General features: G+C 70.7%; 63 protein-coding genes and 1 tRNA gene (2 of these 64 running past the window's edge). 48 read left to right on the forward strand and 16 right to left on the reverse strand.

The genetic code is table 11. The features are described from left to right. Positions 1–419: the beginning of a tRNA (adenosine(37)-N6)-threonylcarbamoyltransferase complex transferase subunit TsaD gene (tsaD, locus tag GNT64_RS11970; RefSeq protein ID WP_156679726.1), read on the reverse strand. The gene continues 616 nt to the left of window position 1, outside the view; 419 of the gene's 1,035 nt are visible here — the first part of the coding sequence; its start codon is at positions 417–419; its stop codon lies off the left edge, out of view. Between the two features lie 43 nt (positions 420–462). On the opposite strand from tsaD, the gene hemC reads away from it, so the two are divergent. From hemC to GNT64_RS12030, 12 genes are all read left to right on the forward strand, one after another. After that, positions 463–1,398 carry a hydroxymethylbilane synthase gene (hemC, locus tag GNT64_RS11975; RefSeq protein ID WP_156679727.1) on the forward strand — a complete coding sequence of 312 codons (936 nt, stop codon included), beginning with the start codon at positions 463–465 and terminating at the stop codon, positions 1,396–1,398. Beyond that, entirely contained in the window at positions 1,395–2,099 is a 705-nt protein-coding gene (locus GNT64_RS11980; protein WP_156679728.1) for a uroporphyrinogen-III synthase, read from the forward strand. The genes hemC and GNT64_RS11980 overlap by 4 nt, the downstream gene beginning before the upstream one ends. Next, entirely contained in the window at positions 2,099–2,989 is an 891-nt protein-coding gene (locus GNT64_RS11985; protein ID WP_231638975.1) for a hypothetical protein, read from the forward strand. Before GNT64_RS11980 ends, GNT64_RS11985 begins: the two co-directional genes overlap by 1 nt. Further along, the gene (locus tag GNT64_RS11990; RefSeq protein WP_156679729.1) at positions 2,986–3,351 is read left to right on the forward strand and encodes a hypothetical protein; all 366 of its coding nucleotides are present in this window, start codon (positions 2,986–2,988) and stop codon (positions 3,349–3,351) included. Before GNT64_RS11985 ends, GNT64_RS11990 begins: the two co-directional genes overlap by 4 nt. 225 nt (positions 3,352–3,576) lie before the next feature. Further along, positions 3,577–4,026 (forward strand): RrF2 family transcriptional regulator, encoded by a 450-nt coding sequence (locus tag GNT64_RS11995; protein ID WP_156681593.1) that lies wholly within the window; start codon positions 3,577–3,579, stop codon positions 4,024–4,026. After that, positions 4,023–5,495 carry a Fe-S cluster assembly protein SufB gene (gene sufB / locus GNT64_RS12000; RefSeq protein WP_156679730.1) on the forward strand — a complete coding sequence of 491 codons (1,473 nt, stop codon included), beginning with the start codon at positions 4,023–4,025 and terminating at the stop codon, positions 5,493–5,495. Before GNT64_RS11995 ends, sufB begins: the two co-directional genes overlap by 4 nt. Beyond that, complete coding sequence (locus GNT64_RS12005) at positions 5,492–5,878, forward strand: hypothetical protein (protein ID WP_156679731.1); 387 nt, start codon at positions 5,492–5,494, stop codon at positions 5,876–5,878. Before sufB ends, GNT64_RS12005 begins: the two co-directional genes overlap by 4 nt. Beyond that, the gene (sufC, locus tag GNT64_RS12010) at positions 5,862–6,608 is read left to right on the forward strand and encodes a Fe-S cluster assembly ATPase SufC (RefSeq protein WP_156679732.1); all 747 of its coding nucleotides are present in this window, start codon (positions 5,862–5,864) and stop codon (positions 6,606–6,608) included. The genes GNT64_RS12005 and sufC overlap by 17 nt, the downstream gene beginning before the upstream one ends. Before the next feature lie 160 nt (positions 6,609–6,768). Then, positions 6,769–7,851: a SufB/SufD family protein gene (locus GNT64_RS12015; RefSeq protein WP_156679733.1), complete on the forward strand. Its 1,083-nt coding sequence runs from the start codon at positions 6,769–6,771 to the stop codon at positions 7,849–7,851. A gap of 103 nt (positions 7,852–7,954) precedes the next feature. After that, positions 7,955–9,166, forward strand: coding sequence for a cysteine desulfurase (locus tag GNT64_RS12020; RefSeq protein WP_156679734.1), 1,212 nt, complete (start codon positions 7,955–7,957; stop codon positions 9,164–9,166). After that, positions 9,163–9,642 (forward strand): SUF system Fe-S cluster assembly protein, encoded by a 480-nt coding sequence (locus tag GNT64_RS12025; protein WP_156679735.1) that lies wholly within the window; start codon positions 9,163–9,165, stop codon positions 9,640–9,642. The genes GNT64_RS12020 and GNT64_RS12025 overlap by 4 nt, the downstream gene beginning before the upstream one ends. Continuing rightward, positions 9,642–9,995 (forward strand): HesB/IscA family protein, encoded by a 354-nt coding sequence (locus GNT64_RS12030; protein ID WP_156679736.1) that lies wholly within the window; start codon positions 9,642–9,644, stop codon positions 9,993–9,995. Before GNT64_RS12025 ends, GNT64_RS12030 begins: the two co-directional genes overlap by 1 nt. A 157-nt stretch (positions 9,996–10,152) precedes the next feature. Here the strand turns inward: GNT64_RS12030 and GNT64_RS12035 are convergent, their stop codons facing one another. Next, positions 10,153–10,584, reverse strand: coding sequence for a type II toxin-antitoxin system VapC family toxin (locus GNT64_RS12035; RefSeq protein WP_156679737.1), 432 nt, complete (start codon positions 10,582–10,584; stop codon positions 10,153–10,155). Further along, the gene (locus GNT64_RS12040; protein ID WP_156679738.1) at positions 10,584–10,841 is read right to left on the reverse strand and encodes a type II toxin-antitoxin system Phd/YefM family antitoxin; all 258 of its coding nucleotides are present in this window, start codon (positions 10,839–10,841) and stop codon (positions 10,584–10,586) included. Before GNT64_RS12040 ends, GNT64_RS12035 begins: the two co-directional genes overlap by 1 nt. A 136-nt stretch (positions 10,842–10,977) precedes the next feature. Between GNT64_RS12040 and GNT64_RS12045 the strand changes: the two genes are divergently transcribed. Continuing rightward, positions 10,978–11,145, forward strand: a complete 168-nt coding sequence (locus GNT64_RS12045) for a hypothetical protein (RefSeq protein WP_156679739.1) — start codon at positions 10,978–10,980, stop codon at positions 11,143–11,145. Here the strand turns inward: GNT64_RS12045 and GNT64_RS12050 are convergent. Continuing rightward, positions 11,133–11,552 carry an RNA-binding protein gene (locus GNT64_RS12050; RefSeq protein ID WP_156679740.1) on the reverse strand — a complete coding sequence of 140 codons (420 nt, stop codon included), beginning with the start codon at positions 11,550–11,552 and terminating at the stop codon, positions 11,133–11,135. The two genes, GNT64_RS12045 and GNT64_RS12050, sit on opposite strands and share 13 nt — an antisense overlap. A gap of 18 nt (positions 11,553–11,570) precedes the next feature. Here GNT64_RS12050 and GNT64_RS12055 point away from each other — a divergent pair, with 18 nt between their 5' ends. Beyond that, entirely contained in the window at positions 11,571–11,900 is a 330-nt protein-coding gene (locus tag GNT64_RS12055; RefSeq protein ID WP_156679741.1) for a hypothetical protein, read from the forward strand. Positions 11,901–11,982: 82 nt separating this feature from the next. Here GNT64_RS12055 and GNT64_RS12060 read toward each other — a convergent pair whose 3' ends face one another. Together GNT64_RS12060 and GNT64_RS12065 are read right to left on the reverse strand one after the other, a co-directional pair. Then, positions 11,983–12,756, reverse strand: a complete 774-nt coding sequence (locus GNT64_RS12060; RefSeq protein ID WP_156679742.1) for a tyrosine-type recombinase/integrase — start codon at positions 12,754–12,756, stop codon at positions 11,983–11,985. Positions 12,757–12,909: 153 nt separating this feature from the next. Further along, positions 12,910–12,999: transfer RNA gene (locus GNT64_RS12065), tRNA-Ser, on the reverse strand. 120 nt (positions 13,000–13,119) lie between these two features. On the opposite strand from GNT64_RS12065, the gene hspQ reads away from it, so the two are divergent. The 4 genes from hspQ to GNT64_RS12085 all read left to right on the forward strand — a co-directional run bounded on the left by hspQ (position 13,120) and on the right by GNT64_RS12085 (position 15,051). Beyond that, positions 13,120–13,515, forward strand: coding sequence for a heat shock protein HspQ (hspQ, locus tag GNT64_RS12070; RefSeq protein WP_156679743.1), 396 nt, complete (start codon positions 13,120–13,122; stop codon positions 13,513–13,515). 175 nt (positions 13,516–13,690) lie between these two features. Further along, the gene (rplU, locus tag GNT64_RS12075; protein WP_156681594.1) at positions 13,691–14,041 is read left to right on the forward strand and encodes a 50S ribosomal protein L21; all 351 of its coding nucleotides are present in this window, start codon (positions 13,691–13,693) and stop codon (positions 14,039–14,041) included. Positions 14,042–14,055: 14 nt separating this feature from the next. Continuing rightward, the gene (rpmA, locus tag GNT64_RS12080; RefSeq protein WP_156679744.1) at positions 14,056–14,334 is read left to right on the forward strand and encodes a 50S ribosomal protein L27; all 279 of its coding nucleotides are present in this window, start codon (positions 14,056–14,058) and stop codon (positions 14,332–14,334) included. 168 nt (positions 14,335–14,502) lie between these two features. Next, positions 14,503–15,051: a GNAT family N-acetyltransferase gene (locus tag GNT64_RS12085; protein WP_156679745.1), complete on the forward strand. Its 549-nt coding sequence runs from the start codon at positions 14,503–14,505 to the stop codon at positions 15,049–15,051. Between the two features lie 49 nt (positions 15,052–15,100). Here GNT64_RS12085 and GNT64_RS12090 read toward each other — a convergent pair whose 3' ends face one another. Further along, a complete protein-coding gene (locus GNT64_RS12090) occupies positions 15,101–15,949 on the reverse strand; it encodes a metal-dependent hydrolase (RefSeq protein ID WP_156679746.1) in 849 nt (282 codons plus the stop codon). A gap of 69 nt (positions 15,950–16,018) precedes the next feature. Here GNT64_RS12090 and GNT64_RS12095 point away from each other — a divergent pair, with 69 nt between their 5' ends. The 6 genes from GNT64_RS12095 to GNT64_RS12120 all read left to right on the forward strand — a co-directional run bounded on the left by GNT64_RS12095 (position 16,019) and on the right by GNT64_RS12120 (position 21,224). Beyond that, entirely contained in the window at positions 16,019–16,573 is a 555-nt protein-coding gene (locus GNT64_RS12095) for a TetR/AcrR family transcriptional regulator (protein ID WP_231638976.1), read from the forward strand. A 79-nt stretch (positions 16,574–16,652) separates the two neighbouring features. Beyond that, a complete protein-coding gene (gene obgE / locus GNT64_RS12100) occupies positions 16,653–17,711 on the forward strand; it encodes a GTPase ObgE (RefSeq protein WP_156679748.1) in 1,059 nt (352 codons plus the stop codon). Between the two features lie 59 nt (positions 17,712–17,770). Then, complete coding sequence (locus GNT64_RS12105) at positions 17,771–18,223, forward strand: hypothetical protein (protein WP_156679749.1); 453 nt, start codon at positions 17,771–17,773, stop codon at positions 18,221–18,223. Continuing rightward, complete coding sequence (locus GNT64_RS12110; protein WP_156679750.1) at positions 18,223–19,035, forward strand: ferredoxin--NADP reductase; 813 nt, start codon at positions 18,223–18,225, stop codon at positions 19,033–19,035. Before GNT64_RS12105 ends, GNT64_RS12110 begins: the two co-directional genes overlap by 1 nt. Positions 19,036–19,166: 131 nt before the next feature. Next, positions 19,167–20,291, forward strand: a complete 1,125-nt coding sequence (proB, locus tag GNT64_RS12115) for a glutamate 5-kinase (protein ID WP_156679751.1) — start codon at positions 19,167–19,169, stop codon at positions 20,289–20,291. A gap of 27 nt (positions 20,292–20,318) precedes the next feature. After that, the gene (locus GNT64_RS12120; RefSeq protein ID WP_156679752.1) at positions 20,319–21,224 is read left to right on the forward strand and encodes an NAD-dependent epimerase/dehydratase family protein; all 906 of its coding nucleotides are present in this window, start codon (positions 20,319–20,321) and stop codon (positions 21,222–21,224) included. A gap of 113 nt (positions 21,225–21,337) precedes the next feature. Here the strand turns inward: GNT64_RS12120 and GNT64_RS12125 are convergent, their stop codons facing one another. Next, entirely contained in the window at positions 21,338–21,913 is a 576-nt protein-coding gene (locus GNT64_RS12125) for a Pycsar system effector family protein (RefSeq protein ID WP_231638977.1), read from the reverse strand. Between the two features lie 118 nt (positions 21,914–22,031). On the opposite strand from GNT64_RS12125, the gene GNT64_RS12130 reads away from it, so the two are divergent. The 3 genes from GNT64_RS12130 to GNT64_RS12140 all read left to right on the forward strand — a co-directional run bounded on the left by GNT64_RS12130 (position 22,032) and on the right by GNT64_RS12140 (position 25,785). Continuing rightward, positions 22,032–22,274, forward strand: coding sequence for an acyl carrier protein (locus GNT64_RS12130; protein WP_156679753.1), 243 nt, complete (start codon positions 22,032–22,034; stop codon positions 22,272–22,274). A 172-nt stretch (positions 22,275–22,446) separates the two neighbouring features. After that, entirely contained in the window at positions 22,447–23,709 is a 1,263-nt protein-coding gene (gene spt, locus GNT64_RS12135; protein ID WP_156679754.1) for a serine palmitoyltransferase, read from the forward strand. Positions 23,710–23,787: 78 nt separating this feature from the next. Next, entirely contained in the window at positions 23,788–25,785 is a 1,998-nt protein-coding gene (locus GNT64_RS12140; RefSeq protein WP_156679755.1) for an ATP-binding protein, read from the forward strand. 127 nt (positions 25,786–25,912) lie between these two features. Here the strand turns inward: GNT64_RS12140 and GNT64_RS12145 are convergent, their stop codons facing one another. The 3 genes from GNT64_RS12145 to GNT64_RS12155 are packed head-to-tail and all read right to left on the reverse strand — an operon-like array spanning position 25,913 to position 28,385. Then, entirely contained in the window at positions 25,913–26,836 is a 924-nt protein-coding gene (locus GNT64_RS12145) for a hypothetical protein (RefSeq protein WP_156679756.1), read from the reverse strand. 19 nt (positions 26,837–26,855) lie between these two features. Continuing rightward, on the reverse strand, positions 26,856–27,830 hold the full coding sequence (locus GNT64_RS12150; RefSeq protein ID WP_156679757.1) for a diacylglycerol/lipid kinase family protein: 975 nt from the start codon (positions 27,828–27,830) through the stop codon (positions 26,856–26,858). A gap of 3 nt (positions 27,831–27,833) precedes the next feature. Next, on the reverse strand, positions 27,834–28,385 hold the full coding sequence (locus GNT64_RS12155; protein ID WP_156679758.1) for a DUF2141 domain-containing protein: 552 nt from the start codon (positions 28,383–28,385) through the stop codon (positions 27,834–27,836). A gap of 104 nt (positions 28,386–28,489) precedes the next feature. Here GNT64_RS12155 and lptF point away from each other — a divergent pair, with 104 nt between their 5' ends. The 4 genes from lptF to GNT64_RS12175 all read left to right on the forward strand — a co-directional run bounded on the left by lptF (position 28,490) and on the right by GNT64_RS12175 (position 32,894). Then, positions 28,490–29,713, forward strand: coding sequence for an LPS export ABC transporter permease LptF (lptF, locus tag GNT64_RS12160; RefSeq protein ID WP_156679759.1), 1,224 nt, complete (start codon positions 28,490–28,492; stop codon positions 29,711–29,713). Then, entirely contained in the window at positions 29,710–30,810 is a 1,101-nt protein-coding gene (gene lptG, locus GNT64_RS12165) for an LPS export ABC transporter permease LptG (RefSeq protein WP_156679760.1), read from the forward strand. Before lptF ends, lptG begins: the two co-directional genes overlap by 4 nt. Positions 30,811–30,903: 93 nt before the next feature. Then, positions 30,904–31,680 (forward strand): sterol desaturase family protein, encoded by a 777-nt coding sequence (locus GNT64_RS12170; RefSeq protein WP_156679761.1) that lies wholly within the window; start codon positions 30,904–30,906, stop codon positions 31,678–31,680. Positions 31,681–31,742: 62 nt separating this feature from the next. After that, a complete protein-coding gene (locus GNT64_RS12175) occupies positions 31,743–32,894 on the forward strand; it encodes an N-acetyltransferase (protein ID WP_156679762.1) in 1,152 nt (383 codons plus the stop codon). 21 nt (positions 32,895–32,915) lie between these two features. Here the strand turns inward: GNT64_RS12175 and pbpC are convergent, their stop codons facing one another. Further along, the gene (gene pbpC / locus GNT64_RS12180) at positions 32,916–35,036 is read right to left on the reverse strand and encodes a penicillin-binding protein 1C (RefSeq protein ID WP_156679763.1); all 2,121 of its coding nucleotides are present in this window, start codon (positions 35,034–35,036) and stop codon (positions 32,916–32,918) included. A 139-nt stretch (positions 35,037–35,175) separates the two neighbouring features. Here pbpC and GNT64_RS12185 point away from each other — a divergent pair, with 139 nt between their 5' ends. Together GNT64_RS12185 and galE are read left to right on the forward strand one after the other, a co-directional pair. Continuing rightward, positions 35,176–35,583, forward strand: coding sequence for a hypothetical protein (locus tag GNT64_RS12185; protein WP_156679764.1), 408 nt, complete (start codon positions 35,176–35,178; stop codon positions 35,581–35,583). Between the two features lie 88 nt (positions 35,584–35,671). Next, entirely contained in the window at positions 35,672–36,682 is a 1,011-nt protein-coding gene (gene galE / locus GNT64_RS12190) for a UDP-glucose 4-epimerase GalE (RefSeq protein ID WP_231638979.1), read from the forward strand. A gap of 7 nt (positions 36,683–36,689) precedes the next feature. Here the strand turns inward: galE and GNT64_RS12195 are convergent, their stop codons facing one another. Next, positions 36,690–37,358 (reverse strand): spermidine synthase family protein, encoded by a 669-nt coding sequence (locus tag GNT64_RS12195; RefSeq protein WP_156679766.1) that lies wholly within the window; start codon positions 37,356–37,358, stop codon positions 36,690–36,692. A 73-nt stretch (positions 37,359–37,431) separates the two neighbouring features. Here GNT64_RS12195 and GNT64_RS12200 point away from each other — a divergent pair, with 73 nt between their 5' ends. The 8 genes from GNT64_RS12200 to speD are packed head-to-tail and all read left to right on the forward strand — an operon-like array spanning position 37,432 to position 44,319. Next, positions 37,432–38,409, forward strand: a complete 978-nt coding sequence (locus GNT64_RS12200) for an SPFH domain-containing protein (RefSeq protein ID WP_156681596.1) — start codon at positions 37,432–37,434, stop codon at positions 38,407–38,409. Positions 38,410–38,425: 16 nt separating this feature from the next. Continuing rightward, a complete protein-coding gene (locus GNT64_RS12205; RefSeq protein WP_156679767.1) occupies positions 38,426–39,094 on the forward strand; it encodes a DUF4178 domain-containing protein in 669 nt (222 codons plus the stop codon). Beyond that, on the forward strand, positions 39,091–40,383 hold the full coding sequence (locus tag GNT64_RS12210; RefSeq protein WP_156679768.1) for a DUF4178 domain-containing protein: 1,293 nt from the start codon (positions 39,091–39,093) through the stop codon (positions 40,381–40,383). The genes GNT64_RS12205 and GNT64_RS12210 overlap by 4 nt, the downstream gene beginning before the upstream one ends. Next, positions 40,380–40,532, forward strand: a complete 153-nt coding sequence (locus GNT64_RS21550) for a hypothetical protein (RefSeq protein ID WP_197276971.1) — start codon at positions 40,380–40,382, stop codon at positions 40,530–40,532. The genes GNT64_RS12210 and GNT64_RS21550 overlap by 4 nt, the downstream gene beginning before the upstream one ends. A gap of 13 nt (positions 40,533–40,545) precedes the next feature. Beyond that, on the forward strand, positions 40,546–40,758 hold the full coding sequence (locus GNT64_RS12215; RefSeq protein ID WP_156679769.1) for a DUF350 domain-containing protein: 213 nt from the start codon (positions 40,546–40,548) through the stop codon (positions 40,756–40,758). Next, entirely contained in the window at positions 40,751–42,295 is a 1,545-nt protein-coding gene (locus tag GNT64_RS12220; RefSeq protein ID WP_156679770.1) for a polyamine aminopropyltransferase, read from the forward strand. The genes GNT64_RS12215 and GNT64_RS12220 overlap by 8 nt, the downstream gene beginning before the upstream one ends. Positions 42,296–42,331: 36 nt before the next feature. Further along, entirely contained in the window at positions 42,332–43,960 is a 1,629-nt protein-coding gene (locus GNT64_RS12225; protein WP_156679771.1) for an FAD-dependent oxidoreductase, read from the forward strand. Continuing rightward, positions 43,957–44,319 (forward strand): adenosylmethionine decarboxylase, encoded by a 363-nt coding sequence (gene speD, locus GNT64_RS12230; protein WP_156679772.1) that lies wholly within the window; start codon positions 43,957–43,959, stop codon positions 44,317–44,319. The genes GNT64_RS12225 and speD overlap by 4 nt, the downstream gene beginning before the upstream one ends. A gap of 18 nt (positions 44,320–44,337) precedes the next feature. Here speD and GNT64_RS12235 read toward each other — a convergent pair whose 3' ends face one another. Beyond that, a complete protein-coding gene (locus GNT64_RS12235) occupies positions 44,338–44,877 on the reverse strand; it encodes a type 1 glutamine amidotransferase domain-containing protein (protein WP_156679773.1) in 540 nt (179 codons plus the stop codon). 117 nt (positions 44,878–44,994) lie between these two features. On the opposite strand from GNT64_RS12235, the gene GNT64_RS12240 reads away from it, so the two are divergent. The 6 genes from GNT64_RS12240 to fghA all read left to right on the forward strand — a co-directional run bounded on the left by GNT64_RS12240 (position 44,995) and on the right by fghA (position 51,067). Then, complete coding sequence (locus GNT64_RS12240; protein ID WP_156679774.1) at positions 44,995–45,999, forward strand: DNA topoisomerase IB; 1,005 nt, start codon at positions 44,995–44,997, stop codon at positions 45,997–45,999. A gap of 4 nt (positions 46,000–46,003) precedes the next feature. After that, positions 46,004–47,212, forward strand: coding sequence for a mechanosensitive ion channel family protein (locus GNT64_RS12245; RefSeq protein ID WP_156679775.1), 1,209 nt, complete (start codon positions 46,004–46,006; stop codon positions 47,210–47,212). A gap of 68 nt (positions 47,213–47,280) precedes the next feature. After that, positions 47,281–47,739, forward strand: a complete 459-nt coding sequence (locus GNT64_RS12250) for a MaoC family dehydratase (RefSeq protein WP_156679776.1) — start codon at positions 47,281–47,283, stop codon at positions 47,737–47,739. 36 nt (positions 47,740–47,775) lie between these two features. Beyond that, positions 47,776–48,951 carry an acetyl-CoA C-acyltransferase gene (locus GNT64_RS12255; protein WP_156679777.1) on the forward strand — a complete coding sequence of 392 codons (1,176 nt, stop codon included), beginning with the start codon at positions 47,776–47,778 and terminating at the stop codon, positions 48,949–48,951. A 163-nt stretch (positions 48,952–49,114) separates the two neighbouring features. Further along, positions 49,115–50,227: an S-(hydroxymethyl)glutathione dehydrogenase/class III alcohol dehydrogenase gene (locus GNT64_RS12260; RefSeq protein ID WP_156679778.1), complete on the forward strand. Its 1,113-nt coding sequence runs from the start codon at positions 49,115–49,117 to the stop codon at positions 50,225–50,227. A gap of 3 nt (positions 50,228–50,230) precedes the next feature. After that, entirely contained in the window at positions 50,231–51,067 is an 837-nt protein-coding gene (gene fghA / locus GNT64_RS12265) for an S-formylglutathione hydrolase (RefSeq protein WP_156679779.1), read from the forward strand. Between the two features lie 32 nt (positions 51,068–51,099). On the opposite strand, the gene GNT64_RS12270 is transcribed toward fghA, so the two are convergent. Next, the gene (locus GNT64_RS12270; RefSeq protein WP_156679780.1) at positions 51,100–51,981 is read right to left on the reverse strand and encodes a LysR family transcriptional regulator; all 882 of its coding nucleotides are present in this window, start codon (positions 51,979–51,981) and stop codon (positions 51,100–51,102) included. A gap of 93 nt (positions 51,982–52,074) precedes the next feature. Then, positions 52,075–52,491, reverse strand: coding sequence for an MmcQ/YjbR family DNA-binding protein (locus GNT64_RS12275; protein WP_231638981.1), 417 nt, complete (start codon positions 52,489–52,491; stop codon positions 52,075–52,077). A 15-nt stretch (positions 52,492–52,506) separates the two neighbouring features. Between GNT64_RS12275 and GNT64_RS12280 the strand changes: the two genes are divergently transcribed. Then, positions 52,507–53,163, forward strand: partial view of a bifunctional metallophosphatase/5'-nucleotidase gene (locus GNT64_RS12280; protein WP_156679781.1) — the start only. Its footprint extends 1,122 nt past the window's final position; only the first 657 of its 1,779 coding nucleotides appear in the window; its start codon is at positions 52,507–52,509; its stop codon lies beyond the right edge, outside the window.

Raw genomic sequence — 53,163 nt, forward strand, 5'->3', positions numbered from 1 at the left:
TGCCCGCCGGACACCAGCAGCAGCAGATAGGGAAAGGCGAGGCCGGCATCGGCCAGCCGCGGGCTCAGCGCATGGCCTTCCAGATGGTTGACCGCCACCAGCGGCTTGCCCGCCGCCAGCGCCAGCGCCTTGCCCGTCACCAGCCCCACCATCACCCCGCCGATCAGCCCCGGCCCGGCTGTCGCCGCGATTGCATCGACCTGCGCCAAGGTGACGCCCGCATCCGCCAGCGCCTGGCCGACCAGCGGCGTCAGCATCTCGACATGGGCGCGCGCCGCGATCTCCGGCACCACGCCGCCGAACGGCCGGTGCGCCGCCTCCTGCCCGGCGAGGCGGTGGGCGAGCACGACGCGGTCGCCCGTCACCAGCGCGGCGGCCGTCTCGTCGCAGGAGGATTCGAGGCCGAGGATCAGGGTCATGCCGGCTTCCCTGCCACCGCTTCGGGCGTTAGGGCAACCGGCCATGCACCTGCCCCTCCGCCTCGGCACGCGCGGATCCCCGCTCGCCCTCACCCAGGCCCGCATGGTCGCCGCCGCGCTGCGTGCGGCGCATGGCTGGCGCGACGACGATATCGTGATCGTGCCGATCCGCACCTCCGGCGATCGCATCCAGGATCGCGCGCTGGCCGAAGTCGGCGGCAAGGCGCTGTGGACCAAGGAGCTCGATCGCGCGCTGCTGGCGCGGGAGATCGACTTCGCCGTCCACTCGATGAAGGATGTCGAGACGATCCGCCCGGCCGAGATCGCCATCGCCGCAATGCTGCCGCGCGCCGACGTGCGGGACCGGCTGATCGGCGCCGACAGCCTCGCCGCGCTGCGGCCCGATCCGGTGATCGGCACCTCCTCGCCGCGCCGGTCCGCCCAGCTGCGGCGCGAGCGGCCGGACGTGACGATCACGCTGTTCCGCGGCAATGTCGACACCCGCCTCTCCCGCCTGAACCTGGGCGAGGCGGACGCGACCCTGCTGGCCGCCGCCGGCCTCGACCGCCTCGGCCGGCCGGAGATCGGCGTCGCCATCCCGATCGAGCAGATGCTGCCCGCCCCCGCCCAGGGCGCCGTGGGGATCGAGGCGCTGGCGGCCAACGCCGCCGTCCGCGAGGGCCTGGCGGCGATCGACGACGGCGCGACCAGCCGCTGCGTGGCGGCCGAGCGGGCGCTGCTGGCCGCACTCGGCGCGGACTGCCGCTCGCCCGTCGCGGCGCTGGCGGTGGCGGCGGCGGGCGGGCTGCGGCTGCGCGCCGAGATCCTGGCCGAGGACGGCGCCGAGTGCGTCGCCGGCGAGGCGCTGCTGCCGGGCGCGGCGATCGACGGCGGCGCGGATGCGCGGCACGCGGCCGCGCTGGCGCGCGACCTGCTCGGCCGCGCCAGCCCGGCGCTGCGGGCGCTGTTCACCGGGTGAGCGGCACGCTGCTGATCCTGCGGCCGGAACCCGGCGCCGCCGCCACGGCGCGGCGGGCCGCGTCGCTCGGCTTCGCGACGGTGGCGACCCCGCTGTTCGTCGTCCGCCCGATCGCGTGGGCGGCGCCCGATCCGGCCGCGTTCGACGCGCTGCTGCTGACGAGCGCCAGCGCGGTGCGTGCCGGCGGGGACGGGCTGGCGCGCTACCTGGCGCTGCCGGTGCACGCGGTGGGGGAGGCGACGGCGGCGGCGGCGCGCGCGGCCGGCTTCGCCACCGTCCACGCAGGCGAAGGCGACGCGGCGGCGCTGGCGGCGGGCCTCGCGCGGTCCGGCGTGCGGCGCGCCCTCCACCTCGCCGGGCGCGAGCATCGCCCGCTGGTCGCCGACGGCGTGGCGGTTGAGACGCGGATCGTCTACGCCGCCGATCCGGCCGCGGCGCTGGCGCCCGCCGCCGCGGCCGCCGCCCGCGCCGGCGCCGTCGCCCTGCTCCACTCGCCGCGCGCGGCGGCGCTCTACCGCGCGCTCGCTCTGGCCGGCGGGCTCGCGACCGAGGGCCTGACGATCGCCGCGATCAGCCCGGCGGCGCTCTCGGCCGCCGGCACGAACTGGCGCGCGACGGCGGCCGCCACCGATCCGACCGACGAGGCGCTGCTGGCAGCGGCGGCGCGCTTGTGCGATCAGGGGCGCGGAACGGAGGGCTGATGGCGAGCGAATATCATCCGGTGGAGGAGGCGCCACGCTCGCGCATATGGCTGCGCTGGCTGATCCTGTTCGTGCTGGTGTTCGCGGCAGGCGCCGCATCGATGGGCTATGTGCTGACCCACTGGTCGGTCGCCGCACGCTACATCGCCGGCGGCGCGGCGCAGCCCGCGGCCCAGCCCGCAGCCGCCCGCCCGGTGACGATCGTGCAACCGGCGGCGCCGGTGCCCGCCTTCGATCCCGCGCGTGAGGCCGTGATCGAGCGGCGCGTGGCCGGCCTTGAGGCGCGGCTCGCCCAGATCAACGCCCGCGCCAACGCAGCGGTGGGCAATGCCGACCGGGCCGAGGGGCTGCTCGTCGCCTTTGCCGCGCGACGCGCGCTCGATCGCGGCGTGGCGCTCGGCTATATCGAGGCGCTGCTGCGCGAGCGTTTCGGCCAGAGCCAGCCGCAGGCGGTGGCGACGATCATCGCCGCCGGCCGCCAGCCGGTGACGCTGGAGGAGTTGCAGGCCGGCCTCGGCGATATCGGCCCCGCTCTGTCCGGCGGCGGGCCGAACGAGAGCTGGCTGGACGGGGTGCGCCGCGAGCTTGCCGGTCTGGTGATCGTCCGCCGCGCCAACGTGCCCTCGCCCGACCCCGCCGACCGGCTGGCCCGCGCCCGCCGCCAGCTGGAGGCGGGCCATGTCGCGACCGCACTGGCAGAGGTGGCGCGGATGCCGGGGCGGGAGGCCGCCGCCGGCTGGATCGCCACCGCCCGCCGCTACGCCGCCGCGCGCGATGCGCTGGACGTGATCGAGACTGCGGCACTGCTGGAGCCGCGCGGCGTTCAACCGCCACCCGCCGCCACCCCGCCATCCGGCGACGGGCCGCAGACCATCGGAGGCCAGCCGTGAGAATCGTCCTGTCCGTCACTCTCGTCCTCGCTGCCGCCGCGCCGGCGCGGGCGGCGCCGCCGCCCAACCCCTATCAGCAGCGGCTGATGGCGCTGGACGCGCCGCGCCGCGCCGCCGCCATCCGCGGCGCCATCGGCGGCAACGGCCAGCGCTGCGGCCGGATCGAGCCGCCGGTCTATCGCGGGACGTACAAGAACACGTTCATGTGGGCGGCGCGCTGCCAGCCCGGCGGCGAATATGCCATCTACATCGGGCCGGACGGATCCGCTCAGGTGCGCCCCTGCGCCGATCAGGCGAAGCTGGGCCTGCCCGCCTGCAACCTGCCGCCGCCGACCGTGACGAAGCCGCGCCGCGGCTCTTGAGGGTCGATCCGGCTTTCCGCTCCTGCCGAGGAGCCGCTGAGCGTGCCGAAGCGGCGTCCCGAAGCACGTCAACGTCCAGGGCCGTGCCCTTCGAGACGGCATCTCGCCGGGCTCATCGCCCCTCAGGGTAAGCGAACCATTTGAGCGCCCGCCACCCTTGACCTGAGGCTTCGCCGGAGCCACATGGCAATCGGATCGAAATCGTCCGATTGCTTCAAGGATGCCATGCGGCTCACCAGCCTTACCGATTATGCGGTCGTCATGCTCTCCGCCGCCGCGCGCCACGGCGCAGAGGCGCGGCTGAGCGCGACCTTGCTGTCCGACGAGACGGGCGTGCCGCTGCCCACGGCGCAGAAGCTGATGGGGCGGCTCGCCGCCTCCGGCCTGCTCCACTCGGCGCGCGGCACCGGCGGCGGCTTCGTCCTCGCCCGCCCGGCGGCGGCGATCAGCCTGGCCGACATCGTCGAGGCGGTCGAGGGGCCGATCGCGATGACGGCCTGCGTCGAGGACGGCCGGCACGATTGCGGGCTGGAGGAGGCCTGCCGCGTGAAGCCGCACTGGTCCGCCGTCAACCATGCGGTGAAGGGCGCGCTCGGCGGCATCTCGCTAGCCACGCTCGCGGCCCCGGCGCCTCCCGTGCCGGCGGCCGCCACGTTTACAGGAACACCGGCATGAGTGACGTGCGCAACCGCGAGGCGCTGGACGCCGCCGAGAAGCTCTCCACCTACGAATGGGGCTTCAATTCGGACATCGAGCAGGAGTTCGCGCCCAAGGGGCTGAACGAGGATATCGTCCGCTTCATCTCGGCCAAGAAGAACGAGCCGGAGTGGATGCTCGACTGGCGGCTGAAGGCCTTTCGCCTGTGGCTGACCCTGGACGCGCCGGACTGGGCGAAGCTGAACGTGCCGCCGATCGACTATCAGGACGCCTATTATTACGCCGCGCCCAAGGAGAAGCCGAAGCTCGACTCGCTCGACGAGGTCGATCCCGAGATCCTGCGCGTCTACGAGAAGCTGGGCATTCCGATCGAGGAGCAGAAGGTGCTCGCCGGCGTGGAGGGCGGTCGCAAGGTGGCGGTCGACGCCGTGTTCGACAGCGTCTCCGTCGCCACGACCTTCCGCGCCGAGCTGGAGAAAGCGGGCGTCATCTTCCGCTCGATCAGCGAGGCGGTGCGCGAATATCCCGATCTGGTGCGCAAGTGGCTCGGCCGCGTGGTGCCGGTGCAGGACAATTACTTCGCGGCGCTGAACGCGGCCGTGTTCTCCGACGGCACCTTCGTCTACATTCCGGAGGGCGTGCGCTGCCCGATGGAATTGAGCACCTACTTCCGCATCAACGCCGCCAATACGGGGCAGTTCGAACGGACGCTGATCGTGGCCGACAAGGGCAGCTATGTCAGCTACCTCGAAGGCTGCACCGCGCCGATGCGCGACGAGAACCAGCTGCACGCGGCGGTGGTGGAGCTCGTCGCGATGGACGATGCCGAGATCAAATATTCCACCGTGCAGAACTGGTATCCGGGCGACGCCGAGGGGCGCGGTGGCATCTACAATTTCGTCACCAAGCGCGCGCTGTGCCAAGGCCGCAACAGCAAGGTCAGCTGGACGCAGGTGGAGACGGGCTCGGCCATCACCTGGAAATATCCGAGCTGCGTGCTGGCGGGCGAGAACAGCGTCGGCGAATTCTACTCGGTGGCGGTGACGAACAATCGCCAGCAGGCCGATACCGGCACGAAGATGATCCATCTGGGCAAGGGATCGCGCTCGACGATCGTGTCCAAGGGCATCAGCGCCGGCCGCAGCGATAACACCTATCGCGGTCTCGTGCGCGTGGGGCCGACCGCCGAGAACGTGCGCAACCACACGCAGTGCGACTCGCTGCTGCTGGGTTCGGAGTGCGGCGCGCACACCGTGCCGTATATCGAAGTGCGCAACCCCTCCGCCCAGATCGAGCATGAGGCGACGACGAGCAAGATCAGCGACGACCAGCTGTTCTACGCGATGCAGCGCGGCCTGAACGCGGAGGACGCCGTGGCGCTGATCGTCAACGGCTTCGCCAAGGAGGTGCTGCAGCAGCTGCCGATGGAGTTCGCGGTAGAAGCACAGAAGCTGCTGGGGATATCGCTTGAGGGGAGCGTTGGGTGATCGCGCTTCTAGCCCTGTTTCAGTTGCACATGCCTTCGCCTGCCGACGATTTGACGCTGGTTGAGCGGGTGACGCTTGTGCAGGCAGTCACTCCTTACGCGCACTGCATTAACGGGCATCTGCCGGCCTCGTATTTCGATTGGCCAACCAAGGCTGCGATGAATGATGCCGAATTGCGCCAGAGAATGGATAAAATGGCAGAAACCTTCTCATCTTGTAAGAACGAACGGGCTTTAATCAGAACGCCCATCGCAAGTCGCAAATCGGTTATGTTCGTTGATCGGCTAGAGGACAGTTATACGTACCCGGTGATGCTCGGCACGGAGCCGCAGCTTCTGATTGATCCCCGTGAGGCGAAATCTTCCAATGCTCCACATCCATAACCTCCACGCCGAAGTCGACGGCAAGCCGATCCTCAAAGGCCTCTCGCTCGCCATCAATGCGGGGGAGATCCATGCGATCATGGGGCCGAACGGGGCGGGCAAGTCGACGCTCGGCTACACGCTTTCCGGCCGGCCCGGCTATGAAGTGACGGGCGGCAGCGCGACCTTCATCGGCGAGGATCTGCTGGCGAAGGAGCCGCATGAGCGCGCCGCCGCCGGCCTGTTCCTCGGCTTTCAATATCCGGTCGAGATACCGGGCGTGTCGAACGTCCAGTTCCTCCGCACCGCGCTCAACGCCCAGCGCCGCATGCGGGGCGAGGCGGAGCTTTCGGGCGGCGAGTTCCTCAAGGTCGCGCGCGCGCAGGCCGATGCGCTCGGGCTCAGCATGGACATGCTCAAGCGGCCGGTGAACGTCGGCTTCTCGGGCGGCGAGAAGAAGCGCAACGAGATGGTGCAGATGGGCATCATCGACCCGAAGCTCGCCATCCTCGACGAGACCGACAGCGGCCTCGACATCGATGCGCTGCGCACGGTAGGCGACGGCATCAACCGCATCATGCGGACGCCGGACAAGGCGGTGCTGCTCATCACCCACTATCAGCGGCTGCTCGACTATGTGAAGCCGGACTTCGTGCACGTGCTGGCCGATGGCCGCATCGTCCGCTCCGGCGGCGCGGACCTCGCGCTGGAGCTGGAGCGCGAGGGCTATGCCGGGACGATGGCGGCGTGAGCGCGACCGCCCAATTCCTCCCCGGCACGGGGATGGGGACCGGCGCGGCCGTTGGAGGGCGCGCGCGGCATACGCTGTGCTCCCTTTTGAGTGCCTCATCTGCCTCCCTCCCCCTCCACCAGCCTGCCGCCGCTTCCCTTCCCGGCGGCGAGGTGAAATCATGAGCCTCGCGCTCCCGTCCCCGCGCGAGGAGGCGTGGCGCTGGTCCGATCTCTCCGGCCTGGCGGCGCTCGCCGAAGGCAGCCCGGCCGGCGGCGCGATCGATCCGGCGCACCTGTGGCTGAACCTCGGCGGCCCGCGGCTGCTGTTCGTCGACGGGCGGCTCGATGCGGCGCGCAGCGCGCCGGGCGTCATCGCCATCGGCCCGGTCGATGCGGCCAGCGAGCATCCGCTCGGCCGCCTCGCCGCCGGTAACGGCTGGACCCTGGCGATCGGCCGCGATCACGCCGCCGCCGGCCCGGTCGAGATCGTCCATGTCGCGACCGGCGGCGCCAGCCACCTGCCGGCGCGCATCGCGCTGGCCGAGGATGCGCAGGCGAGCATCGTCGAGACGTTCGTCGGCGATGGCTGGGCCAACCGGCTGACCGCGATCGCGCTCGATCACGGCGCGCGGCTGATGCGCGGCGTGCGGCTGATGCAGGCGAGCGGCTTTACCTCGCTGCGCGACGAGGCGGTGCTCGGGCGCGGCGCGAGCCTGGTCACGACGATCCTCGGCGTCGGCGGCGCCGGCACGCGGATCGACGGCGCCGTCACCCTGGCGGCACCCGGCGGCTATGCCGAATATGGCGGCGCGCTGCTGGCGCGCGGCGGCCAGCGCCACGACGCGGCCGTCGTTGTCCGCCATGCCGCCACGGAGGGCACCAGCCGCCAGCTGTGGCGCGCCGTGGCCGACGACACCGCCACCGCCAGCCTGGCCGCCCGTGTCGAGGTGGCGCGCGACGCGCAGAAGACGGACGGCGAGCAGTCGCTGCGCGGCCTGCTCCTGCGGCGTACCGCGACGGTGAACCTGAAGCCCGAGCTGGAGATCTTCGCCGACGACGTGAAGTGCGCCCACGGCGCCACGGTGGGCGAGTTGGACGCGCGCGCGCTCTTCTATCTCGCCAGCCGGGGCCTGCCGCCGGCGCAGGCGCGCGCGCTGCTGACCCGCGCCTTCATCGCCGACGCACTCGGCCGGATCGGCGAGGAGGCGGTGCGCGAGGCGTTCGTCGCCGATGCCGATGCGTGGCTGGGAAGCACGGAATGAGCCGATATTCTCCCTCACCCCTTCGGCTCAGGGGAGGTCGCGATCGTTCGCGGTCTGAACCGTGCGCCCCGATGACGCCCGCATTCGAGAGGTACGGACGCTAATGTCGATCCTCACCGACACCCGCCCGCTCGATCGCGTTGCGGACTTTCCGGCGATCCCGACGGGTTGGGCCTATCTCGACACCGCCGCCACCGCGCAGAAGCCGCAGGCAGTGATCGACGCCATCGCCCGTGCCTACAGCGAGACCTATGCGACCGTGCATCGCGGCGTCTACGCCCGCTCGGCCGACATGACCGTGGCCTATGAGGCGGCGCGCGCCCGCGTGGCCGGCTTCATCGGCGCCGCGTCCGCCGACGAGATCGTGTTCGTGCGCGGCGCGACGGAAGGCATCAACCTCGTCGCGCAGAGCTGGGGGCTGTCGCTGCAGCCGGGCGATCGCATCCTGCTCTCGCAGCTCGAACATCACAGCAATATCGTGCCGTGGCAGCTGCTGCGCGATCGGCTGGGCCTGCAAATCGATGTCGCCCCGCTGGATGCGGCCGGGTGCATCGATCTGGACGCGGTGGCGGCCATGCTGACGCCGCAGCACCGGCTGGTGGCGCTGGCCCACGTCTCCAACGTGCTCGGCTCCGTGCTGGATTGCCGTCGCGCCGCCGATCTGGCGCATGGCGTGGGCGCGAAGCTGCTGCTTGACGGCTGTCAGGCGGTGCCTCGCCTAGCCGTGGACGTCGCCGCCCTGGGCTGCGACTTCTACGTCTTCTCCGGCCACAAGCTCTACGGGCCGACCGGCATCGGCGTGCTGTGGGCGCGGGCCGACATCCTCGATGCCATGCCGCCGTGGCAGGGCGGCGGCGCGATGATCGATCGCGTCACGTTCGATCGCACCAGCTTTGCCCCGCCGCCCGCCCGGTTCGAGGCGGGGACGCCGCACATCGTCGGCGCGCTCGGCCTGCACGCGTCGATCGACTATGTCGACGCGATCGGCCTTGACGCCATCCACGCGCACGAGACGGCGCTGGTGCGCACCGCGCGCGAGGCGCTGTCGGCGCTGAACAGCGTCACGCTGTTCGGGCCGGAGGATGCCGCCGGCATCGTCAGCTTCGCGGTGGAGGGGGTGCATCCGCACGACATCGGCACCATATTGGACGAGGAGCGGGTGGCGATCCGCGCAGGCCATCATTGCGCCCAGCCGCTGATGGAGCATCTGGGCGTGCCGGCCACCGCGCGCGCCAGCTTCGGCGTCTATAATGGCGCGGCGGACGTGGACGCGCTGGTGCGGGGATTGCAACGGGTGACGAGAATATTCGGATGAGCGACGAGAACAGCATCAGGATCGAGGAGGTCGACGCCGTCGCCCCCGCGCCCCGCGCGCGGGTGGAGGAGGAGCCGGCGGTCCGCCCCCAGGCCAGCGTGCCGCACAAGGCGGACTATCTCGAAGGCTTCCTCGCCGCCGGCGCGGCCGCGCAGCCGGCCGGCGAGCCCGGCGGGGAGGTCTATGACGCCGTGATCACCGCGCTGAAGGAGATCTACGATCCCGAGATCCCGGTGAACATCTACGATCTCGGCCTGATCTACGGCGTCGACATCACCGGCGATGGTCATGCGGTGGTGACGATGACCCTCACGACGCCGCACTGCCCGGTCGCCGAATCGATGCCGGGCGAGGTGGAGATGCGCGTCGGCGCCGTTCCCGGCGTCGGCGCGGCCGAGGTCAATCTCGTCTGGGATCCGCCTTGGGATCCGCAGAAGATGTCCGACGAAGCCAAACTCGAACTGGGGATGCTGTGATGGCCACCACCGCCCGCGCCCGCCCGGCCGCGCTCACGCTGACGCCCTCCGCCGAGCAGCGCATCGCCGACCTGATGGCGCAGGCGCCCGACGGCGCCGTGGGGGTGAAGCTCTCCACCCCGCGGCGGGGTTGCTCGGGCCTTGCCTACTCGGTCGACTACATCACCGCCGCCGACCCTTTCGACGAGAAGATCGCCACCCCCGGCGGCGACTTCTACGTCGACGGCGGCTCCATCCTGTACCTGATCGGCAGCCGCATGGACTGGGTGGAGGATGATTTCACCGCCGGCTTCGTCTTCCAGAACCCCAACGCCAAAGGCGCCTGCGGTTGCGGCGAGAGCTTCACCGTCTGAGGCGGGGCATCGTGCAAGGCGGGCCTGGCGCGTTGGACGGGATGTTGGCGGAGAGGGTGTCCGCAAGGGGAAAGTGTAAGCTACTTAGATTGTTCAGTATTTTCGCTTTTCGGCCGAAAGTCTCTCCCACATTTACCCCACACTTGTGCTTTTTGGGCTACATTTTCGTGCCCGTTTGCCACGGGTCGAGCAGCGTCAAATCGAGCCCTGAAAAGTCCGGGACGTTGCGGGTCACCACGGTCATTCCATGGACGAGCGCCGTCGCCGCGATGAGCGCGTCGCGGTCCGAGCGTGGGTCCGGAACGTGCATCCGCGCGCACCGTCGAGCTACTTCCACGTCGACCGGAAGGATGCGGCCTTCGAATGCTGGCAAGACGCTCTGATCCAGCCAAGCGCGCAGAACTTTGCCCTGAGCCGCATCGCGCCGTTCGATCAGCAGGATGCCCAGCTCTAGCTCCAGGACTGTAATTGCTGACAGGAACAGGCTGCCGACGGGGATCGGCTGCGCCCAGGCGACCACGTTCGGGTCCGCCCTGCCGTTTTTCGTCTTGCGCAGCTCGGATACGACGTTCGTATCGAGCAAGTACATCAGGACAAGTCGGCGGGCCGGAAGAGCTCACCGGATGCGCGCGGCGCCTCAAAGTCGATAGCGTCGTGCTCATTTGCCGAGAGCAGGTCGATGATGCTAGCACCCTTTCCGACGAGCTTCTGGTAATCCTCGATGCTCATGAGGACGTGAGCCGGCCTGCCCCGATCGGTGATGAAGACCGGACCACCTGCCGTCGCCTTCTTCGCCCGGCTGGCATCCTGATTGAACTCGCGACTGGACAGCGTGGTAGATCCCATAGGGCGGCCCTCCATTTGATGTAGAAACATATCTACATGCGACGGCGCTGAACTTCAACCGCCATGGCACGCCTGCATGTGCTATCGGGCGACGGGAGCACGCGGCAGGCTGACGAGGTGAGCTATGGCGACGAGGATGTACAAGAGCGAGCCGATGGCGGCCATCTATGAGATGATGGAAGGCCTGCGCCAAGGCGGCGCCATCAACGAGCAGACGATGCACGGCTTCGACGCTGCCTGCTTATCCCTCGCGCCCGAGCCGGAGCGGCGCGCGCAGCAAGGCGGGAGCGATCAGGCTGCGTAACGCCCGTCATTGAGGCGGCGGGCCATGCCAAGGCCGGCGAGCGCATCGAGCACCGGACGGACGGTGGCGGCGCGCTTGCCCTTGAAGCTGCGGGCGATGTCCCCTGCGCCAAGCGGCGCGGGCGCGGCGGCGAGGATCGACTGCACCGCGCCGACCTGCTCGGGCAAGGTCGCCGGCCAAGGGATGACGTTGCTGACCGGCGCCATTGCGGCCTCGCCCAGGTCGAGCGTACCCGCGATCGGCGCGCGATAGCCGGGGTCCTGGAACTCGGGACGCAGATAGCGCACCAGTCCGCGCGCCTCCTCCGCCGCCCGCGCCTTGTTGAGCGCGACGAGGCGGGTGAGGATCGTCTCCTCGTCCAGCGAGCCGGCGCGATGCTCGTCGCCCCAGCCATAGGCGTCCGCCACCCTTTCATCGATCGCGTCGTGACGCTGGCGGATAAGCGTAACGAGCCCGCGATCGTGGATGTCGCGCTCCTGCGCCGTGAGCAATCGGCCTTCGCGAAGCGCTTCTATTACTGCGAGCCGAAGGTGCGCTGGCATGGTACCAACTGCGAAGGGGTCGAGGCCGACCTGATAGCCAAGTTCATTGAGGCATTCGGGACCCGCCCGCTCCGAAACCGCAACACTCCGACCGACGCGTACGAACGGATCTACTCCGCCAAGGAGCTACACGTGCTGCACCCTGGCAAAGGAGGTGGATTCCACTGGGCTTTGACACCGTTGCCCTCGCCTCACTTCTATCGCGCCGCGTGACTGATGCGATTTGCGGCAGGGGTTCCGGCCGGCGCTTGCCGACGTAGGCCGGACGAAGCCCCAAGATGCTTCTTAGACGCTTCTATCTTTCGATCGCCTCAAGGACAGACCAGATAGGCGAAAAGCCTGCGATGAACGAATGTCGGAAGTCCGGAGCCGAAACCCGGCGACGAATGTTCGATACTGACTCTGGTAAGTCACCCAACGTGCGTCGGGAGTGCGAGGGCTCTGACAACGAACGTCGTTGATTCGCGACATGCATCGCCGTTTCCGCGATCTGGCGAGGCAAGCCACGCGAGATCGAGCGAAGCGGCGCCTCGGTAATCCGGAAGCCCTTGGCATAGGACCAGTCGAGTACGACTCCAATGCGCTGCCGCACCCGCCGCGCCGTCTCCGGCTTGCTGAGCCAGATCGGCGCCAGCACGTCGCGGATCACCGGCCCTTCGATATCCGAGACGAGCCGATTGCCGATGCGCGGGAAGGCATAGGTGGTCAGCGTGGTGATCCACTGATCCTGATGCTTCCCGTTCTTCCAAGCGGCCTTGTGCTCCTCGTGCACCAGCTTGGCCGCCTCGCGGAAGGTCAGAATTTTCAGCTTCGCCTTCTGTCGCTCGATCGTGGGGTCGATCCCCTTCGCCAGCGACTTGCGCGCCTCGTGCGCCTTGTCGCGCGCTTTGGCCAAGGTGATCTCGTCCACCGGGCCGAGGCCGATGTCGCGGCGGCGGCCATTGTGCTGGACTCGCACGAACCAGTAGGCCCGGCCCGGCCTGGTGAACTCCAGGATCAGCCCGTCGCCGTCCGAGTAGCGACCTGGTTCCTTCAACGCGCGGATCTGCGCGACCGTCAGCTTCCCCATGATTCTGCCTCGATTTGGGTCCGAGTTTTGCCCCACACTTGTGTGGGGATGACCCGGAACATATCAGGAACACGTGAAATCCAGCAAGTAGCCAAGAGCCCTGTTGTTACAGGCACTTAAGGGACGTTTCTGGACTTCATGGGACACTGTAACTGGCGGAGAGGGTGGGATTCGAACCCACGGTGAGCTTGCACCCACAACGGTTTTCGAGACCGTCCCAATCGACCACTCTGGCACCTCTCCGCTAAGCGAGGCCGGCTGCGCGCAGCCGGGGCCGATCGATCGAAGCGGCGCTGTTAGCGGAAGCGATCCGGCTTGCCAAGCGCCGCTTGCCTCCGCGCGCTGCATCCCTAAATTGGCCGGATGACACAAGCCCTGCCCATCCCCCACGGTTCCCGCATCGCCGGCCCCCTGAGCCGCGCCGACGTGCCGCCGATCGCGCATGCGCGCTTCTCCATCGGGGATGTGGTGCGCCACCGCCTGTTCGAGTTTCGCGGGGTCGTGTTCGATATCGATCCCGTCTTCGCCAACAGCGACGAATGGTATGAGGCGATCCCGGAGCAGGTGCGCCCGCGCAAGGACCAGCCCTTCTACCACCTGCTCGCCGAGAATGCGGACAGCAACTATGTCGCCTATGTCAGCCAGCAGAATCTGGAGCATGACGAGAGCGACGAGCCGGTCGACCATCCGGCGATCGCCGGCCTTTTCGACGAGTATAGCGAGGGGCGCTACGCCCTGAAGCGCGAGCATCGCCACTGATCGGCGGGTGCCGCGCGCGGCGTATGGCAAGCCCGCGCACCGGGCGGCGGTGGCCGATTGACTCTGCGACGGCCTTCGCATAACAGCGCCATCTTCCCGCGCGGGGGCCGGCCGTGGCGATCGCCATTGCCGGCATTCTCTCGCGCGGATCGCATTTCGGGAAGTGATGAGGGCCATGTTCGCAATCGTGCGCACGGGCGGCAAGCAGTATCGCGTTGCCGCAGGAGACAAGATCGTCGTCGAGAAGATCGCGGGTGACGCGGGCTCGACCGTGTCACTGGGCGACGTGCTGTTCGCCGGCAGCGGCGGCGAGACGCAGGACGTAAGCGGACTCACGGTCTCGGCCGAGATCATCGCCCAGGCGAAGGGCGAGAAGGTCATCGTCTTCAAGAAGCGTCGCCGGCACAATTATCGCCGTCGCAACGGCCACCGCCAGCAGCATACGATCCTGCGGATCACCGCGATCGGCGATCACAAGGCCGAGAACGAGGCCCGGGCGGAAGCGCCGGCGGCCGTCGAAGCCTGAGGGAGTAAGAGAGCATGGCACATAAGAAAGCAGGCGGCTCCTCGCGCAACGGCCGCGATTCGGCCGGCCGCCGCCTCGGCGTGAAGAAGTTCGGCGGCCAGGAAGTGGTCGGCGGCAACATCATCGTCCGCCAGCGCGGCACCCGCGTCTATCCGGGTCGCAACGTGGGCATGGGCAAGGATCATACGCTGTTCGCGCTGGTCGACGGTCGCGTGGCGTTCCACGAGGGCAAGCTCGGCCGCAAGTTCGTGCGCGTCGACGCAGCCGAGATTACGGCCGAGGCGGCCGAGTAACGGACGAGCCGATAAGCGGGTCGTCCTGCGGGCGACCCGAAGATCCGCCATGGCGGATCGTGAGGGAGACGGGTCGCACCGGCTCCCTTTTTGCTGTCTTCCTCACCCGCCTGTCGCGCAGTCGTAACCCGTCTGGATCAGAGGCTGCGGTCGAGAAGGAGAAGGATCATGTTCGCACGGACGGAGCGGCTGATGCTGCGCCCCGGCTGGATCGAGGACGCACCGGCGCTCAGCCGGGCCATCGGCGACGAGGCGATCGTGCGCAACCTGGCGCAGGCGCCGTGGCCCTATGCGCTGGGCGATGCGGAGGCGTTCCTTGCGCGGCGGCGCGATGCGCTGCTGCCCGATTTCCTGCTGTTCCTGCGCACGCGCGGCACGCCCCGGCTGATCGGCGGGATGGGCCTGCAGCGCGACGCGGCGGGCGAGGTGGAGTTCGGCTACTGGATCGCGCGCGATTACTGGGGCCTGGGCTTCGCCACGGAGGCCGGCCGCGCGGTGATGGCGCTGGCGAAGGGCAGCCTGCGCCTCCGCCGGATGGTGGCCGGCCACTTCCTCGACAATCCCGCGTCCGGCAACGTGCTGCGCAAGCTGGGTTTCGCGCCCACCGGCCAGATCCTCGCGCGCGAATCGCGCGGGCGCGGCTGCGCGGTGCCGTTCGCCGCCTTCGCCTGGGCGGCGCCGGCCGCGCGGGCGGACGAGCCGCGCCTGGCGGCCTGAACCACCGGCCACGGGCGGCCGTGGATGCGACTGGGGGGACGCGCGCGGATCAGGCCGCCAGCGCGGGCTCCGGCCGCGCATCGTCCCGATCGGCGGCGGCGATCAGCGCGCGATCGTCGTGCCGCCACGGATGGAAGCCGGGCAGGAAGAAGGTGCCCCAGGCGCGCAGGATGCCGCGCATCATGCCGGGCGAGACCAGCGCGAACCACGCCACCCGCGCCCACGCGCGCGGGCCGGTCAGCCCGTCCTGCCGCAGCAGATCGAGGATGCCGGCGGTGCGATCGACGAGGAAGTTGCGGGTGACGAGCAGCATCACCCGGCTCTTGACCGACCAGCGGCGAAAGCGGGGCCAGCCGCGCGTGGCGTGCAGCCACGTATCGTAGGCCACGCCCTTATGCTCGATCTCCTCGATCGAGTGCCAGCGCCACAGGGCGGCCGATTCGGGATCGGCGGCGGCCAGGTGGCGCGGATCGGCGAGCAGCGCGTGGGCGAGGATGGCGGTGAAATGCTCCAGCGCCATCGTCACCGCCAGGCTGACGATCGGATGCTTGCGCCGCAGCAGATCGAGCCGCTGGTCGACCCGCGCGTCCAGCCGCGAGACGTCGTAGCCGGCGTCCGCCACGCGGCGGTTGAACGCCACATGCTCGCGGCTGTGCATCACCTCCTGCCGGGTGAAGGCCGTGATCTCGGCGGCAAGGCGCGGCGGCGCGCCATCGCGAAAGGCGCGCACGCTCTCCACGAACAGCGCCTCGCCCTTGGGGAAGGTGACGGAGAGCGCGTTGTAGAAGGCGGTTGCCACGGGATCGCCGCCGAGCCACCACCGGCCCAGCGCCGCGCCGCGGCCGAAGCGGCGGTCGCGCGGGCGGATGGCGAGATCGGCGGGGGTGGTGCTGCGCATGACGGAAAAGCCTCCTGATCCACCCGCATCTATGGACTACTGACACGAATGTCAACTACCCGCACGAGGATGACGCAGGAGGCGAGCCGCACCGCCGCGCTGGAGGCGGCGCGCGCGATCCTGATCGAGGATGGGCCGCAGGCGGTGACGCTGAAGGCGGTCGCCGCCCGCATCGGGCGTACGCACGCCAACCTGCTTCACCATTTCGGCTCGGCCGCTGGCCTCCAGCGCGCGCTCGCGGCCGGCATGGCCGAGCGGATCACGGCGCAGATCGGCGAGGCGGTGGTGAAGGCGCGTGCCGGCGAGATGGACCCGCGCGTGATCGTGGACCTCACCTTCGATGCGTTCGGGCGCGAGGGCGGCGGCGCGCTCGCCTCCTGGGCGATCCTCACTGGCGATCGCGCGGCGCTCGATCCGATCGTGGAGGCCACCCACCGCCTCGTCGATCACCTCGGCCCGCACGAGGGGCGGCCGGTCCACGCGATCACGCTGTCGCTGGTGCTGACGGCGCTGGGCGACGCGCTGATGGGCGAGCCGATGGCCGCCGCGCTCGGCCTGCCGCGCGATTCGGCGCGGGCGATGGCGGCGGAGCGGCTGATCGCCTTCGCGGCCGAGGGCGGCTGATCCGCCGGGTCGGCGCGACCCAGACGGCTTTCGGCCGCGGCACCGTGACCTTTGCCGCATTTGCGCTATATGCGGCGCCATGCATTTCCTCGATCAGGCAAAGATCTTCGTCCGCTCGGGCGCGGGCGGCCAGGGCGCCGTCTCCTTCCGGCGCGAGAAGTTCATCGAATATGGCGGGCCGGATGGCGGCAACGGCGGCAAGGGCGGCGACATCGTGTTCGAGGCGGTGGGCGGCCTCAACACGCTGATCGACTTCCGCTACACGCAGCACTTCCGCGCGCCACGCGGCAAGGGCGGGGCCGGCTCCAACCGCACCGGCGCGGGCGGCGACGATCTCGTCATCCGCGTGCCCGTCGGCACGCAGATCCTGTCCGACGACAAGGAGCATGTGCTGCTGGACTTCACGCGGGCCGGCCAGCGCGAGATCTTCCTGCGCGGCGGCGATGGCGGGCGCGGCAACGCCAGCTACAAGACCTCCACCAACCGCGCGCCGCGCCAGCACGGCACCGGCTGGCCGCACGAGGAAGCGTGGGTGTGGCTGCGGCTGAAGCTGCTGGCGGATGCCGGCCTGGTCGGCCTGCCCAACGCCGGCAAGTCCACCTTCATCAACGCCGTCACCAACGCCAACGCCAAGGTCGGCGACTATCCGTTCACCACCGTCCGCCCGCAGCTCGGCGTCGTCACGCGCCACGCCCGCGAGTTCGTCATCGCCGACATCCCCGGCCTTATCGAGGGGGCGGCCGACGGCGCCGGCATCGGCGACCGCTTCCTCGGCCATATCGAGCGGTGTCGCGTGCTGCTGCACCTCGTCGATGCCAGTGGCGATGATCCGGTGGAGGCGTATCGCATCGTCTGCGAGGAGCTGGACGTCTACGGCGCCGGACTGGCCGACAAGCCGCAGGTGCTGGCGCTGAACAAGGTAGACGCGGTCGAGCCGAAGCAGGCCGCGAAACTGGCGAAGACGCTCGCCAAGGTCAGCGGCGGCGAGGTGATGATGCTCTCCGGCGCCGCCGGCACCGGCGTGGACGCGGTGCTCGATCGTCTGGTCGAGGCGATCGGCCCCGCCGAAGCGGCCGCCAGCGCGATCGCCGCGCAATCCGCGCCGAGCGAGGCGGACGAGCCCTGGTCGCCTATCTGAGGCTTGTTGCGCTTCATTCTCAATATCACTATCCTGCGTCTACCAGAGCGGGAGGTGGCATGTACGAGTTCCTGGATCAGCCGGTCGAGCGGCTCGGCAACGGCAGCCGGTTCATCCTGTGGGCGATGCGCGCCTGGGTGAATGCGGCGCGTCGGGGCCGGTGCGGCCGGCAAGCGGTGGCAGGCTCGTTCGTCAACATGGGCGCCGCCGCCGCGCTGCCCGACTTTCACGCGACGATGGCGCGGCTGCGCGTGGCGCCGGGCCATCCGATCGCCTTCGCCCCGCTCGCCTGCCGGCGCATGGCGGAGGGGGAGGCGCTGATGCTGAGCCTGTGGCGCGGCGCCGCGCGTGGCGATCACGAGCAGGTGCGCGCCGTGCTGCGGCTGATCGTGCCGGCGGCCTCGGCCGACCTGCTGGTCGAATCGTTCGCCGCGACAGCCGATCACCTGCGCCAGGCGGAACTCGCGCCACGCGGCCTCGCCGATCCCGTCGACACGCGCGGGGCCGGATGATGAGCGACCGGATCGGCCAGGCGGCCACCCTCGCCCCTTCCGCCAGCCTGACGGTGGAGACGGTCCGCAGCGTCCGCCACTGGAACGAGCATCTGTTCAGCTTCGCCATCACCCGCCCGCCCAGCTTCCGCTTCCGATCGGGCGAGTTCGTGATGATCGGCCTGCCGGGCGAGAACCGCCCGCTGCTGCGCGCCTACTCGATCGCCAGCCCGGCCTGGGCGGAGGAGCTGGAGTTCCTCTCGATCAAGGTGGCGGACGGACCGCTTACCTCGCGGCTCCAGCGGATCGCCGCCGGCGACCAGCTGTTCCTCGGCCGCAAGCCCACCGGCACGCTGGTGGCGGACGCGCTGCTGCCGGGCCGGCGCCTGTTCCTGCTCGCCACCGGCACCGGCCTCGCGCCCTTCCTCAGCCTGATCCGCGATCCCGACATCTACGATCGCTTCGCCCAGATCTGTGTCGTCCACTCCGTGCGGCGGGTGAGCGACCTCGCCTTCCGCGCCGATCTGGAAGGGCAGCTCGCCGGCGATCCGCTAGTGCAGGATCAGGCGCTGCTGCAACTGAGCTACGTGCCGACCGTGACGCGCGAGCCATTCCGCACCGCCGCCCGCATCGGCGATTTGATCGCGGACGGCAGGCTGTTCGCGGGCGTCGCCGGCCCGTCCCGGCTCGATCCGGCGAGCGATCGGGTGATGATGTGCGGCAGCATGGCGATGATCCGCGATCTCGCCGCCGGCCTGGATGCGGCCGGCTTCGCCGAAGGATCGAACGCCGCGCCCGGCAGCTACGTGATCGAACGCGCCTTCGTGGGCTGACCGACCCGGCGATCCTTCCCGGACCGGGAAGGGGAGCGCCACATCGCGGGCTGCGCCCCCTCACCCGCCCCGTACCGGAACGGATCTGGCGCTGGATCGCCCGGCCCGAGCACCGTAAGGCGTGCCCCACGATGTCCGCCGCCTGCTTCGCCCCCGCCGCCTGCCCGCGCCTCGTCGTGAAGATCGGCTCGGCCCTGCTCGTTGACGGGGACGGCCGGGTGCGGCGCGAGTGGCTGGCCGGCGTGGTCGCCGATATCGCCGGGCGCCACCGCGCCGGCCAGCGCATCGCCGTCGTCTCGTCCGGTGCCATCGCGCTCGGCGCGCGGCGGCTCGGCCTGCCCAAGGGCGGCCGCGCCAGCCTGGAGGATGCGCAGGCGGCCGCCGCCACCGGCCAGATCGCGCTCAGCCACGTGTGGGCGGAGCTGCTGCATGGCGAGGGCCTCACCGCCGCGCAGATGCTCGTCACGCTCGACGATCTCGAGGACCGCCGGCGCTACCTGAACGCCGCCGCCACGCTCGATCGGCTGCTCAGCCTCGGCGTGGTGCCGGTCATCAACGAGAACGACTCGGTCGCCACCGAGGAGATCCGCTTCGGCGACAATGATCGGCTGGCCGCGCGCATCGGCCAGGCGGCGCTCGCCAACGGCGTGATCCTGCTGTCGGACATAGACGGCCTCTACACCGCCAATCCCGGCCGCGATCCCGCCGCCCGCTTCATCCCCGAGGTGACGAAGCTGGACGCCCGCATCCGCGCGATGGCGGATGGCGGCTCCGCCTCCGGCATGGGATCGGGGGGCATGATCTCCAAGCTGGAAGGCGCGCGCATCGCCATGGCGGCCGGCGCGCATCTGGCTATCGTCAGCGGCAAGGTGGATCACCCGCTCGCCGCCTTCTCGGCGACGGGGCGCGGCACCGTGTTCGTCGCGGAGAAGGGCGCATCGCCGCGCAAGGCGTGGCTGGCCGGGCGGCTGACGACCAAGGGCCGCATCCACGTCGACGCCGGCGCGGCGCGCGCGCTGGCGGCGGGCCGCAGCCTGCTGGCGGCGGGCGCCACCGCGGTGGAAGGCCGCTTCGCCCGCGGCGATGTCGTCGACATCGTCGGGCCGGCCGATGCGCTGCTCGCCCGCGGCCTCGCCGAATATGACGCGGCCGATGCCGCCGCCATCACCGGGCGGCGCAGCGATGCGCTGGAGGCCGTGCTCGGCTACGCGCCGCGCTCCGCGATGGTGCATCGCGATCACATGGTGCTGCTGTGAGGGTGCCGCTGTGAGGATGCGCTCGTGATGCTGGCGATCACCGGCGGCACCGGCTTCGTCGGCGGCCACCTCGTCGGCCGCGCGGTGGCGGCCGGCCACCGGGTGCGCGCGCTCGCCCGCCGCCCGCAGGCGGAGGTGGCGCAGGTGACGTGGATCGCCGGCGCGCTGGACCAAGCGGACAGCCTCGCCACCCTCGTCGCCGGGGCGGATGCGGTGATCCACGTCGCCGGCGTGGTGAACGCGCCCGATCGCGCGGGCTTCGCCGCCGGCAACATCGCCGGCACGCAGGCCGTGATCGCGGCCGCAGAGGCCGCCGGCATCCGCCGCTTCGTCCACGTCTCCTCGCTCGCCGCGCGCGAGGCCGGCCTCTCAAATTATGGCTGGTCGAAGGCCGGGGCCGAGGCGGCCGTCGCCGCCGCCATCGCGCTCGACTGGACGATGGTGCGCCCGCCGGCGATCTACGGCCCCGGCGACCGCGAGATGCTGGAGCTGTTCCGCATGGCACGGCGCGGCGTGGTGCCGCTGCCGCCGGCCGGGCGGCTGTCACTGATCCACGTCGACGATCTCGCCCGCCTGCTGCTGGCGCTGGCCGAGGGCGACGCCTGCCCGCACGCTATCATCGAGCCGGACGACGGCGTCGCCGACGGCTGGGACCATCGCGATCTGGCCCGCGCGATCGGCCGCGCGGTCGGCCGCCGCGCGGTGCCGCTGCCGGTGCCCGCCGCCCTGCTGCGGCTCGGCGCCTTCGCCGACGGCTTCGTGCGTCGCGGCCGCGCGAAGCTGACGCCCGATCGCGTGCGCTACTTCACCCATCGCGACTGGGTGGTCCGCAGCCGCCCGCCGGCCACGCTGTGGCGCCCGGCGATCGACACAGCGGAGGGGCTAAGGCGCACGGCGGAATGGTATGTCGGCGCCGGCTGGCTGCGGGCCTAGAGCGGTTGCAAGGCAGGTGGAATCACCTGCCGGTTCGACAACCGCGGCAAACAACCGGAGCGGTTCCACACAGGTGGAAACCGCTCTAGCCGCCCGCGTCGATCGGCCGCGCCTCAGCCCGCCGCGTGCCTGGCCGGGGCCGCCGCCGCGCCGCCGCCCTCCGCCCGCGTGGCATATTGCGCGACGAAGGCGATCAGGCTCGCCGTCAGCCCTACCAGGAATACGCGATAGGCATAGCCCAGCATCCGGTACTTCTTGCGATCGAGCACGCGGCCATTCTGGTAGATGTCGTTCACCATCGTCCGGTAGATCGTCTCGTCGTCCTGCAGCACGTCCAGCACGCGCTCGATATAATCCTCCTGCGCCAGGTGGCTGAACGATCCGAAGAACAGCAGGTTGATCGGCCCGCGCTGCTTCATGTGGGTGGCCGGCAGGATGGCCAGCACCGCCAGCACCGCGGAGACGAAGGCGAAGCCGCCCAGGATCAGCATCGGCAGCGGCGCGCCGGCGCCGCCCTTGGCCTGGCCGATCGTGATGGTGAAGATCACGAAGGTGGCACCCATCAGGATGCTCGCTTTCTGGTCGGCCATCTGGCTCAGCTGGTAGTGCGTCGTCTGCGTCGTGCGCACGAGATGGACGGCGTTGGGCGAGTAGCGGCGCGGCGGCGCATCCGGCTGGTCTTCGGCCATTCTTTCCCCTTTTCGTTGCGGCCGTTCATGCCAGCGGCGCAGGCCGATGCCAAGCGCGCCCCCGTGCCGCCGCAATCGCTTGGCAAGCGGGCGCCCACCCGATTAAGGAACATGCCGCATGAGCGACCGTGACCAGACATTCGCCAAGGTGGCGCAGGCGATCGAGCCCTTCAACCGCAAGCAGGTGGCGCTGGGCGACGCCACCACCTTCGCCGGCGATCTCGAATGGGATAGCCTGACCGTCATGGATTTCGTCGCCGCGGTGGAGGACGAATTCGACATCATCATCACGATGAACATGCAGGCCGAGATCGAGACGGTCGGCCAGCTCGTCGACGCCGTCGAGAAGCTGCGCGCATGAGCATGCCGCCCCAAGCCCTTGCCCCGAGCGCAGTCGAGGGATCGGCCGAGCGCAGTCGAGGCTTCTGCCCCGATACGCGTCGGCGTCGCCGCCGGGGGTGCCTCGACGTCGCTCGGCACATGGTCGGGCGCGCTGCAAAGATCGGGACCACAGCAACGATCGGGAGCGCCGCATGAGCGAGGCCGCCACCACCCCCGACGACGTGCGGCTCGGCGACGATGGCGCCGCGCCCGCCGGCGACCTGTTCTCCAAGTTCGACGCGCTGATCGCCGAGCGGCAGGCGCTGCTCGATACCGGCGTGCGCGATCCGTTCGCGATCGTCATGGAGAAGGTGACGTCGCCTACCGAGGCGATCATCTCCGGCCGCAAGACGATCCTGCTCGGCACCTACAATTACATGGGGATGACGTTCGATCCGGAGGTCGTCGCCGCCGGCAAGCGGGCGCTGGACGAATATGGCTCCGGCACCACCGGCAGCCGCGTGCTCAACGGCACCTACCAGGGCCATCGCGAGGTGGAGCAGGCGCTGAAGGACTTCTACGGCACGTCGTCGGCGATGGTCTTCTCCACCGGCTACCAGGCCAATCTCGGCGTGATCTCCACCCTTGCCGGCAAGGGCGACTACATCATCCTCGATGCGGACAGCCACGCCTCGATCTACGACGGCTGCTGGCTCGGCAATGCCGAGGTCGTCCGCTTCCGCCACAATTCGGTCGAGGATCTCGACAAGCGGCTCGGCCGGCTGCCCAAGGCGGCGGGCAAGCTCGTCATCCTCGAAGGCGTCTACTCGATGCTCGGCGACATCGCGCCGCTGCGGGAGATGGTCGCCGTCGCCAAGAAGCACGGCGCGATGATCCTGTGCGACGAGGCGCACGGCATGGGCTTCTTCGGCGCGCACGGCCGCGGCGTGTTCGAGGAGGCGGGCGTGTCCGACGACATCGACTTCGTCGTCGGCACCTTCTCCAAGTCGGTCGGCACGGTCGGCGGCTTCTGCGTCTCCAACCATCCGAAGTTCGAGGTGCTGCGCCTCGTCTGTCGGCCCTACGTGTTCACCGCATCGCTGCCGCCCAGCGTGGTGGCGACGGCGGCGGCATCGATCCGCAAGCTGATGCACGCGACGGACAAGCGCGCGCATTTGTGGAAGAACAGTCGCCGGCTGCACCAGGGCCTGCGCGATCTCGGCTTCCGGCTGGGCACGGAAACAGCGCAGTCGGCGATCATCGCGGTGATCTTCCCCGATCAGGAGACCGCCGTCGGCATGTGGCAGGCGCTGCTGGAGCTCGGCCTCTACGTCAACATGGCGCGGCCGCCGGCGACGCCCGCCGGCATGTTCCTGCTGCGCTGCTCGCTGTGCGCGGAGCATAGCGACGAGCAGGTCGGCGAGATCCTGACGATGTTCGCGCAGGCGGGCCGCGCCGTCGGCTGCATCGCCTGACCGGGTCGGGCCGGCCCGGAACCTTTCGGCCATCCAGGCTTTGCGGGCCGCCCCGGCTGCGCTAGGCTGGGCGCCGTCATGCAGCCGGACCCCAGCGACCTGACGACCGAGGGCGCACCGCCCGGCGCGTGGCAGCGCCGCGCGGCGAGCGTGATGGCGCTGCTGGTGGCGGCGCTGCTGATCGCCCTGGTCGCGCTGGTCGCCATTTCCAGCCGGGATCGCGACAAGGCGCTGCTGCGGGAACGACACAGCTACGACGTGATGCTGGTCACGCGCCAGCTGGACGCCTCCATCGCCCGGTCGGAGGCGGCGCTCGGCCGCTTCGTCATCAGCGGTGAGAAGCGGACGGGCGCGATCTACTATGACGAATGGAAGAAGGCCGGCCGCCAGCTCCGCCTGCTCACCCGGCTGACCCGCGACAATCCCGATCAGGCGCCCCTGGTCGCCGAGCTCGGCCGCCTCTACGACCAGCGCGGCAAGGAGCTGGCGGAGCCGGCGACGCGATCCTTCTACAAGCAGGGATGGACGGCGCTGTCGATGTTCTACCGCGCCGGCAAGGCCAGCAGCATCGCGCGCATCGATACGCTGCTGTCGCGCATCGCCTCCAACGAGCGGGATCTGCTCGGCGTCCGCTCCGATCGCGCCACCCTGTCGATGGACAAGGCCAATTACCTCACCGCCCTGCTCTCCGGCATCGGCCTGCTGCTGGTGCTGTGCGCGGCGGCGCTCGGCTGGACGACGGTGCAGGCGCTCGCCCAGCGCGCCCGCGCGCGGCTGGATGCGCGCGTCGAGGCGGATCGCGCCGGCGCGCTGGAATGGGCCGTGGCGGAGCGCACGCGCGAGCTGAGCGAGGCCAACGCCCGCCTGCTCGCCGAGGCGGAGACGCGCGAGGCGGCCGAGGCGCAGCTGCGGCAGGTGCAGAAGATGGAGGCGGTCGGCCAGCTGACCGGCGGCATCGCCCACGATTTCAACAATATGCTGGCGGTGGTCGTCGGCGGCCTCGATCTCGCCCGGCGGCGCCTGACGCACGAGGCGAACGAGGTCGGCCGCCATCTCGACAATGCGATGGAGGGGGCCAACCGCGCCGCCGCGCTCACCAAGCGCCTGCTCGCCTTCGCCCGCGCCGAGCCGCTGCTGCCCGAGGGGGTGGAGCCCGGCGCGCTGATCGCCGGCATGTCCGACCTGCTCGACCGGACGCTCGGCGAGCGTATCCGGGTGGAGACGCGGGCGGCCCAGGGCGGCTGGCACGTCTGGTGCGATCCGCACCAGCTGGAGAATGCGATCCTGAACCTCGCCGTGAACGCGCGCGACGCGATGAACGAGGAAGGCCCGCTGCTGATCGAGACCCGCAACCTCACGCTGCGCGACGGCGAGGTGGGCGAGGCGCGCGCCGGCGATTACGTCCGCATCGCCGTCACCGATCGCGGCGCGGGCATGACGCGCGAGGTGCTGGAGCGGGTGTTCGAGCCGTTCTTCACCACCAAGCCGGTCGGCAAGGGCACGGGTCTCGGCCTCAGCCAGATCTTCGGCTTCGCCCGCCAGTCGGACGGGGAGGTGGCGATCGATTCGACGCCCGGCAAGGGCACCACCGTCTCGCTCTACCTGCCGCGCTTCGTGGCGGCGGCCGGCGCGGCAAGTGTCGCCCCCGTCACGCCGATCGCGCCCGCCGCGCGCCCGGCCGCGAGCGGCGCGATCCTGGTGGTGGAGGATGATGCGCGCGTGCGCACCGCCACCGTCGGCAGCCTGCGCGAACTCGGCCACCGGCCGGTCGCCTGCGCCAGCGGCGAGGAGGCGCTGGCCGTGCTGGGCGGCGGCGACGACTTCGCCCTGATCGTCACCGACGTGGTGATGCCGGGCATGACCGGGCCGGACCTGATCGCCGCGATCGCCGACAGCCACGCGCACGTGCCGGTGCTCTACGTGACGGGCTATGTCGGCGACGCGGGCGACGCCGCCCGCTTCGCCGGGCGCGAGGTGCTGCGCAAGCCGTTCACGATCGCCGGGCTGGAACGCGCCGTGGCCCAGGCGATCGCCGGCGGACCGCGCCTGACGAGGCCGATCGCGGCGAACGAATGACGTTCGGCAGGTGCTTTACCTGCGGCGTCGAATCCAGCCGAACCGCCCGCGCGGCTTGTGCCAAGAAAGCGGCGGATAGCGCGAAGCGGCGTCAGAACAGGCGGATCAGTGTCAGGTCGAGCCGCCTCTACCGCACCGCACCGCCGCCGATCAGGCGCGGCAGCAGGCTCAGCGCGCCCAGCAGCGGGAAGCGGCGCTGCCACGGGCGGATCTTGATGGCGGTGCCGGCGTGGCGGTTGATCTTCCAGGCGAGGTAGTCGATGCCGCCGGCGAAGGTGGCGCTCGCCTTGGCCAGCCGCAGCAGGGTCAGCGCCTTGCCCTCGCGCCGTCGCCGCGCCCACAGCCGCGCGCCGGCCGCCCGCGCCTCGCTGCCGATCGGCGCGAGATGGACGGCGCCGTCGGCGATGCGCGCGCCGAGCCCCGCCGCCGCCAGCGCCGGCGCCGTGAAGGCGGCGTAGCGGGCCGGATCGGCATCGACGACGGAGGCGGCGCGCTGTTTCCGCTCCGCCCGCAGCTCGGCCGCGTAGGTCAGCGCGAAGGCCTGCCGCCACAGATCGAGCCGATCGATCCCGTCCGGCAGCATCGGCCGCGCCGCCGCCAGCAGCGCCGGCGCCGCCCCCGCCACCGCCGCGATCGCGCGGCGGCGGGCGATCGCATTGGCGCTCCAGGCGAGCCGCGCCGGCTGGGCGAACCGCGCCCATACGGAGACGCCACGGGTGGCGCCGCTCGCCAGCCGGGCGAAGTCCGCCTCGCTCAGCACGGCATATTTGGCGGTCAGGCCGCCGGCCGCGAACGGGAAGACGTTGGGCGGGATCAGGCGGTTGGCCGCCGCCAGCCAGCGTTGCGGGTAGGCGGCGCGATAGTCCGACACGATCAGGTAGAAATCGAGCATCAGCCCGTCGAGCTGGCTCTCGCGCAGGCAGGAGCCGTAGAACAGCACCGCGCGGGAAGCGGCGCCGTGCCGCTGCGCGATCGCCGCCGCCAGCGCGGCCACGCGCGGATCGACGGGCGTGGCGAGCTCGTCGGCGACGAGGGCGTCCAGCGGCTCCACGGCTTCGGGTCGCGGCGGCTCAGGCGGCGAGGCGGAGGAACGGCATCGGCGATGTCTGGGTCAGCACGATCGCGCCCCCCGCCCGCGCCTCATACACCTCGCCGTCCAGGATCACGCTGGACCGCTCGCCCTCGATGCGGATCTCGTCGCCGCGCTCCACATGCACGCCGGCCAGCCGCTGGTGGCCGAGCTTGCCGGACACGCCGGCCGCCACCGCCCGCACCAGGCTGAACGGGCTGTGATTGACCATCATCAGCTTCAGCGCGCCCGGCTGCGCCTCCGCCGTGGATGTCTGGGTGTTGAGCAGCATGCGCTGCAGCGTCGTGACGATCAGCAGCGCGAAGCTGCCCTGGATCACGCCCTGCCGGATCAGCGACACCGTCACCGGGCGCGGCCGCGGCGGCAGGAAGGCGGCGCGGATGCCGATGACGAGCGACAGCACCACCGCGACGAACGTCAGCGCGTGACTCAACCCGTTCGGCAGGCCGAGCGGATAGACCTTGTTGCGGCAGAACAGGATCGAATCGGCCAGGCCCGCGCCGCCCAGGAACATGCCGAGCACCGGCTTCTCGTTCGCCTCGCCGCTGCTCAGCGAGATCAGCTCGCGCGAGACGACGTGCGCCTCCACGCCGCCACGGGCGATGGCGAGCACGCGCTCCAGCGCGGCGATCGGATCGCCGCTGGCGCCCAGATCGAGCGCGATCAGGTTCGTCTTGCCGTTCGGCAGCACCGCCAGCGGCGGCGGCGTGCCCTCGAAGTGGCCGCCATGGTACAGCTCGGTCAGGGTCATCTGCACCGTGCCGTCGCCGCCGTTCACCACCAGCACCTTGGGCTCCACGCGGGATATCGTGCGCAGCGCGTCGCCGATCTGGTCGACATCCTCCACCTCGTAGTGGAAGATCTCGCTGTGCTGCGCGCAATAGCTGCGGATGCGCGGCAGGATCGCGCGGTTGCCCGTGGAGCGCGGGTTGGAGAGGAGGGCGATCAGCGCCATGGATCAGTTCGCCGCCATCCGGCTGCGGCCCATGGCGAGCGGCTTGATCGACAGGCCCTGGCGATAGTTGAGCACGATCTCCACCGGGCGCGGCCCCGCCCCCACGGTGATCGCGACATCCTCGTAGCGCGGCATCCGCCGCGCGAGCGCGTCGCCCAGCGAGATCGGCGGATTGCGGGAGAAGCCGCCGCCGTCGTTGATGCCGCCCTTGCCGTCGCCGTCCACGTCGTGCCGCACCGCGACCGCGTAGCGGCCGGGTGCCGGCAGCGCGACGCACACCTCGCTCGGCGCCGCGCGCACGGCCAGGTCGATCCGCGCGATCCGCTCGCCACCCTTCACGAACTGCGCCGGATCGCTGCCATAGACCTGCACGCGCAGGTTGCCGCCGACGCGCTTGAACCCCTCCACCTTCACCAGCACCGCCGGCGCGTGCGCGCCCGGGCGGCACGCGGCGGGATCGGCGGCGGAGGACCCGGCGACAACGGCCGCGCGCGCGCCTGCCAGCGGCGCGGCGAGCGCGAGCAGGGCAAGAACGGTGCTCGACAGTTTCGACATGACCTCATCACTCCCGGAAGCTATAGCCGTGCGCGAACGCACGGTGGATTCACCCACCCCCGAACGCTCGCAAACTCGGCTGCCTTTGCGGCCAAAACATGGTCATGAGGCGTCCAAATTTGATTATCGGGAGCCGCATCGACCAGTATCTCGCCCGTCTCATCATCGTGCCGCTCGTGGGGACGCTGGTCGTCGCGTCAATGCTGTTCGTGCTGGACAAGATGTTGCGACTGTTTGATTTCGTCGCGCAGCAGGGCGGCCCGGTCAGTGTGGTGTGGCGGATGCTGGCCAACATGCTGCCCGAATATCTGTCGCTGGGCATCCCGATCGGGCTGATGCTGGGCGTGCTGCTGGCCTTCCGCAAGCTGGCGCTCTCCTCTGAGCTTGACGTGCTGCGCGCCGTCGGCATGAGCTACGGGCGGCTGCTGCGCGTGCCCTACGCCTTCGCGCTGGCGCTGGCGCTGCTGAACCTCGCGATCGTCGGCTTCGTCCAGCCCTATGCCCGCTACGCCTATGAGGGGCTGCGCTTCGAGCTTCGCTCCGGCGCGCTCGGCGCCTCGATCAAGGTGGGCGAGTTCACCAAGCTGGGCAAGACGATGACCTTGCGCGTGGAGCAGAGCCGCGACGGCGGCAAGGAGCTGACCGGCATCTTCGTGATGGCCAACGGCAAGGCCGGCAAAACGCTGGCCGTCACCGCCGAGCATGGCCGCTTCATGGCGACGGACGATCCGAACACGATCATCCTGCGGCTCTCCAACGGCACCCTCGTGCACGATGCGCCCAATTTCGTCACGCCGCGCGTGCTCGCCTTCGCCGGCCACGATCTGCCGATCGACCTGCCGAAGATGGAGGCGTTCCGCACGCGCGGCGGCCGCGACCTGGAGATGACGATGCCGGAACTCGCCCGCGTCGCGTGGGAGAGCGGCACATCCTCCCGCACGCGGGCGGAGCTGCGCGCCAACTTCCACTTCCGCCTGGTGGAGGTGGCGACGATGTTCCTGCTGCCGCTGCTCGGCCTGGCGCTGGCGGTGCCGCCGAAGCGATCGACCTCGGCGCTCGGCGTGTTCCTCTCGATCGTCCTCCTCGTCACGCAGCACAAGATCAACGAATATGCCCAGGCGCTCGGCAGCCGCGGCGGGGTGGATCCGCTGATCGCCCTGTGGGTGCCGTTCCTGCTGTTCGCCGCCCTCTCCTGGTGGCTGTACCGCACGCTGGCGCACGTGCCCGGCGGCCAGCCGATCGGCGCGCTGGAACGGGTCGCCGCCAAGACGACCGCCGCGCTGCGTCGCCGCCTGCAGATCCGCCGCAAGCGGGGGGTGGCCGCATGAGCATCAATCCGCGCTTCTTCGCCTCGCCCACGATCACCTGGTACATGGCGAAGATCTTCCTCGTCCGCACCTTCGCCGTGCTGGCCGGGCTGGTGCTGATCCTCCAGACGCTCGACCTGCTGGGCGAATCCGGCAACATCCTGGCCTATCCCGGCAACGGCGACGCGCAGCTGTGGCATTATGTGTCGCTGCGCGCGCCGCAGATCGTCGCGCGCTTCCTGCCCTTCTCGGTGCTGCTCGGCTCGCTCATCACGCTCGCCACGCTGAACCAGAATAGCGAGATCATCTCGATGAAGGCGGCCGGCGTCTCGGCCCACCAGATCCTGGCGCCGCTGATCGTGGCCAGCCTGTTCGTCGCCGCCGGCTCCTTCTGGTTCAACGATCGCATCGTCGCCCGCGCCACCGCCACGCTGACGGCGTGGGACAATGCCGATTACGGCCCGGTGCCGGTGGATCGCGGCATCGCCAGCAACGTGTGGGTGCGCGACGGCGACGATCTGATCCACGCCGCCACCGCCAGCGGCCGAGGCCCCGCAACGCGGCTGAGCGACGTCACCATCTACGATCGCAGCGGCGGCGCCTTGCAGACGATCATCAGCGGCGCCCGCGCGGCGCAGGCGGACGGCGGCTGGCGGCTGCTGGGGCCGACCCGCTTCGATGTCGCCCGCGGCACCCGCCGGCAGCTGCCGGCGATCGTCTTCGGCCGCGGCATCACGCCCGATCGCTTCACCCTGGCCGATGTCGATGCGGACGAGCGCAGCTTCGGCGCGCTGCGCATCGCCATCGCCGATCTGCAGGCGGCCGGCCGGCCGACCGGCGAGCTGGAGGCCGGGCTGTGGCACAAGCTCTCCGGCCCGCTCTCCGCCATGCTGATGCCGCTGCTGGCAGGCGTGGCGGCGTTCGGCCTCGCCCGGTCCGGCCACCTGTTCGTGCGGGCGGTGATCGGCATGGCGCTGGGCTTCACCTATTTCGTCGTCGACAATTTCGCGCTGGCGATGGGCAATCTTGGCGCCTATCCGCCGCTGCTGGCGGCCTGGGCGCCGCCGCTGCTGTTCCTGCTGATCGGCGAGGTGGTGCTGATCCGCACGGAGGAGTAGCGGCCGCGCGACGGCCGCTGTCGCAAAACCGCCGCATTGCGGATCGATGATGATCGACCATATCGGATGCCCACCGGCCACCAGCGATTCAGGATGACACGCATGCCCGCGACCACCGCCAAGGCCGGCTTCTGGAACAAGTCCCACCATCTCGACCGCATGACGCTGCGCGAGCTGGTCGTCGCCTATCTGCAATATCCGGCGATCATCCTCTATCTCGGCCTGGCCGCCGCCGGCATCGGCGGCTGGTTCTACCGCCCGGCGCCGGTCCTGCCGTCGCTGGCCGCCATCGCCGCCGCTGTCATCCTGTTCCCGCTCGTCTGGTATCTGCTCCACCGCTGGGTGCTGCACTCGCGGTGGATGTGGCGGCACAGCCTGCTGGCGGCGACGTGGAAGCGCATCCACTACGATCACCACCAGGATCCGAACCATCTGGAGGTGCTGTTCGGCTCGCCCGCCAACGTGGTGCCCACGGTGGCGGCGGCGACGATCCCGGTCGGCTGGCTGATCGGCGGCTTCGGCGGCGCGGCGGCCGCCTTCGCCACCGGCATGATCACCACCTGCGTCAACGAGTTCTTCCACTGCATCCAGCATCTGTCGTACCGCCCGCGCAACCGCTGGCTGGCGGCGATCAAGCAGCGCCACATGGCGCACCATTTCCATGACGAGACCGGCAATTTCGGCATCACCAACTTCGGCTGGGATCGCCTGTTCGGCACGCTCTACAACAAGGTGAGCGAGCGGGCGAAGAGCCCGACCGTGTTCAACCTGGGCTACACGCCCGAGGTGGCGGCGCGCCATCCCCACGTCGCCCGCCTGTCCGGCGGCGTCGAAATGCGCCCGCCGAGCCAGCGCCACCGCAAGGGCTGACTTTTCGTCTGGACGGCGCGCCCCGCTGCGGCGATGGGAAGCGCAACGGGTGGAGAGCGGCGGTGACGGTTCAGGTGCGGCAGATCGGCGTCGGCAAGGCCGATCGCAAGGCGTTCGTCGACATACAGTTCCGCCTGAACGAGGGCGATCCCAACTGGGTGCCGCCGCTGAAGGACGAGGTCCACGGCCTCATCGATCCCAGGAAGAACCCGTGGTTCGGCCACGGCGAGGCGGCCTTCTTCCTCGCCGAGCGGGGCGGTCGCGCGGTCGGCCGCATCTCCGCGCAGGTCGACAGCCTGGTGATCGCCGCGCCGGTGGAGCAGGGCGGCGGCCCGGGCACCGGCCACTGGGGCATGATCGAGGCCGAGGACGGAGAGACCGCCGCCGCCCTGATCGCCGCGGCGGAAGGCTGGCTGCGCGGCAAGGGCATGACCCGCTCGATCGGCCCGATCAGCATCTCCATCTGGGACGAGCCGGGGCTGCTGGTGCAGGGCTTCGATCATCCGCCCACCGTGATGATGGGCCATCACCAGCCGACCTATCAGGCGTGGGTGGAGGCGGCCGGCTACGCCGGCGTCAAGGATCTCAACGCCTACGATCTCAGGATCGACAAGCCCTTTCCCGATCTCGTCCAGCGCATCGTCTCCTCCGGGGAGCGGAACACCCGCATCCGGGTGCGCCGCGTCGACAAGAAGAAGTTCGCCGAGGAAGCGGCGCTGATCCTGGGCATCCTCAACGATGCGTGGGGCGACAATTGGGGCTTCGTGCCGCTGACGCCGGACGAGATCACCTATGTCGGCAAGAAGCTGCGGCCCATCGTGTTCGAGGATCTGATCATGGTGGCGGAGGTAGAGGGCGAGCCCGTGGCCTTCATGATCACCCTGCCCGATCTCAACGAGAAGCTGCGCGGCTTCGGCGGATCGCTGCTCCCGTTCAACTGGGCGAAACTGCTGTGGTGGCTGCGCCGCCCGAAGGTGCGGACGATGCGGGTGCCGCTGATGGGCGTCGTCAAGCGGCTGCAGGCCACCCGCCTGGCGAGCCAGCTGGCCTTCATGATGATCGAGTATATCCGCCGCGAATCGGTGTCGCGCTACGGCGCCACGCGCGGCGAGATCGGGTGGATCCTGGAGGACAATCAGGGCATGGTCTCGATCGCCCGCATGGTCGGCGGCGAGGTGAACAAGGTCTACCGGCTGTATCAGAAAGCCCTCTGAGGCACGCGCGGGGCGCCGCCCTCACCGCATCGTGAACAGCACCCGGTCGATCACCCGCCCGGTGGCGTCGCGCAGCAGCAGCCGGTGCGGCCCCGGGCCGGCCAGCACCAGCGGCGCCGCCTCCGCCGCGCCCAGATCGCGGCCGTCGAGCAGCAGGCGCAGGCCGGCCGTGGCGCCGCGCGTCGTCACGCGGATGCGCTGGCGATCGATCGGTATGTCCGGATCGAGCGCGTAGACGCTGCCGGAGACGGGGGCGGCGATGCGCGGGCGGCGCGACGCGGCCGGCGCCTGCGCCACTGACGACTGACCCGTGCCGGCGAGAAAATAGTCGATGCGCGGCGGCTCGACGCCGCCGGCGAAGGCCACCAGCCGCGCCTCGATGCCGGGCGGCCGGGCGGGCGCGCGGCCGGGCGCGCCCGCGTGCAGCGCCAGCATCACCGCCCGCCACACCGGAGCTGCGCCGCTGGTGCCCGATACCGCCCGCATCGGATCGCCCTCCAGATTGCCGACCCACACGGCGACGGTGAACCTGTCGGAGAAGCCGATGCACCAATTGTCCCGCATGGCCTTGGAGGTGCCGGTCTTCACCGCCGCCCAAAAGGGCAGCCGCAGCGCGCTGTCCAGCCCGAAGGTGGCGGCTCGCGCGCCGGGATCGGCCATCATGTCCGCCGCCAGCCACGCCGCCTGCCGGCTGAACACGGCACGCGGCGCGACCCGCGGATCGTCCGCCCGCAGCCGCAGCGGCGAGGCGCGGCCGCCATTCGCCAGCGTGCGATAGGCGTTCGCCTGCTCCAGCAGCGTCACTTCGGCCGATCCTAAAGCAAGGCTGAAGCCGTAATAGGCGCCGTCCTCGGTCAGCCCGCGATAACCGGCGTCCCACAGCCGGTCGCGGAACGGATCGACGCCGGTCAGGATCAGCGTGCGCACCGCCGGCACGTTCAGCGATGCGGCCAGCGCGCTGCGCGCCGATACCGGCCCCTTGAACATGCGATCGTAATTTTGCGGCACATAGAGGCCGGAAGCGGTGTCCAGCTCCACCGGCGCATCGTCCAGGATCGAGGCGGGGGTCAGCCAGCCATGCTCCATCGCCAGCGCGTAGAGGAACGGCTTCAGCGTGGATCCGGCCTGGCGATAGGCGTCCGCCCCGTCCACCGCCGCCGCCGTGGATGCGCCGCCGACGCCGCCGACATAGGCGCGCACGTCGCCCGTGACGTTGTCGACGACGATCACCGCCCCGTCCCGCGCCCGCCCGCCGCCGAGACCCAGCAGCTGGCGGGCGAGCGCCGCTGCGGCGATGCGCTGGGTGGCCGTGTCGATCGTCGTCCGCACGCGCTGCCCCGGCGCCCGCAGCAGCCGCGCCGCCAGGTGCGGCGCCAGACCGGGATCGAGCGCGAGCCGGCGATCGGCCGAGAGCATCGCCGCCGCCATCGCCGCCAGATCGTCGCACCCGCCGCCGCCGCGTAAGCGGCATGCCCGCCGCGCGATCGCCGCCGGGCCGGCCTGCGGGGCCGGCAGCAGCGCGGCCAGCAGCAGCGATTCGTTATTGGAGAGGGCCGCCGGCGGCTTGCCGAACGCCGCCAGCGAGGCGGCGGCGATGCCCTGCGCCTCGCCGCGAAAGCCGGCGAGGTTCAGATAGGCCTCGAGGATCTGCGGCTTCGTCCAGCGCCGCTCCAGCGCCAGCGCCGCCCGCATCTGGCGCGCCTTCTCGCGCCAGCCGCGCGCGCCCGGCCGGGCGAGCTCCGGCGCGAGGAAGCCGGCGAGCTGCATCGACAGGGTGGAGGCGCCGCGCGCCCGCCCGCCGGCGATCCGCGTGCGAAGCGCGGCGGCGGCGGCGATCCAGTCCACCCCGTCATGGCCGTGGAAGCGGCGATCCTCGGCCGCGACGATCGCCCGCGGCAGCGCCGGGGCGATCGCGGCGAGCGGCGTCCACGCCAGCCGCCGCACCTGGAAGTCGATGCGCACGGCGTCGATCAGCCTGCCGTCGCGATCGGTGAGCCACGCCTCGCTCGGCCGATAGGCGGCGCGCACGGCGGCATAGTCCGGCAGGCGCGGCGGCGCGGTGGCGATCGCCAGCGCCGCGAGCAGCGCGATCACGCCCGCCGCGAGGGCGATCGGCAGGCGACGGGCGATGGGGCGCGACATGTCGTCAGCCTGCCCCGATCGACGCGCGGGCGCCACTGCAACCATGGCGGCTGCGAAACGCTACACAAGCGAGGCATCGGCGACATCCGCCGGCAATGCGCTTACGCGACGAGAGCGGATGACCACGAAGAGATCGTCGATGAACCGGATCGCCCTGCTCGCCCCGATCGTGCTGGTGGTGGCGGCATGGCCGCCGGCCGCACACGCCGCCAGCCAGCCGCCGCCGGCCCGCACCACCTCGCTGATCGTCTATGGCGAGGATCCGTGCCCGAAAGGCGACGGCGACGAGATCGTCGTCTGCGCGCGCGAGCCCGAGAGCGAACGCTACCGCATCCCGAAGAAGCTGCGCGACCGCAAGGCCGAGGAGACCGGCGCCCGATCTTGGACCGATCGCGTCGCCGGCGTGGAGGAAGCGAGCCGCCCGTCGCGGCCGAACAGCTGCTCGGCCGTGGGCGCCGGCGGCCAGAGCGGCTGCACGCAGGCGATGCTGCGCCAGTGGTTCGCCGAGCGGCAGGCGGCCAAGGCCGAGGCGGCGGCGATCCCGTGAGATCCTCGCCGCGATCGATCGTCGCCCTCGCGCGGAGCGCAACCGGGGTTTAACCCGCGTCGGGCACAGCAGGCGGCGGTCGGCGGGCATGAGGGGCGACGGGATGGAAGCGACGGACAGGATGACGGTGCTGGTCACGGGCGGCGCCGGCTATATCGGCAGCCATGCGGTGCTGGCGCTGCGCGATGCCGGGCGGCCGGCGGTGGTGATCGACAATCTCGTCACCGGCTTCCGCTGGGCGGTGCCGGAGGACGTGCCGTTCGTCGAGGGGAACGTCGCCGACATGGATCTCGTCGGCCGCATCATCGCCGAGCACGATATCGGCGCCATCATGCACTTCGCCGGATCGGTGGTGGTGCCCGAGTCGGTCGTCGATCCGCTGAAATATTATCGCAACAACACGGCCGCCAGCCGCGCGCTGATCGAGGCGGCGGTGGCGGGCGGCGTGCGCCACTTCATCTTCTCCTCCACCGCCGCCACCTACGGCATCCCGGAGGCGATCCCGGTGACGGAGGATGCGCCGCAGCGGCCGATCAACCCCTACGGCATGTCCAAGCTGATGACAGAGGCGATGCTGGCGGACGTGGCGGCGGCGCACCCGCTCAACTATTGCGCGCTGCGCTACTTCAACGTCGCAGGCGCCGATCCGCAGGGCCGGTCCGGCCAGTCCACCGCCGGCGCCACCCACCTCATCAAGATCGCGGCGGAGGCGGCGTGCGGCAAGCGCGGCCACGTCGCGATCTTCGGCACCGACTATGCGACGCCGGACGGCACCGGCGTGCGCGACTATATCCACGTCAGCGACCTGGCCGAGGCGCATCTGCGCGCGCTGGACACGCTGATGGCGGAGCCGACGCGCAGCCACCGGCTCAACTGCGGCTACGGGCGCGGCTTCTCCGTGCGCGAGGTGCTGGACGCGGTGGACCGGCTGACGAACCGCACGATCGAGCGCCGGCTGGAACCCCGCCGCGCCGGCGATCCGGATGCGCTGGTGGCGGACAACCGCGCCGCCATCGCCACGCTCGGCTGGACGCCGCGGCGCGACGATCTCGACACGATCGTGCGTGACGCGCTGGCCTGGGAACGCGGGCTGAAATAAGCGCCGATCAGCCGGGCGTCCGCGCCAGCCAGATGATGTGCCGCGCGCCGCCGCGGGCGCCGTTCGCCCGCACCTCCTGCGGCCGCACGGCGAAGCCGGCCGCCTCCAGCCGGCGGGTGAAGCGCGGATCGGGCGCGGAGGACCAGACCGCCAGGGTGCCGCCCGGCCGCAGCGCCGCCCGCGCCGCCGCCAGCCCGGCGGCGCCGTAGAGCCCGTCATTCGCCGCGCGCACCAGTCCGTCGGGGCCATTGTCCACATCCAGCAGGATCGCGTCCCAGGCGCCCCGCGCGGCACGGATCGGCACCGCCACGTCGCCCGTCGCCAGCGCGACGCGCGGATCGTCCAGGCTGCCGGCGAACAGGTCCGCCAGCGGCCCCCGGCCCCAGGCGATCACCTCCGGCACGATCTCCGCCACCGTGATCCGCGCCGCCGGACCCAGCAGCGCCAACGCCGCCCGCAGGGTGAAGCCCATGCCCAGCCCGCCGATCAGGATTCGCCCATCCGCCGGCGCATCGCCGCAGCCGAGCGTGGCGAGCGCCTCCTCCGATCCGCTGAGGCGGCTGCTCATCAGCTCGTTGCCGCCCAGCATGATCATGTGGTCGCGCCCGCGGCGGATCAGCCGCAGCTGGCCGCCGCCCGGAATGTCGGCGGTGTCGATCAGTTCGCGCGCGATCATTTCCGCTCCACATCCTGTTTCCGCCGCTCGGGATCGCCGCTACGATGCGCCGGGCAGCAGCGAGGGCATGGGCATGGGCCTGTTCGATTTCTTCTCCAAGCAGTTCGTCGACGTCATCGACTATACCGACGAGGCCGGCGTGCTCGCCATCCGCGTGCCGTTCGCCGATCGCGAGATCCAGAACGGCGCGAAGCTGACGGTGCGCGAGGGGCAGATCGCCGCCTTCGTCGACGAGGGGCGCGTCGCTGACATGTTCGGGCCGGGCCTCCACACGCTCGAAACCTCGAACCTGCCGATCCTCACCAACCTGATGAACTGGGACAAGGCGTTCAACTCCCCGTTCAAGTCGGACGTCTACTTCTTCTCGCAGAAGGAGCAGATCAACCAGAAGTGGGGCACCGCCCAGCCGATCACCATCCGCGACCGGGAGCTGGGGCCGATCCGCCTGCGCGCCTTCGGCAGCTATTCGTACCGGATCGACAAGGTCGCGCCGTTCATGACGACCATCATGGGATCGCAGGAGCGGGTGACGGCAGCGGATATCGAGCCGCAGCTGCGCGCCGCGATCGCCACGTCGCTCGCCACCGGGCTCGGCGGCGGCACGATCCCCTTCCTCGATCTCGCCGCCAACCAGACGGCGCTGGGCGAGGCGCTGAAGGAGGCGGTGGCGCCCGCCTTCGCCCGCCACGGCCTGCTGGCGACGAGCTTCTTCGTCGAATCGCTGTCGCTGCCGGAAGAGGTGCAGGCCTATCTCGACAAAGCGAGCTCGATGCGCGTGCTCGGCGATCTCGATGCCTATGCCAGGTTCCAGACGGCCGAGGCGATCGGCACCGCGGCGGCCAACCCTGGCGGCGTGGCCGGCATCGGCGCCAGCGCGGCGGCCGGCATGGCGATCGGCCAGGCGATGACCGGCGGCCTCTCCGCCGCCGCCGCGCCGGCCGAGGATCCGTTCGCGCAGGTGGAGAAGCTGCACAAGCTGCTGACCATCGGCGCGCTGAGCCAGGCGGAGTTCGACGCCAAGAAGGCCGAGCTGCTGGGCCGCATCCGCTGATCGCGGGGTCGCGCCGATGCTCACCGCCAACTGCCCGAGTTGCGGCGCCGAGGTGATCTTCCGCTCGCCGGCGCTGCCGGTGGTCGTCTGCGCCTACTGCCAGAGCCTCGTGACCCGCGTCGGCGACGATCTCGAGGCGGTCGGCAAGGCGGCGGCGCTGCCGTTCGACGTCAGCCCGATCCGTCTCGGCACCACGGGTCGGTTCGGCGATCGGGCGTTCGAGGTGATCGGCCGCGTGCGCTGGGGCTGGACGGACGGCAGCTGGAACGAGTGGCTGCTGCTGTTCGCCGATGGCGGCGCCGCGTGGCTGGGCGAGGCGATGGGGCAGTATATGCTGCTGGAGGAGCACGCGGCGGAGAGCGGCGACGCGCTCGTCCGGCGCATCGCCGGCGGCGGCGAGGCGATCGTGGGCGGGCGGGCGACGATCGACGGCCGCCCGCTAACGGTCTCCGATGCGCGCCGGGCGCGCTGCATCGCCGCCGAGGGCGAACTGCCGTTCCGCGCGCCGCCGGGCTGGACGATCTACAGCGTGGATCTGCGCGGGGAGGACGGTTCCTGCGCCAGCATCCAGCGCGATGCCGGCGAGGTCGGCCTGTACCTCGGCCGCTACGTCACCCTGGCGGAGCTCGCTACGCGCAACCTGCGCGCGATCGAGGGCTGGGCGATGCCCTCCTTCGCCGCATGACGGAGGCGGCCGCCCCCGCGACCCGGACGCTCGCCTGCCCCGCCTGCGGCGGCACGATCACCATCCGCGCCGCCGGCAGCACGGTGACGCTGGCCTGCATCCACTGCGGCAGCCTGGTCGACGTCGCCGATCCGGCCGCCCGCGTGATCAAGCGCTACAAGGAGGCGGTCGCCGCGCTGGAGATCCCGCTCGGCACGCGTGGCACGCTGAAGGGCGTCGAGTGGGAGGCGATCGGCTATCTGCGCCGCGGTGACGGCTGGGCGGAGTGGGACGAGTATCTGCTGTTCAACCCGTATGAGGGCTATCGCTGGCTGATCGGCGACGGGCGCGGCTGGAACTTCGGCCGCATGCTCACCAGCGCGCCGAAGCCGGTGTTCGGCGCGCTGGTGGCCGAAGGCGAACGCTACACGCCCTTCTTCGCGGAGAGCGAGGCGAAGGTGCAACATGTGCTCGGCGAATTCTACTGGCGGGTGACGGTGGGCGAGGCGGTGCGCGCGGCGGACTGGGTGCGCCCCGGCTTCATGCTCTCGCGCGAGGTGAACGCCGCCGAGGAGAGCTGGACGATCGCCGAGCTGATCGATCCGCGCGAGATGCGCCGCGCGTTCGGCACCGCCCCGCCGCCGTCCTGGCCCGGCAGCGGCCGCCCGCCGATGCCGCACCAGCGATCGCCGCTCGCCGGCGTGATCGGCCCGGCCTGGCTGTGCGCGATCGCCGCGATCGTGGCCTTGTTCGTGCTGGCGCCGATGTTCGCCGGCGGCGGCGGCGCGGGCGTGAGCGAGACCGTCACCCTGTTCCCCGAGGGTACGGAGCGCAGCGCCACGATCGGCCCGGTCACGCTCACGCGGGCGCGACAGCCCGTCACCATCCACGCCCGGTCGGACGAGGTGCGCAACCAGTGGGTCGATCTCGATTACGCGCTGGTCGATCGCGCGACCCAGGCCAGCTTCGAGGCCTATGACATCGTCGAGGAATATGAGGGCAGCGACTCGGACGGCGGGTGGAGCGAGGGGAGCCGCAGCACCACCAGCAAGATCGGCTCGGTGCCTGCCGGCACCTACGATCTGGTCGTCGATCTCGGCGCGCACAACTGGACGGGGGCGAGCAGCAGCTATGCCGCCGGCATCGCGCCGGTGCGGGTGACGGTGTCGGTCCGCCCGGGCGGCGTGTTCTGGAGCAATGTGTGGCTGGCGGTGCTGCTGATCCTGCTGCCCGCCGGCTGGCTCACCTGGCGGCACATCCGCTTCGAGACGGCGCGCACCGCCGAGAGCGACACGGGCGGCGGGACATGAACCCGCGCCTGCTCGCCTACGGCCTCTGGTGCCTCGCGGTGCTGAGCGGCGTCGTGATGGCGGCGAACGCCGGCTACTCCCCGTTCGCCGATGGCCGGCGTGCGCCGCTCCGGGCCGGCGGCGGCTATTACGGCCCCACCCACAAATAGAAAGGACGATGCGATGGACACGATCTGGACGCCGCTTCTCAGCAGCCTGATCTTCGCCGGCGTCGGCATCGTCGCGCTGGTGGTGGGCTTCGCCGTCCTAGATCTGCTGACGCCCGGCAAATTATGGCAGGAGATCAACGAGAAGCAGAACAACGCCGTCGCCATCTTCGCCGGCGCCGTCGCGATCGCGCTCGCCATCATCATCGCCGCCGCCATTCATGGATGAAGCCGGGGCGGCCGCGCCGCCGGGCACCCCGGCGTCGCGCGCCTACACGGCCGCGCTGCTCGCCTCGGCCTTCGTCGTCGCCACCTGCGGCCTCGTCTACGAGCTGCTCGCCGGCACCCTCGCCAGCTATCTGCTCGGCGACAGCGTCACGCAATTCTCCACCGTGATCGGCAGCTACCTGTTCGCGATGGGCATGGGCAGCTGGGTCTCGCGCTACGTGCGGCAGGGCGAGCTGGCGCTGTTCGTCCGCGTGGAGATCATGATCGCGCTGGTCGGCGGCTGGTCGGCGGCGGGGCTGTTCCTGCTGTTCCCGGTGATCGATCATTTCCGCGTCGCGCTCTACGCGCTGGTGCTGGCGATCGGCTTCCTCGTGGGGCTGGAGATACCGCTGCTGATGCGCGTGCTGCGGCCGCGCTTCGCCTTTCGCGAGGTCGTCTCCACCGTCCTCACCTTCGACTATGTCGGCGCGCTCGCCGCCTCGCTGCTGTTCCCGCTGATCCTGATGCCGCACCTGGGCATGATCCGCACCGGCTTCCTCTTCGGGCTGATGAACGTCGGCGTGGCGCTGGCGCTGCTGTTCATCCTGCCGGGCCGGCGCGCGCTCACGGGCGAGAAGGCGGCGGCGATACTCGTCGCGCTGCTGCTGCTGGCCGGCTTCGTCGTGGCCGAGCGGCTGCAGCGCTGGGCAGAGGTGGCGGCCTATGACGAGCCGGTGATCTATGCCGTCTCCACGCCCTATCAGCGCATCGTGCTCACCCGGCGCGGGGAGGATCTGCGGCTCTACCTCAACGGCAACCTGCAATTCTCCTCGCGCGACGAATATCGCTATCACGAGGCGCTGGTGCAGCCGGCGCTGGGCCGCGTCGCGCATCCGGCCGACGTGCTCATCATGGGCGGCGGCGACGGCCTGGCCGCGCGCGAGGTGCTGAAGCACCGGGACGTGGCGCGGGTGACGCTGGTCGATCTCGATCCGGCGATGACGCGGCTGTTCGCCCGCAGCCCGGTGCTGGCGGCGCTGAACCGGGGCGCGCTCACCGACCGGCGGCTCACGGTGGTGAACGAGGATGCCTTCCGCTGGATCCGGCGGGCGCGCGGGCGCTACGACGCGATCGTCGTCGATTTCCCCGATCCGGTCGATTTCTCGGTCGGCAAGCTCTACACCGAGAGCTTCTATCGCGAGCTCTCGCGCATCCTGGCGCCGCACGGCGTGGCGGTGGTGCAGAGCACGTCGCCGCTCGTCGCGCCCAAGGCGTTCTGGACGGTCGCCACCACCATCGCCGCCGCCGGCCTCGCGACGCGGCCCTACCACGCCTATGTGCCGAGCTTCGGCGAGTGGGGCTTCGTGCTCGCCGCCCACAGCGCGGTGCCCGCCACCGCCCGCATCCCGCCCGGCGGCCGCTTCCTCACCGCCGCGATCGAGCCGCGCCTGTTCGATTTCCCGCCGGACATGGCGTGGCGGCCGGTGCCGGTGAACCGCCTCGACAACCAGGCGCTCGTCCGCGCCTTCGCCGATGAGTGGGCCGTCTATGAGGGCTGACCGGCGCCGCCGCTCCTCGCCGCGTAGGGGCGGCGGATGACGCCGCTCGGCCGCCCCGTCCCGCGCCGCGCGCTGCTCGGCGGGCTCGCCGTTGCGGGCGCGGCGGCGGGCGGCGGGACGGCGTGGCTGCGGCCGGGCGATCCGGCGATGCCGGGCACGATCGCCGGCGCGGACATGGCGCGCGGCCACCGCCTGCGCGACGGCGCCTTCCCGCCGCCCTCGATCGAGGAGCGGAGCGGGATCGTCATCGCCGGCGGCGGCATCGCCGGCCTCTCCGCCGGGTGGGCGCTGGCGGAGGCCGGCCACGCCGACTTCCGCCTGCTGGAGCTGGAGGACGAGCCCGGCGGCAATGCGCGCGGCGGGCGCAACGCCGTCTCGGCCTATCCGCTCGGCGCGCATTATCTGCCGGTGCCCAACCGCGAGGCACGCGGCGTGCGCCACCTGCTGCGCCGGCTGGGGGTGATCGTCGGGGAAAAGGACGGCGCGCCGGTCTACGATCCCTACCAGCTCTGCGCCGACAGCCAGGAACGGCTGCTGTGGCAGGGCCGCTATCAGGAGGGGCTGGTGCCGCGCACCGGCCTCTCGGTCGGCGATGCGGCGCAGGTGGACGCCTTCTTCGCTGCCATGCGTGCCTTCTCGCAGCGCGTGGGGGCGGACGGCAGGCCCGCCTTCGCCATCCCGATCGCCGCCAGCTCGCGCGACGCCGATCTGCTCGCGCTGGATGCGGTGCCGTTCGCCGGCTGGCTCGATCGGCAGGGCTGGACGGCGCCGACGCTGCGCATGCACCTGCGCTACGCCTGCCGCGACGATTATGGCTGCGAGCCGCACGACGTGTCGGCCTGGGCGGGGATCCACTATTTCGCCAGCCGGCGCGGCTGGGCGGCGGACGGCGCCGGCGACAACGAGCTGACCTGGCCGGAGGGCAATGCCCGGCTGGCGCGCGCCATGGCGGCACGCTTCGCCGATCGCATCGCGCCCGGCCGCATCGTCCATCGCGTCGCCCGCGCGGGCGATGGCCTTGCCGTCGACGCCTTTGACGTGGCGCGCGACGCCACGGTGCGCACGCTGTGCCGCGCCGCGATCCTCGCCATGCCGCGCTTCGTCGCCGCCCGCGTCGCGCCCGGCCTGGTGCCGCCGGCCGAGGGCTTCGGCTATGCCCCGTGGGTGGTGGCGAACGTCACCGTCGATCGCCTGCCGGGCGGGCGCGGGGCGAAGCTGGCGTGGGACAATGTCTCGTCGACCAGCGCCTCGCTCGGCTACGTCGTCGCCACGCACCAGTCGCTCGCCGCCCACCCGATGGCGACGGTGCTGACCTGGTACATGCCGCTCTCCACCCTGCCGCCAGCCGCCGCCCGCCGCCTGCTGGTGGAGCGGCCGCTGGCCGCGTGGCAGGCGATCGTGCGGGACGACCTGTTGGCGATGAACCCGGATCTGGCCGGCGCCATCCGCCGCATCGACGTGTGGCGCTGGGGCCATGCGATGATCCGCCCCGTCCCGGGCTTCATCTGGGGTGCGGCCGCCGCCGCCCGGCCGCGGCCGCCGCTGTTCGTCGCCCACAGCGATCTCAGCGGCATATCGATCTTCGAGGAAGCGCATTATCACGGCACGCGCGCCGCCGAAGATGCGATGCGCCACCTCGGCCACCCGCATGAGAGCCTGTTGTGAACCCGCCCCCGCCCTATGACGGCCGCCACCTGATCGCCGACCTGCACGGCTGCACCGGGCTGGACGACGTCGCCGCGATCGAGCGGCTGCTGCGGGATGCCGCCACGGCCGCCGGCGCCGCCTTGCTGGAGATCCGCCTGCACGCCTTCGGCCCCGGCCAGGGCGTGACGGGTGTGGCGCTGCTCGCCGAATCGCACATCTCGATCCACAGCTGGCCCGAGCATGGCTATGCCGCGCTCGACTTCTTCCTCTGCGGCGCGCGCCACGATCTGGAGGCGGCGCTGGCCGTGATCGTCGCCGGCCTCGCCCCGCGCGAGGTGGCGCGGACGACGGTGCGACGCGGCTACGGAGCCCTCTGAAGCGCGGCGGGCCCGGCGCTATCGCGCCTCGATCGCCGCGATCAGCGCCTGCGTGAAGGCAGGGATATCGGCCGGCTTGCGGCTGGTGATGAGGTTGCCGTCCACCGCCACCTCCTCGTCGACGATGGTCGCGCCGGCATGCTTCAGGTCGGTGCGGATCGACGGCCATGGCGAGACGGTGCGGCCGGAGACGATACCCGCCTCCGCCAGCATCCACGGGCCGTGGCAGATGGCCGCCACGGGCTTGCCGGCCGCATCGAACGCGCGGACGATCTCGATCGCCTTGGCTTCGGTGCGCAGGGTATCCGGATTGCCGACGCCGCCGGGGATCAGCAGCGCGTCATACTCGTCGGGCCGGACGTCGGCCAGGGTCAGGTCCGGCGTGATCGTGCGGCCGGGCTCGTCATGCACGGTCGCCAGTATTTCGTCGGTGTCGATCGAGGCCAGCGTCACCCGGGCGCCGGCGCCCAGCAGGGTGTCGCGCGGATCGAACAGCTCCGCCTCCTCGAAGCGGTTCGTCGCGATGATGAGGATATGGGCGTCGGCGATGGCGGTCATGGAAGCTCTCTCGGCAGCGGTGATGCGCCGGCTGTAACCCGCCGGCCCCGGCGCCGTTCCGGAACGAAGCCGCGCGGGCTGGCGTTCATTTGGGGCGAAAGGAGGCCCACGCCCGCGATGCTCTGCTATGTCGACGATGCGCTGCCCGGTATCACCCGCCGCAAGATCGGCAAGCACTGGGCCTATTTCAGCCCCAAGGGCCGGCGCATAGCACGCCGTGGCGAGATCGACCGGCTGAACGCCATCGCCCTGCCGCCGGCCTATACCGATGCGTGGTTCTGTCCCAGTCCGCACGGCCACATCCAGGCCGTTGGCTGGGACGAGAAGGGCCGCAAGCAGTATCGCTACCACCTCGATTTCCGCAGCCAGCAGGAGGCGGAGAAATATGATCGCCTCGCCGATTTCGGCCGCGCCTTGCCGCTGATCCGCGCGCGGGTGGAGGAGGATCTGTCCGGCCGCACGCTCGGCAAGGACGCGGTCGTCGCCGCCGTCGTCCGCCTGCTCGATCTCGGCCGGGTGCGCGTGGGGAACGAGGGCTATGCCCAGGCGAACAAGAGCTTCGGCGCAACCACCCTGCGCACCCGCCACGCCACCGTCAGCGGAGCGCGTCTGAAACTGGAATATATGGGCAAGTCCGGCAAGGTGCAGAAGCTGACGATCGAGGACACCCGCCTCTCGCGCCTCGTCCGCCGTTGCGCCGATCTGCCGGGGCAGAACCTGTTCCAGTTCGTCGGCGAGGATGGCGCGCCCCACCCGGTCAGCTCGTCGGACGTGAACGCCTATTTGCGCGACGCTTCGGGCCGCGAGGTGACGGCCAAGCATTTCCGCACGTGGGGGGCCACGGTGATCGCCTATTCGGCGCTGATCGAGGCCGGCGGCCAGCTGCCGCTGAAAGCCATGCTGGAGCCGGTGGCGCAGGCGCTGGGCAACACGCCCGCGATCGCCCGCAAATCCTATGTTCATCCCGCGCTCATCGAGCTTGCCCATAGCAAGGCCTGCACACCGATCGAGGGGCTGAAGCCGCCTCGCGCGACGAAATATCTCTCCGGGCCCGAACGCGGGCTGATCGCCTTCTTGGACGAGCTGGCCGACGCCCGAGAGACAGCATCCGAGGCCGCCTGATCCAATGCCGACCAAGACCGAAGCCGCCGCGGCCAAGGCCCCAACCTTGCCCAAATTGCCGCCGATCGACCAGCAGCTGACCCTGTTCTGGACGCAGACGACCGAGTGGATCACCACCCACATCGTCCAGATCGTCGCCGGCAGCGTGATCGCGGCGGTGATCGTGGCGGTGCTGCTGGGCATGAAGACGCTCGGCGTGCGCATCTGCCGCGGCGACACCGATCATACGCGCTGGCGCACCGTGATCGGCCGCGCCTTCGCCAAGACCAACATCTGGTTCATGATCGCCGTCGCGGCGGAGCTTGTCTCCGGCTACGCGCAGGCGCCGGGCGCCGTCGCCTCCACGATCCGCTTCGTCTTCACCGTTGCGGTCACGCTGCAGGCGGCGATCTGGGCGCGCGAGCTGATCCTGGGCGTGATCGAGCATCGCACCGGCAGCGGCGACGAGGCGAGCGGCCACGGCAGCGCGCTCGGCATCATCCGGCTGCTGGTGACGATCGCGCTGTTCGCCATCGCCACGATCCTGATCCTCGACAATCTCGGGGTGAACGTCACCGGCCTGGTCGCGGGTCTCGGCATCGGCGGCATCGCCATCGGCCTCGCCGCGCAGGGCATCTTCTCCGATCTGTTCGCCGCCCTCTCCATCCTGTTCGACAAGCCGTTCCGCCGTGGCGACGCGGTGCGTTGGGACAGCACCTCCGGCAGCGTCGAGGCGATCGGCCTGAAAACCACGCGGGTGCGCGCGCTGACCGGCGAGGAGGTGGTGATCTCCAACGCCAACCTGCTGAACAAGGAACTGCACAATCTGGCGCGGCTGGACCGGCGGCGGCACGTGCTGGCGATCGGCGTGATCTACCAGACCCCGCCCGAGGTCTGCGCCGAGATACCGGACATGCTGCGCCGGATCGTCGAGGGGCAGGAGAAATGCACTTTGGTCCGTTGCGGGATGACCGGCTTCGGCGCCTCCAGCCTGGATTACGAGCTGCAGTTCGACGTGCACTCGCAGAATTACGAGGTGGTGTTCAACGCCCGCAGCGCCGTATGCATCGCCATTCTGCAGGCGTTCAACGAGGCGGGAATCGAGTTCGCCTACCCCACGCAGACCAGCTTCACCGCCGCCCCGGACGGACGGGCGATCATGCCCTATCCCGAGCAGACGCGGCTGGTGACGGACCACGACCTCACCCATGCGGACGATCGGCCGAACACTTGACGTTCACGTAAAGCGGGCGCTAAGCCGCATCCGACCGGCCGCGCGATGCGGCCGCCTGGGAGAGCGACATGGCGACGTTGAGCATCGCGGACATGCAGGCCAAGACGGGCGAGGAGATCGCCGTCTCCGAGTGGATCCTCGTCGATCAGGCGATGATCGACGCCTTCGCCGAGACGACGATGGACCGCCAGTTCATCCACATCGATCCCGTCAAGGCGCGGATGACGCCGTTCGGCGGCACCATCGCGCACGGTTTCCTCACCCTCTCGCTGCTGTCGGCGATGATGGAACAGTCGGACATGCCCACGCCGGAGGGCGTGAAGATGGCCGTGAACTACGGCTTCAACAAGATGCGCTTCCTGACCCCGGTGCCCAGCGGATCGCGCGTGCGCGGCCGCTTCAAGCTGGCCGAGCTGGACGAGAAGCGCCCCGGCCAGCTGCAGCAGACGCTGGAGGCGACGGTGGAGATCGAGGGCGGCGCCAAACCCGCGCTGATCGCCGAGTGGATCACGCAGATCTTCGTCTGAACGCGTCCGCCCTCCCCCATTCCAAGGATCATCGCCATGCGTGAAGCCGTCATCGTCTCAACCGCCCGCACCGCCATCGGCCGCGCCTATCGCGGCGCGTTCAACGCCACCCCCTCCCCCACCCTCGCCGCCCACGCGATCCGCGCCGCCGTGGAGCGGGCCGGCATCGATCCGGCCGAGGTGGACGATGTCGTGATCGGCGCCGCGCTCCAGCAGGGCGTACAGGCGACGATCGGGCGTACCGCCGCCCTGCGCGCCGGCCTGCCGGTCACGGTCGCCGGCGTGTCGGTGGATCGCCAGTGCGCCTCGGGGCTGGAGGCGATCGCCATCGCCGCGCGCAAGGTGATCGTCGATCGCGAGGATGTCGTCGTCGCCGGTGGCGTCGAATCGATCTCGCTGGTGCAGACCAAGGATCTGCGCGTCGGCATCGATCGCGAGCTGCTGAAGATGCACGACGACATCTACATGCCGATGCTGCAGACGGCGGAGATCGTCGCCAGCCGCTACGGCATCGGCCGCGAGGCGCAGGATGCCTATGCGCTGCGCTCGCAGCAGCGCACCGCCGCCGCGCAGGCCGCCGGCCGCTTCGATGCCGAGATCGTGCCCGTCACGGCGACGATGTCCGTCACCGACAAGGCGACCGGCGAGACGTCGAGCAGGGAGATCGTGATCGACCGCGACGAGGGCGCGCGCGCGGACACCACCGCCGAGGGCCTGGCCGCGCTGAAGCCGGTGATCGGCGAGAGCGGCGTCATCACCGCCGGCAATGCCAGCCAGCTCTCCGACGGCGCATCGGCCTGCGTGGTGATGGACCGCGCGTTGGCCGAGCGCCGCGGCCTCCAGCCGCTCGGCCGCTTCGTCGGCATGGCGGTGGCGGGCACCAAGCCGGACGAGATGGGCATCGGCCCGGTATTCGCCGTGCCCAAGCTGCTCGAACGCTTCGGCCTGACGATCGGCGACATCGGCCTGTGGGAGCTAAACGAGGCATTCGCCGTGCAGGTGCTCTACTGCCGCGACACGCTTGGCATCCCGGACGAGCTGCTCAACGTCGACGGCGGCGCGATCTCGATCGGCCATCCCTACGGCATGTCCGGCGCGCGGATGACAGGGCACGCGCTGATCGAGGGCAAGCGCCGGGGCGCCCGGCACGTCGTCGTCACGATGTGCGTCGGCGGCGGCATGGGCGCGGCGGGGCTGTTCGAGGTTCTCTAAAGCGGCTCCGAGGCAGGTGCACCCACCTGCCGGCCCGGGAAGCGCGACAGACAAGCGTAAGCCGTGCGCGATTATCGCACGGGTGAAATCATCTGTTGCGGCCAACGCCCTTTATCCCAGCCCTGCCGCCACCTAAGGACGAGGCGAAGATGAGGAGATGGCGATGAAGACCCGTGCGGCCGTGGCGTTCGAGGCGAAGCGCCCGCTGGAGATCGTCGAGCTCGACCTGGAAGGGCCGAAGGCGGGCGAGGTGCTGGTCGAGATCATGGCGACCGGCATCTGCCACACCGACGCCTATACGCTGGACGGGCTGGACAGCGAGGGCCTGTTCCCCAGCGTGCTGGGCCACGAGGGCGCCGGCATCGTGCGCGAGGTGGGCGCGGGCGTCACGTCCGTCGCGCCCGGCGATCACGTCATCCCGCTCTACACGCCCGAGTGCCGCCAGTGCAAAAGCTGCCTGTCGGGCAAGACCAACCTCTGCACCGCCATCCGCGCCACGCAGGGCAAGGGGCTGATGCCGGACGGCACGACCCGCTTCAGCCACAAGGGGCAACCGATCTTCCATTACATGGGCTGCTCCACCTTCTCGAACTTCACCGTGCTGCCCGAGATCGCGGTGGCGAAGATCCGCGAGGACGCGCCGTTCAAGACGAGCTGCTACATCGGCTGCGGCGTGACGACCGGCGTGGGCGCGGTGGTGAACACCGCCAAGGTGCAGGTGGGCGAGAATGTCGTCGTGTTCGGGCTCGGCGGCATCGGCCTGAACGTGATCCAGGGCGCGCGGCTGGCTGGCGCGGCGAGGATCATCGGCGTGGACATCAACCCGGACCGGGAGGAATGGGGCCGCCGCTTCGGCATGACCCACTTCCTCAACAGCCGCGGCCTCTCCCGCGAGGAGACGGTGGCCAAGGTGCTTGAACTGACCGACGGCGGCGCTGACTACAGCTTCGACGCGACCGGCAATACCGAGGTGATGCGCACCGCGCTGGAGGCGTGCCATCGCGGCTGGGGCACCTCGATCATCATCGGCGTGGCGGAAGCCGGGCGGGAGATTTCGACGCGGCCGTTCCAGCTCGTCACCGGGCGCAACTGGCGCGGCACGGCGTTCGGCGGCGCCAAGGGCCGCACCGACGTGCCGAAGATCGTCGACTGGTACATGAACGGCAAGATCGAGATCGATCCGATGATCACCCACGTGCTGACGCTCGATGAGATCAACAAGGGGTTCGATCTGATGCACGCCGGCGAGAGCATCCGTTCGGTGGTGGTCTACTGAGGCATGGAGACCGTCTCTACCAGCCGCGCGCACGGCGGCACGCAGGGCGTCTACCGCCACGCCTCCGCCGCCACCGCCACCGACATGACCTTCTCGGTCTTCGTGCCGGATCATGCGGCCGGGGCGAAGCTGCCGGTGGTGTGGTATCTGTCCGGCCTCACCTGCACCCACGCCAACGTGACCGAGAAGGGGGAGTTTCGCGCCGCCTGCGCGGAGCTGGGCCTGATCTTCGTGGCGCCGGACACGAGCCCGCGCGGCGACGGCGTGCCGGACGATCCCGCCGGCGCCTATGATTTCGGCCTCGGCGCCGGCTTCTACGTCGATGCGACGGAGGCGCCCTATGCGGCGAACTACCGCATGTGGCGCTACGTGACGGAGGAGCTGCCGACGCTGGTCGCGGCCGGGTTTCCGGCCGACATGGACCGTCAGTCGATCATGGGCCACTCGATGGGCGGCCATGGCGCGCTGACGATCGGGCTGACCTTCCCCGATCGCTACCGGGCGGTATCGGCCTTCGCGCCGATCGTGGCGCCGTCGCGCGTGCCGTGGGGCGAGAAGGCGCTCGCCGGCTATCTGGGGCCCGATCGCGCGGCCTGGGCGAAGCATGACGCGGTGGCGCTGATCGAGGGCGGCGCGCGCGTGCCCGCCTTGCTCGTCGATCAGGGGGAGGCGGATAATTTCCTCGCCGAGCAGCTGCAGCCGCAACTGCTGGCGACTGCGTGCGAGGCCGCCGGCATCCCGCTCACCCTGCGGATGCAGCCGGGCTACGATCACAGCTACAATTTCATCTCGACCTTCATGGCCGATCATCTGCGCTGGCACGCCGCCCGCTTGAAATAGGCGGCGGCGGGGCGGGAGATCATCCCGGCCGGCTACCGTGCCGGCAACGTGCCGCCCAGCCGCGCATCGAGCAGGTCGACGAGGTTGCGCACCTTCGGCAGCAAATGGCGCCGCTGCGGATAGACCGCCCAGACCGGCTCGTCCTGTGCGCGGACGTCATCCAGCACGCGCGCCAGCCGGCCGTCCGCGATCGCCTGGCCGACGTAGAAGTCGGGCAGCTGGCATAAACCCAGCCCGGCGACCGCCGCCTCCGCCACGGCGGTGCCGCTGTTGCAGCGCCAGCGGGCCGGCGGCGTGATCGTCCGCTCCCGCCCCGCATCGGTGAAGCGCCAGCTGGGCGAGGTGCCGATCAGGCAGTCATGCGCCATCACGTCGTCGATCGTCCGCGGCGCGCCCCGCGCGCGCAGATAGGCGGGCGACGCGCAGACCTCCACCCGCCGCATCGCGATCTTCCGTCCGGCGAGGCGCGCGTCGGCGAGGTGGCCGGTGCGTATGCCCAGGTCATAGGCCTCGCCGATCAGGTCGACGACGCGATTGGTGAGATCGAGCGACACCCGCGTGCGCGGATAGAGCTCGGCGAAGTGACGCACGATCGGCGCGACGAACCACTCGCCGAGCGCCGTGGAGCAGGTGATGCGCAGCTCGCCCTGCGGCTCGCCCCGTCCGTTCACGTTGGCGAGCAGCTCGTCCCGCTCGGCGATGATGCGCCGGCTCTGCTCCACCACCGCCCGGCCGGTATCCGTCAGCCGCACCGATCGGGTGGTGCGGGCGAACAGCTTGGCGCCGAGCCGCGCCTCCAGCTGGGCGATCGCCCGGCTGACATGCGACGCCGACACGCCGAGCGAGCGGGCGCCGCCCACGAACGAGCCCGCATCGGCGATGGCGACAGCCTCCTCCAGTCCCGTCCAGCCCACGCATCGTCCCTCACATGACCCGATGAGGGGCGTATTCGCGCGAATGTGTCGGCTGGGCAATGATGTGGCGGGCGACGATGCGGCGGCCCGTGCCTACGCCGTCATGGCCAGCGCTGGCGGAGCCGCCCGGCGCCAGCTCTGCCGCAGCCTATCCTCCACCAGCGTCCAGTCCGGCCGCGCCAGGTCGATCGCGATCCAGCCGGACGGCCCGATATAGGCGGGCCAGCTGTATCGCCCGGGATCGGCCTCGATCAGCATGTCCTGCTCGTCGCGCCCACTCGTCTTGACGCAGACGACGGTGCGGCCGTCGCCATGATGATCGTGGCGGAAATAGGCGAACATCCTGCCCTTCACCCGAAAGGCGGGGATGCCGTGCGACACCGTTTTGTCCGCCAGCGGCAGGCCGAGGCACAGGTCACGAATCCGTAAGAGGGCGGCGTCAGGGTCATCGGCCAGCATCGCGCCAGCCTGCAGCCGATCGTGGCGGCTTGCAATCGCATCGGCGTTCATGGGAGTCCGGACCGAATGACATCGCCTCGCCTCGCCCGGATGCTGCTCGCCGCGGCCGCCCTCGCCAGCCTCTCCGCCTGCGCCGGCACGCCGCCGGCCAGGCGCGCGGGCGCGCCGACGGTGGACGTGCAGATCCTCGCCTTCAACGACTTCCATGGCAATCTGGAACCGCCGAAGCTCGCGATCACCGCGCCGGCGCCGGGGGGCGCCACGGTGAAGGTGCCCGCCGGCGGTGTCGCCTATCTCGCCTCGGCGCTGGAGGCGCGGCGCAAGGGCCATGCGAACAGCATCACGGTCGCGGCCGGCGATCTCGTCGGCGCCTCGCCGCTCATCTCGGCGCTGTTCCTCGACGAGCCGACGGTCGACGCGATGAACCTGCTCGGCCTCTCGATCACCTCGGTCGGCAATCACGAGTTCGATCGCGGCCGCGCCGAGATCCTGCGCCTGGCCCACGGCGGCTGCCAGAAGAACACGGTGCGCGAGCCCTGCCGCATCGACCGGACGTTCGCCGGCGCGCGCTACGATATCCTCGCCGCGAACACGCTTACGGAGGACGGCGCGCCGCTGCTGCCCGGCAGCGTGGTGCGCAGCTTCGGCAGCGGCGCGGGCCGGGTGAGGATCGGCTTCGTCGGCATGACGCTGAAGGGCACCGCCACGCTCGTCTCGCCCACC

The sequence above is a fragment of the Sphingomonas profundi genome (genome assembly GCF_009739515.1).
In the GTDB taxonomy this organism is placed as follows: domain Bacteria; phylum Pseudomonadota; class Alphaproteobacteria; order Sphingomonadales; family Sphingomonadaceae; genus Alterirhizorhabdus; species Alterirhizorhabdus profundi.

Coding starts and splice junctions, on each gene's coding strand:
- lptG (WP_156679760.1), top strand. CDS start 29,710: ATGAGCATCAATCCGCGCTTCTTCGCCTCGCCCACGATCACCTGGTAC.
- GNT64_RS12015 (WP_156679733.1), top strand. CDS start 6,769: ATGAGCCTCGCGCTCCCGTCCCCGCGCGAGGAGGCGTGGCGCTGGTCC.
- GNT64_RS12150 (WP_156679757.1), bottom strand. CDS start 27,830: ATGGCGCTGATCGCCCTCCTCTCCAACCCGCGCTCCACGGGCAACCGC.
- GNT64_RS12210 (WP_156679768.1), top strand. CDS start 39,091: ATGACGGAGGCGGCCGCCCCCGCGACCCGGACGCTCGCCTGCCCCGCC.
- GNT64_RS12260 (WP_156679778.1), top strand. CDS start 49,115: ATGAAGACCCGTGCGGCCGTGGCGTTCGAGGCGAAGCGCCCGCTGGAG.
- GNT64_RS12225 (WP_156679771.1), top strand. CDS start 42,332: ATGACGCCGCTCGGCCGCCCCGTCCCGCGCCGCGCGCTGCTCGGCGGG.
- GNT64_RS12170 (WP_156679761.1), top strand. CDS start 30,904: ATGACACGCATGCCCGCGACCACCGCCAAGGCCGGCTTCTGGAACAAG.
- GNT64_RS12125 (WP_231638977.1), bottom strand. CDS start 21,913: ATGGCCGAAGACCAGCCGGATGCGCCGCCGCGCCGCTACTCGCCCAAC.
- GNT64_RS12205 (WP_156679767.1), top strand. CDS start 38,426: ATGCTCACCGCCAACTGCCCGAGTTGCGGCGCCGAGGTGATCTTCCGC.
- GNT64_RS11995 (WP_156681593.1), top strand. CDS start 3,577: ATGCGGCTCACCAGCCTTACCGATTATGCGGTCGTCATGCTCTCCGCC.
- GNT64_RS12035 (WP_156679737.1), bottom strand. CDS start 10,584: ATGTACTTGCTCGATACGAACGTCGTATCCGAGCTGCGCAAGACGAAA.
- GNT64_RS12040 (WP_156679738.1), bottom strand. CDS start 10,841: ATGGGATCTACCACGCTGTCCAGTCGCGAGTTCAATCAGGATGCCAGC.
- GNT64_RS12255 (WP_156679777.1), top strand. CDS start 47,776: ATGCGTGAAGCCGTCATCGTCTCAACCGCCCGCACCGCCATCGGCCGC.
- proB (WP_156679751.1), top strand. CDS start 19,167: ATGTCCGCCGCCTGCTTCGCCCCCGCCGCCTGCCCGCGCCTCGTCGTG.
- GNT64_RS12195 (WP_156679766.1), bottom strand. CDS start 37,358: ATGATCGCGCGCGAACTGATCGACACCGCCGACATTCCGGGCGGCGGC.
- GNT64_RS12025 (WP_156679735.1), top strand. CDS start 9,163: ATGAGCGACGAGAACAGCATCAGGATCGAGGAGGTCGACGCCGTCGCC.
- GNT64_RS12245 (WP_156679775.1), top strand. CDS start 46,004: ATGCCGACCAAGACCGAAGCCGCCGCGGCCAAGGCCCCAACCTTGCCC.
- GNT64_RS12275 (WP_231638981.1), bottom strand. CDS start 52,491: ATGAACGCCGATGCGATTGCAAGCCGCCACGATCGGCTGCAGGCTGGC.
- GNT64_RS12185 (WP_156679764.1), top strand. CDS start 35,176: ATGAACCGGATCGCCCTGCTCGCCCCGATCGTGCTGGTGGTGGCGGCA.
- GNT64_RS12045 (WP_156679739.1), top strand. CDS start 10,978: ATGTACAAGAGCGAGCCGATGGCGGCCATCTATGAGATGATGGAAGGC.
- GNT64_RS12240 (WP_156679774.1), top strand. CDS start 44,995: ATGCTCTGCTATGTCGACGATGCGCTGCCCGGTATCACCCGCCGCAAG.
- pbpC (WP_156679763.1), bottom strand. CDS start 35,036: ATGTCGCGCCCCATCGCCCGTCGCCTGCCGATCGCCCTCGCGGCGGGC.
- spt (WP_156679754.1), top strand. CDS start 22,447: ATGAGCGAGGCCGCCACCACCCCCGACGACGTGCGGCTCGGCGACGAT.
- rpmA (WP_156679744.1), top strand. CDS start 14,056: ATGGCACATAAGAAAGCAGGCGGCTCCTCGCGCAACGGCCGCGATTCG.
- GNT64_RS12105 (WP_156679749.1), top strand. CDS start 17,771: ATGTACGAGTTCCTGGATCAGCCGGTCGAGCGGCTCGGCAACGGCAGC.
- rplU (WP_156681594.1), top strand. CDS start 13,691: ATGTTCGCAATCGTGCGCACGGGCGGCAAGCAGTATCGCGTTGCCGCA.
- GNT64_RS12235 (WP_156679773.1), bottom strand. CDS start 44,877: ATGACCGCCATCGCCGACGCCCATATCCTCATCATCGCGACGAACCGC.
- fghA (WP_156679779.1), top strand. CDS start 50,231: ATGGAGACCGTCTCTACCAGCCGCGCGCACGGCGGCACGCAGGGCGTC.
- sufB (WP_156679730.1), top strand. CDS start 4,023: ATGAGTGACGTGCGCAACCGCGAGGCGCTGGACGCCGCCGAGAAGCTC.
- GNT64_RS11985 (WP_231638975.1), top strand. CDS start 2,099: ATGGCGAGCGAATATCATCCGGTGGAGGAGGCGCCACGCTCGCGCATA.
- hemC (WP_156679727.1), top strand. CDS start 463: ATGCACCTGCCCCTCCGCCTCGGCACGCGCGGATCCCCGCTCGCCCTC.
- GNT64_RS12130 (WP_156679753.1), top strand. CDS start 22,032: ATGAGCGACCGTGACCAGACATTCGCCAAGGTGGCGCAGGCGATCGAG.
- GNT64_RS21550 (WP_197276971.1), top strand. CDS start 40,380: ATGAACCCGCGCCTGCTCGCCTACGGCCTCTGGTGCCTCGCGGTGCTG.
- GNT64_RS12120 (WP_156679752.1), top strand. CDS start 20,319: ATGCTGGCGATCACCGGCGGCACCGGCTTCGTCGGCGGCCACCTCGTC.
- GNT64_RS12030 (WP_156679736.1), top strand. CDS start 9,642: ATGGCCACCACCGCCCGCGCCCGCCCGGCCGCGCTCACGCTGACGCCC.
- lptF (WP_156679759.1), top strand. CDS start 28,490: ATGAGGCGTCCAAATTTGATTATCGGGAGCCGCATCGACCAGTATCTC.
- obgE (WP_156679748.1), top strand. CDS start 16,653: ATGCATTTCCTCGATCAGGCAAAGATCTTCGTCCGCTCGGGCGCGGGC.
- GNT64_RS12220 (WP_156679770.1), top strand. CDS start 40,751: ATGGATGAAGCCGGGGCGGCCGCGCCGCCGGGCACCCCGGCGTCGCGC.
- GNT64_RS12215 (WP_156679769.1), top strand. CDS start 40,546: ATGGACACGATCTGGACGCCGCTTCTCAGCAGCCTGATCTTCGCCGGC.
- GNT64_RS12085 (WP_156679745.1), top strand. CDS start 14,503: ATGTTCGCACGGACGGAGCGGCTGATGCTGCGCCCCGGCTGGATCGAG.
- GNT64_RS12020 (WP_156679734.1), top strand. CDS start 7,955: ATGTCGATCCTCACCGACACCCGCCCGCTCGATCGCGTTGCGGACTTT.
- GNT64_RS12060 (WP_156679742.1), bottom strand. CDS start 12,756: ATGGGGAAGCTGACGGTCGCGCAGATCCGCGCGTTGAAGGAACCAGGT.
- GNT64_RS12155 (WP_156679758.1), bottom strand. CDS start 28,385: ATGTCGAAACTGTCGAGCACCGTTCTTGCCCTGCTCGCGCTCGCCGCG.
- GNT64_RS12110 (WP_156679750.1), top strand. CDS start 18,223: ATGAGCGACCGGATCGGCCAGGCGGCCACCCTCGCCCCTTCCGCCAGC.
- GNT64_RS12095 (WP_231638976.1), top strand. CDS start 16,019: ATGACGCAGGAGGCGAGCCGCACCGCCGCGCTGGAGGCGGCGCGCGCG.
- GNT64_RS12090 (WP_156679746.1), bottom strand. CDS start 15,949: ATGCGCAGCACCACCCCCGCCGATCTCGCCATCCGCCCGCGCGACCGC.
- GNT64_RS12140 (WP_156679755.1), top strand. CDS start 23,788: ATGCAGCCGGACCCCAGCGACCTGACGACCGAGGGCGCACCGCCCGGC.
- hspQ (WP_156679743.1), top strand. CDS start 13,120: ATGACACAAGCCCTGCCCATCCCCCACGGTTCCCGCATCGCCGGCCCC.
- GNT64_RS12200 (WP_156681596.1), top strand. CDS start 37,432: ATGGGCCTGTTCGATTTCTTCTCCAAGCAGTTCGTCGACGTCATCGAC.
- galE (WP_231638979.1), top strand. CDS start 35,672: ATGAGGGGCGACGGGATGGAAGCGACGGACAGGATGACGGTGCTGGTC.
- sufC (WP_156679732.1), top strand. CDS start 5,862: ATGCTCCACATCCATAACCTCCACGCCGAAGTCGACGGCAAGCCGATC.
- GNT64_RS12250 (WP_156679776.1), top strand. CDS start 47,281: ATGGCGACGTTGAGCATCGCGGACATGCAGGCCAAGACGGGCGAGGAG.